Origin of the sequence: Micromonospora sp. NPDC048909 (assembly GCF_040649635.1) — a bacterium.
Lineage (GTDB): Bacteria > Actinomycetota > Actinomycetes > Mycobacteriales > Micromonosporaceae > Micromonospora.
On record NZ_JBEZFU010000002.1, the window covers coordinates 1 to 55,976 of the forward strand.

General features: G+C 73.0%; 54 protein-coding genes and 1 rRNA gene (1 of these 55 running past the window's edge). 38 read left to right on the forward strand and 17 right to left on the reverse strand.

The genetic code is table 11. The annotated features are described in order from the left end of the window. The first annotated feature begins 132 nt into the window (after nt 1-132). Nucleotides 133-249 (forward strand): 5S ribosomal RNA (rrf, locus tag AB0C04_RS06180). A 195-nt stretch (nt 250-444) separates the two neighbouring features. On the opposite strand, the gene AB0C04_RS06185 is transcribed toward rrf, so the two are convergent. Further along, nucleotides 445-1,128: a hypothetical protein gene (locus AB0C04_RS06185; protein ID WP_357049191.1), complete on the reverse strand. Its 684-nt coding sequence runs from the start codon at nt 1,126-1,128 to the stop codon at nt 445-447. Between the two features lie 69 nt (nt 1,129-1,197). Here AB0C04_RS06185 and AB0C04_RS06190 point away from each other — a divergent pair, with 69 nt between their 5' ends. The 3 genes from AB0C04_RS06190 to AB0C04_RS06200 are packed head-to-tail and all read left to right on the forward strand — an operon-like array spanning nt 1,198 to nt 5,503. Continuing rightward, nucleotides 1,198-3,816, forward strand: coding sequence for a valine--tRNA ligase (locus AB0C04_RS06190; protein ID WP_357049194.1), 2,619 nt, complete (start codon nt 1,198-1,200; stop codon nt 3,814-3,816). Next, nucleotides 3,813-5,147, forward strand: a complete 1,335-nt coding sequence (locus AB0C04_RS06195) for a folylpolyglutamate synthase/dihydrofolate synthase family protein (protein WP_350873943.1) — start codon at nt 3,813-3,815, stop codon at nt 5,145-5,147. Before AB0C04_RS06190 ends, AB0C04_RS06195 begins: the two co-directional genes overlap by 4 nt. Continuing rightward, the gene (locus AB0C04_RS06200) at nt 5,144-5,503 is read left to right on the forward strand and encodes a DUF4233 domain-containing protein (RefSeq protein ID WP_350873945.1); all 360 of its coding nucleotides are present in this window, start codon (nt 5,144-5,146) and stop codon (nt 5,501-5,503) included. The genes AB0C04_RS06195 and AB0C04_RS06200 overlap by 4 nt, the downstream gene beginning before the upstream one ends. A 232-nt stretch (nt 5,504-5,735) precedes the next feature. On the opposite strand, the gene AB0C04_RS06205 is transcribed toward AB0C04_RS06200, so the two are convergent. Further along, complete coding sequence (locus AB0C04_RS06205; protein ID WP_357049199.1) at nt 5,736-7,070, reverse strand: VOC family protein; 1,335 nt, start codon at nt 7,068-7,070, stop codon at nt 5,736-5,738. A gap of 143 nt (nt 7,071-7,213) precedes the next feature. Between AB0C04_RS06205 and ndk the strand changes: the two genes are divergently transcribed. Further along, the gene (ndk, locus tag AB0C04_RS06210; RefSeq protein ID WP_350873947.1) at nt 7,214-7,636 is read left to right on the forward strand and encodes a nucleoside-diphosphate kinase; all 423 of its coding nucleotides are present in this window, start codon (nt 7,214-7,216) and stop codon (nt 7,634-7,636) included. Between the two features lie 36 nt (nt 7,637-7,672). Here the strand turns inward: ndk and sigJ are convergent, their stop codons facing one another. The 3 genes from sigJ to AB0C04_RS06225 are packed head-to-tail and all read right to left on the reverse strand — an operon-like array spanning nt 7,673 to nt 10,154. Beyond that, entirely contained in the window at nt 7,673-8,551 is an 879-nt protein-coding gene (gene sigJ / locus AB0C04_RS06215; RefSeq protein WP_357049202.1) for an RNA polymerase sigma factor SigJ, read from the reverse strand. Then, on the reverse strand, nt 8,548-8,988 hold the full coding sequence (locus tag AB0C04_RS06220; RefSeq protein WP_357049205.1) for a carboxymuconolactone decarboxylase family protein: 441 nt from the start codon (nt 8,986-8,988) through the stop codon (nt 8,548-8,550). The genes sigJ and AB0C04_RS06220 overlap by 4 nt, the downstream gene beginning before the upstream one ends. A 2-nt stretch (nt 8,989-8,990) precedes the next feature. Then, nucleotides 8,991-10,154 (reverse strand): acyltransferase, encoded by a 1,164-nt coding sequence (locus tag AB0C04_RS06225; protein ID WP_357049207.1) that lies wholly within the window; start codon nt 10,152-10,154, stop codon nt 8,991-8,993. A 160-nt stretch (nt 10,155-10,314) separates the two neighbouring features. Here AB0C04_RS06225 and AB0C04_RS06230 point away from each other — a divergent pair, with 160 nt between their 5' ends. Beyond that, nucleotides 10,315-11,010 (forward strand): lysophospholipid acyltransferase family protein, encoded by a 696-nt coding sequence (locus AB0C04_RS06230; RefSeq protein WP_357049210.1) that lies wholly within the window; start codon nt 10,315-10,317, stop codon nt 11,008-11,010. A gap of 48 nt (nt 11,011-11,058) precedes the next feature. Here the strand turns inward: AB0C04_RS06230 and AB0C04_RS06235 are convergent, their stop codons facing one another. After that, entirely contained in the window at nt 11,059-12,483 is a 1,425-nt protein-coding gene (locus AB0C04_RS06235) for a hypothetical protein (protein ID WP_357049213.1), read from the reverse strand. Between the two features lie 127 nt (nt 12,484-12,610). On the opposite strand from AB0C04_RS06235, the gene AB0C04_RS06240 reads away from it, so the two are divergent. The 8 genes from AB0C04_RS06240 to AB0C04_RS06275 all read left to right on the forward strand — a co-directional run bounded on the left by AB0C04_RS06240 (nt 12,611) and on the right by AB0C04_RS06275 (nt 22,106). Beyond that, on the forward strand, nt 12,611-14,617 hold the full coding sequence (locus AB0C04_RS06240) for a TIGR03960 family B12-binding radical SAM protein (protein ID WP_357049216.1): 2,007 nt from the start codon (nt 12,611-12,613) through the stop codon (nt 14,615-14,617). Nucleotides 14,618-14,805: 188 nt separating this feature from the next. Further along, the gene (locus AB0C04_RS06245) at nt 14,806-15,525 is read left to right on the forward strand and encodes a TIGR03936 family radical SAM-associated protein (RefSeq protein WP_357050689.1); all 720 of its coding nucleotides are present in this window, start codon (nt 14,806-14,808) and stop codon (nt 15,523-15,525) included. Nucleotides 15,526-15,659: 134 nt separating this feature from the next. Continuing rightward, nucleotides 15,660-18,668 carry an Rne/Rng family ribonuclease gene (locus AB0C04_RS06250; RefSeq protein ID WP_357049219.1) on the forward strand — a complete coding sequence of 1,003 codons (3,009 nt, stop codon included), beginning with the start codon at nt 15,660-15,662 and terminating at the stop codon, nt 18,666-18,668. Nucleotides 18,669-18,800: 132 nt separating this feature from the next. Then, nucleotides 18,801-19,286 carry a hypothetical protein gene (locus AB0C04_RS06255; RefSeq protein ID WP_357049222.1) on the forward strand — a complete coding sequence of 162 codons (486 nt, stop codon included), beginning with the start codon at nt 18,801-18,803 and terminating at the stop codon, nt 19,284-19,286. A gap of 165 nt (nt 19,287-19,451) precedes the next feature. Continuing rightward, a complete protein-coding gene (gene rplU, locus AB0C04_RS06260; protein ID WP_250797382.1) occupies nt 19,452-19,766 on the forward strand; it encodes a 50S ribosomal protein L21 in 315 nt (104 codons plus the stop codon). A gap of 11 nt (nt 19,767-19,777) precedes the next feature. Then, on the forward strand, nt 19,778-20,032 hold the full coding sequence (rpmA, locus tag AB0C04_RS06265; protein WP_350873956.1) for a 50S ribosomal protein L27: 255 nt from the start codon (nt 19,778-19,780) through the stop codon (nt 20,030-20,032). A gap of 90 nt (nt 20,033-20,122) precedes the next feature. Then, on the forward strand, nt 20,123-21,586 hold the full coding sequence (gene obgE / locus AB0C04_RS06270) for a GTPase ObgE (RefSeq protein ID WP_357049226.1): 1,464 nt from the start codon (nt 20,123-20,125) through the stop codon (nt 21,584-21,586). Between the two features lie 70 nt (nt 21,587-21,656). Further along, nucleotides 21,657-22,106, forward strand: a complete 450-nt coding sequence (locus AB0C04_RS06275; protein WP_350873959.1) for a GNAT family N-acetyltransferase — start codon at nt 21,657-21,659, stop codon at nt 22,104-22,106. 9 nt (nt 22,107-22,115) lie between these two features. Here AB0C04_RS06275 and AB0C04_RS06280 read toward each other — a convergent pair whose 3' ends face one another. Both AB0C04_RS06280 and AB0C04_RS06285 read right to left on the reverse strand, forming a co-directional pair. Continuing rightward, on the reverse strand, nt 22,116-22,775 hold the full coding sequence (locus tag AB0C04_RS06280; RefSeq protein ID WP_357049230.1) for a DUF6766 family protein: 660 nt from the start codon (nt 22,773-22,775) through the stop codon (nt 22,116-22,118). Nucleotides 22,776-22,919: 144 nt separating this feature from the next. Then, complete coding sequence (locus AB0C04_RS06285) at nt 22,920-23,402, reverse strand: DUF4383 domain-containing protein (protein WP_357049233.1); 483 nt, start codon at nt 23,400-23,402, stop codon at nt 22,920-22,922. 190 nt (nt 23,403-23,592) lie between these two features. Between AB0C04_RS06285 and AB0C04_RS06290 the strand changes: the two genes are divergently transcribed. Genes AB0C04_RS06290 through AB0C04_RS06300 form a run of 3 tightly spaced genes read left to right on the forward strand, consistent with a single transcriptional unit; the run spans nt 23,593 to nt 25,482 of the window. Further along, entirely contained in the window at nt 23,593-24,351 is a 759-nt protein-coding gene (locus tag AB0C04_RS06290; RefSeq protein ID WP_357049236.1) for a hypothetical protein, read from the forward strand. A gap of 31 nt (nt 24,352-24,382) precedes the next feature. After that, a complete protein-coding gene (locus tag AB0C04_RS06295) occupies nt 24,383-24,844 on the forward strand; it encodes a phage holin family protein (RefSeq protein ID WP_357049239.1) in 462 nt (153 codons plus the stop codon). After that, the gene (locus AB0C04_RS06300; RefSeq protein ID WP_357049242.1) at nt 24,841-25,482 is read left to right on the forward strand and encodes a DUF3618 domain-containing protein; all 642 of its coding nucleotides are present in this window, start codon (nt 24,841-24,843) and stop codon (nt 25,480-25,482) included. Before AB0C04_RS06295 ends, AB0C04_RS06300 begins: the two co-directional genes overlap by 4 nt. A 191-nt stretch (nt 25,483-25,673) precedes the next feature. Here the strand turns inward: AB0C04_RS06300 and AB0C04_RS06305 are convergent, their stop codons facing one another. Then, the gene (locus tag AB0C04_RS06305; RefSeq protein WP_357049245.1) at nt 25,674-26,921 is read right to left on the reverse strand and encodes a cytochrome P450; all 1,248 of its coding nucleotides are present in this window, start codon (nt 26,919-26,921) and stop codon (nt 25,674-25,676) included. 350 nt (nt 26,922-27,271) lie between these two features. Here AB0C04_RS06305 and AB0C04_RS06310 point away from each other — a divergent pair, with 350 nt between their 5' ends. Continuing rightward, nucleotides 27,272-27,667, forward strand: coding sequence for a hypothetical protein (locus AB0C04_RS06310; protein WP_357049248.1), 396 nt, complete (start codon nt 27,272-27,274; stop codon nt 27,665-27,667). A gap of 11 nt (nt 27,668-27,678) precedes the next feature. On the opposite strand, the gene AB0C04_RS06315 is transcribed toward AB0C04_RS06310, so the two are convergent. After that, nucleotides 27,679-27,897: a DUF397 domain-containing protein gene (locus AB0C04_RS06315; protein WP_357049251.1), complete on the reverse strand. Its 219-nt coding sequence runs from the start codon at nt 27,895-27,897 to the stop codon at nt 27,679-27,681. 67 nt (nt 27,898-27,964) lie between these two features. Between AB0C04_RS06315 and pepN the strand changes: the two genes are divergently transcribed. Then, nucleotides 27,965-30,481: an aminopeptidase N gene (gene pepN / locus AB0C04_RS06320; RefSeq protein ID WP_357049254.1), complete on the forward strand. Its 2,517-nt coding sequence runs from the start codon at nt 27,965-27,967 to the stop codon at nt 30,479-30,481. Between the two features lie 54 nt (nt 30,482-30,535). Here the strand turns inward: pepN and AB0C04_RS06325 are convergent, their stop codons facing one another. Together AB0C04_RS06325 and AB0C04_RS06330 are read right to left on the reverse strand one after the other, a co-directional pair. Then, on the reverse strand, nt 30,536-31,741 hold the full coding sequence (locus AB0C04_RS06325; RefSeq protein ID WP_357049256.1) for an NAD(P)/FAD-dependent oxidoreductase: 1,206 nt from the start codon (nt 31,739-31,741) through the stop codon (nt 30,536-30,538). 157 nt (nt 31,742-31,898) lie between these two features. Further along, nucleotides 31,899-32,546, reverse strand: a complete 648-nt coding sequence (locus AB0C04_RS06330; RefSeq protein ID WP_357049259.1) for a PadR family transcriptional regulator — start codon at nt 32,544-32,546, stop codon at nt 31,899-31,901. Nucleotides 32,547-32,683: 137 nt separating this feature from the next. On the opposite strand from AB0C04_RS06330, the gene nadD reads away from it, so the two are divergent. The 9 genes from nadD (at nt 32,684) to AB0C04_RS06375 (ending at nt 41,470) form a co-directional block, all read left to right on the forward strand. After that, nucleotides 32,684-33,280: a nicotinate-nucleotide adenylyltransferase gene (nadD, locus tag AB0C04_RS06335; RefSeq protein WP_350873974.1), complete on the forward strand. Its 597-nt coding sequence runs from the start codon at nt 32,684-32,686 to the stop codon at nt 33,278-33,280. A gap of 109 nt (nt 33,281-33,389) precedes the next feature. Next, nucleotides 33,390-33,800, forward strand: a complete 411-nt coding sequence (gene rsfS / locus AB0C04_RS06340; protein WP_357049262.1) for a ribosome silencing factor — start codon at nt 33,390-33,392, stop codon at nt 33,798-33,800. Further along, entirely contained in the window at nt 33,797-34,426 is a 630-nt protein-coding gene (locus AB0C04_RS06345; protein WP_357049265.1) for a histidine phosphatase family protein, read from the forward strand. Before rsfS ends, AB0C04_RS06345 begins: the two co-directional genes overlap by 4 nt. A gap of 44 nt (nt 34,427-34,470) precedes the next feature. Beyond that, nucleotides 34,471-35,346: a DegV family protein gene (locus tag AB0C04_RS06350; RefSeq protein ID WP_357049268.1), complete on the forward strand. Its 876-nt coding sequence runs from the start codon at nt 34,471-34,473 to the stop codon at nt 35,344-35,346. 85 nt (nt 35,347-35,431) lie between these two features. Further along, nucleotides 35,432-36,199, forward strand: a complete 768-nt coding sequence (locus AB0C04_RS06355) for an SDR family oxidoreductase (protein WP_357049271.1) — start codon at nt 35,432-35,434, stop codon at nt 36,197-36,199. A 301-nt stretch (nt 36,200-36,500) separates the two neighbouring features. Then, nucleotides 36,501-37,373: a helix-hairpin-helix domain-containing protein gene (locus AB0C04_RS06360; protein ID WP_357050692.1), complete on the forward strand. Its 873-nt coding sequence runs from the start codon at nt 36,501-36,503 to the stop codon at nt 37,371-37,373. Between the two features lie 44 nt (nt 37,374-37,417). Further along, complete coding sequence (locus AB0C04_RS06365; RefSeq protein ID WP_357050695.1) at nt 37,418-39,811, forward strand: ComEC/Rec2 family competence protein; 2,394 nt, start codon at nt 37,418-37,420, stop codon at nt 39,809-39,811. A gap of 238 nt (nt 39,812-40,049) precedes the next feature. Continuing rightward, entirely contained in the window at nt 40,050-41,030 is a 981-nt protein-coding gene (gene holA / locus AB0C04_RS06370) for a DNA polymerase III subunit delta (RefSeq protein ID WP_357050698.1), read from the forward strand. Then, a complete protein-coding gene (locus tag AB0C04_RS06375; RefSeq protein ID WP_357049274.1) occupies nt 41,027-41,470 on the forward strand; it encodes a hypothetical protein in 444 nt (147 codons plus the stop codon). The genes holA and AB0C04_RS06375 overlap by 4 nt, the downstream gene beginning before the upstream one ends. Nucleotides 41,471-41,687: 217 nt before the next feature. On the opposite strand, the gene rpsT is transcribed toward AB0C04_RS06375, so the two are convergent. Beyond that, nucleotides 41,688-41,954 (reverse strand): 30S ribosomal protein S20, encoded by a 267-nt coding sequence (gene rpsT, locus AB0C04_RS06380; RefSeq protein ID WP_350873984.1) that lies wholly within the window; start codon nt 41,952-41,954, stop codon nt 41,688-41,690. A 175-nt stretch (nt 41,955-42,129) separates the two neighbouring features. Beyond that, nucleotides 42,130-43,125: a phosphotransferase gene (locus tag AB0C04_RS06385; protein WP_357049277.1), complete on the reverse strand. Its 996-nt coding sequence runs from the start codon at nt 43,123-43,125 to the stop codon at nt 42,130-42,132. A 110-nt stretch (nt 43,126-43,235) separates the two neighbouring features. On the opposite strand from AB0C04_RS06385, the gene AB0C04_RS06390 reads away from it, so the two are divergent. The 8 genes from AB0C04_RS06390 to AB0C04_RS06425 all read left to right on the forward strand — a co-directional run bounded on the left by AB0C04_RS06390 (nt 43,236) and on the right by AB0C04_RS06425 (nt 51,139). Then, nucleotides 43,236-43,772, forward strand: a complete 537-nt coding sequence (locus AB0C04_RS06390) for a DUF4240 domain-containing protein (RefSeq protein ID WP_357049280.1) — start codon at nt 43,236-43,238, stop codon at nt 43,770-43,772. An 87-nt stretch (nt 43,773-43,859) separates the two neighbouring features. After that, nucleotides 43,860-45,737: a translation elongation factor 4 gene (lepA, locus tag AB0C04_RS06395; protein ID WP_357049283.1), complete on the forward strand. Its 1,878-nt coding sequence runs from the start codon at nt 43,860-43,862 to the stop codon at nt 45,735-45,737. A 339-nt stretch (nt 45,738-46,076) separates the two neighbouring features. Next, nucleotides 46,077-46,361 carry a GlsB/YeaQ/YmgE family stress response membrane protein gene (locus AB0C04_RS06400; RefSeq protein ID WP_357049286.1) on the forward strand — a complete coding sequence of 95 codons (285 nt, stop codon included), beginning with the start codon at nt 46,077-46,079 and terminating at the stop codon, nt 46,359-46,361. Between the two features lie 380 nt (nt 46,362-46,741). Continuing rightward, nucleotides 46,742-47,029, forward strand: a complete 288-nt coding sequence (locus tag AB0C04_RS06405; RefSeq protein ID WP_357049289.1) for a GlsB/YeaQ/YmgE family stress response membrane protein — start codon at nt 46,742-46,744, stop codon at nt 47,027-47,029. Nucleotides 47,030-47,245: 216 nt separating this feature from the next. Further along, nucleotides 47,246-48,535: a sugar ABC transporter substrate-binding protein gene (locus AB0C04_RS06410; protein ID WP_350873990.1), complete on the forward strand. Its 1,290-nt coding sequence runs from the start codon at nt 47,246-47,248 to the stop codon at nt 48,533-48,535. Continuing rightward, nucleotides 48,532-49,521 carry a sugar ABC transporter permease gene (locus AB0C04_RS06415; protein ID WP_357049292.1) on the forward strand — a complete coding sequence of 330 codons (990 nt, stop codon included), beginning with the start codon at nt 48,532-48,534 and terminating at the stop codon, nt 49,519-49,521. The genes AB0C04_RS06410 and AB0C04_RS06415 overlap by 4 nt, the downstream gene beginning before the upstream one ends. Beyond that, nucleotides 49,518-50,348: a carbohydrate ABC transporter permease gene (locus tag AB0C04_RS06420; RefSeq protein WP_357049295.1), complete on the forward strand. Its 831-nt coding sequence runs from the start codon at nt 49,518-49,520 to the stop codon at nt 50,346-50,348. Before AB0C04_RS06415 ends, AB0C04_RS06420 begins: the two co-directional genes overlap by 4 nt. Before the next feature lie 152 nt (nt 50,349-50,500). Next, nucleotides 50,501-51,139 carry an MOSC domain-containing protein gene (locus tag AB0C04_RS06425; protein ID WP_357049298.1) on the forward strand — a complete coding sequence of 213 codons (639 nt, stop codon included), beginning with the start codon at nt 50,501-50,503 and terminating at the stop codon, nt 51,137-51,139. 245 nt (nt 51,140-51,384) lie between these two features. Here the strand turns inward: AB0C04_RS06425 and AB0C04_RS06430 are convergent, their stop codons facing one another. Further along, nucleotides 51,385-52,287 carry a phytanoyl-CoA dioxygenase family protein gene (locus tag AB0C04_RS06430; protein ID WP_357049301.1) on the reverse strand — a complete coding sequence of 301 codons (903 nt, stop codon included), beginning with the start codon at nt 52,285-52,287 and terminating at the stop codon, nt 51,385-51,387. A 221-nt stretch (nt 52,288-52,508) separates the two neighbouring features. After that, entirely contained in the window at nt 52,509-53,372 is an 864-nt protein-coding gene (locus AB0C04_RS06435) for a hypothetical protein (RefSeq protein WP_357049304.1), read from the reverse strand. 424 nt (nt 53,373-53,796) lie between these two features. On the opposite strand from AB0C04_RS06435, the gene AB0C04_RS06440 reads away from it, so the two are divergent. Continuing rightward, nucleotides 53,797-54,561: an SDR family NAD(P)-dependent oxidoreductase gene (locus AB0C04_RS06440; protein ID WP_357049307.1), complete on the forward strand. Its 765-nt coding sequence runs from the start codon at nt 53,797-53,799 to the stop codon at nt 54,559-54,561. A gap of 101 nt (nt 54,562-54,662) precedes the next feature. On the opposite strand, the gene AB0C04_RS06445 is transcribed toward AB0C04_RS06440, so the two are convergent. Beyond that, complete coding sequence (locus tag AB0C04_RS06445) at nt 54,663-55,472, reverse strand: enoyl-CoA hydratase-related protein (protein ID WP_357049310.1); 810 nt, start codon at nt 55,470-55,472, stop codon at nt 54,663-54,665. Nucleotides 55,473-55,490: 18 nt separating this feature from the next. On the opposite strand from AB0C04_RS06445, the gene hemW reads away from it, so the two are divergent. Beyond that, nucleotides 55,491-55,976 carry the 5' portion of a radical SAM family heme chaperone HemW gene (gene hemW, locus AB0C04_RS06450; protein ID WP_357049313.1) on the forward strand. Its footprint extends 738 nt past the window's final position, so the window shows 486 of its 1,224 coding nt (coding positions 1-486); the start codon lies at nt 55,491-55,493; its stop codon lies off the right edge, out of view.

The following is a 55,976-nucleotide window of genomic DNA, read 5'->3' on the forward strand; positions in this document are numbered from 1 at the left end:
CCGGTAACGGGTTCAGTTGACCGGTACTAATAGGCCGAGGACTTGACTACTAAGCTGCTACGCGTCCACTGTGCAACTCCCGACAAACGAACAACGACCCGTGTGGTGTGTTGTTTGATATGTCGATAGAGTTACGGCGGTCATGGCGGAGGGGAAACGCCCGGTCACATTCCGAACCCGGAAGCTAAGCCCTCCAGCGCCGATGGTACTGCACTCGGGAGGGTGTGGGAGAGTAGGACACCGCCGGACAATCGTTCCCGTCAGGGCCACCCCAATATTTTGGGGGTGGCCCTGACGGCGTTTTGGCGTCAGAAGGCACCGCGCCGGAAAGCGCCGGTGGAGGTGGACCAACTGATCCCGTCGCCGTTCGCACCGCGCCAATCGACGGGGCGGCCGCGATCAGCTGCGTACCGGCGGTGGGTGGTAGGCGTGCGGCGCCGGCGGTCAGCCGCGGGTCTGGATGCCGGCGCGCAGGTCGCGGAAGAGCGCGCCGGCGTCGTCGACGGCGCGGCCGGGGAACATCCCCATCACCACGCTGCCGTGGTCGGCCCAGCCGCAGACGGCGAAGTCGCCGCCCTCGCCGCTGGTGGTACCGCATTTCATCACGCCACCCAGGTCGCCGGCGGGCACCTCGCGCAGCCCGTCCACCTTGCCCGTCTCGTCGGCCATCAGGCCGAAGAGGCTGTCCAGGTCCCGCTCCGGCTGCCAGAGCAGGGTGGTCCCGCCGAAGACGAGCACCGAGCGCTTGTCGTCGGCCGGATCGCGGTAGACGGTGCCGAAGCTGCGGTCCAGCTCGATGTCGGCGGCGAAGCCGCTGCGCAGGTAGTCGGCGGTGCTGCGGGCCCGCTCGGTGTCGTCGCGGGTCAGCCCGGCCACCCGGTCCGGGGTGGCCAGCCGGGTGTCCTTCTGCTCGGCGATCCGCCAGCCGGCCACGCCGAGGGCGCCGGCGCCCGCGAGTCCGACGGCGAGCGCCACGGCCCAGCCGATCCGCCGCCGCCGCGACCAGGTCGCCCGCGGCTCGGACACGCCCCCGGGGTCCCGGTTGCTCAGCTGGATCGGCTCCTCGGTCAGCTCGACGGGCTCCGGTCCGTCGCCGAGCTGACGTTCGGTGAGATGTGCGTCGGACATAGCCGACACCGTACGCGAACCATCGGTGGCGCACGTCAGGTCCGCCGAACCCCTCCGTAGACTTGTCAGGTGACCGAGAGACTGGATGCCCGACGCCCCGACGCCCCCACCCTGCCCGGCCAGTACCAGCCGGGCGAGGTAGAGCAGCGACGGTACGAGCAGTGGGTAGCCGCCGGCCACTTCCGGGCCACCGCGCAGAGCGACAAGCCGCCCTTCACCATCGTCATCCCGCCGCCGAACGTGACCGGCTCGCTGCACATGGGCCACGCCCTGGACCACACCGTCCAGGACGCCCTGGTGCGGCGCAAGCGGATGCAGGGCTTCGAGGCGCTCTGGCTGCCCGGCATGGACCACGCCGGCATCGCCACCCAGAACGTCGTCGAGCGGCAGCTCGCCGCCCAGGGGCTGTCCCGCCACGACCTGGGTCGGGAGAAGTTCGTCGAGCGGGTCTGGCAGTGGAAGGCCGAGTCCGGCGGGGCCATCCTCGGCCAGATGCGCCGCCTCGGCGACTCCGTCGACTGGGACCGTGAGCGCTTCACCATGGACGAGGGCCTGTCCCGGGCCGTCCAGACGATCTTCAAGAAGCTGTACGACGACGGCCTCATCTACCGGGCCAACCGGATCATCAACTGGTGCCCGCGCTGCCTGACCGCGCTCTCCGACATCGAGGTCGAGCACACCGAGGACGACGGTGAGCTGATCTCCATCCGGTACAGCGACGAGGTGGTGGTGGCCACCACCCGGGCCGAGACCATGCTCGGCGACACCGCGGTGGCGGTGCACCCCGACGACGAGCGGTACCGGCACCTGATCGGCACCGAGGTCGAGCTTCCGCTCACCGGCCGGCGCATCCCGATCGTGGCCGACGCGCACGTCGACCCGAGCTTCGGCACCGGCATGGTCAAGGTTACGCCGGCGCACGACCCCAACGACTTCGAGATCGGCCAGCGGCACGACCTGCCCTCGCTGACCGTGATGGACGAGCGTGGCGTGATCACCGTGCCCGGGCCGTTCGAAGGGCTGGACCGCTTCGAGGCCCGACCGGCGATCGTCGCCGCCCTGCGGGAGCAGGGGCGGATCGTCGCGGAGAAGCGCCCGTACGTGCACGCTGTCGGGCACTGCTCGCGCTGCCGTACGACCGTCGAGCCGCGGCTGTCGTTGCAGTGGTTCGTCAACACCGCCCCGCTGGCCCAGGCTGCCGGTGACGCGGTGCGCGACGGACGGGTCCGGATCGAGCCGGCCGAGCTGGCCAAGCGCTACTTCGCGTGGGTCGACAACATGCACGACTGGTGCATCTCCCGCCAGCTCTGGTGGGGGCACCGCATCCCGGTCTGGTACGGCCCGGCGGGCGAGATCGTCTGCGTCGGCCCCGACGAGGAGCCGCCGACCGGCGAGGGCTGGCACCAGGACGAGGACGTCCTCGACACCTGGTTCTCCAGCGGCCTGTGGCCGTTCTCCACGCTCGGCTGGCCCGAGCAGACCCCGGAGCTGGCCAAGTTCTACCCGACCAGCGTGCTGGTCACCGGGTACGACATCCTGTTCTTCTGGGTCGCCCGGATGATGATGTTCGGCCTCTACGCGATGGACGGCCGGCCGCCGTTCGACGTGGTCGCCCTGCACGGGATGGTGCGCGACCAGTTCGGCAAGAAGATGTCGAAGTCGTTCGGCAACGTGGTCGACCCGCTGGACTGGATCGACCGGTACGGTGCCGACGCCACCCGGTTCACCCTGGCCCGGGGCGGTAACCCCGGCCAGGACGTGCCGGTCAGCGAGGAGTGGTGCCAGGGCTCCCGCAACTTCTGCAACAAGCTCTGGAACGCCACCCGGTTCGCGCTGATCAACGGCGCCCGGGCGGACGGCCCGCTGCCGGCCGCCGAGGAGCTGTCGACCGTCGACCGGTGGATCCTGTCCCGGCTGGCGCACGTCACCGCCGAGGTGGACGAGCAGTTCGAGGCGTACGAGTTCGCGAAGGTCTGCGACCTGCTCTACCACTTCGCCTGGGACGACGTCTGCGACTGGTACGTGGAGCTGTCCAAGCCGGTGCTCGCCGAGGGCGGGCCGGCGGCCGAGGTCAGCCGCCGGGTCCTCGGCCACGTGCTCGACCAGCTGCTGCGGCTGCTGCACCCGATCATCCCGTTCGTCACCGAGGAGCTCTGGATCGCGCTCACCGGCGGCGAGACGGTGATGCGGGCGCCCTGGCCGGTGGCCGACCGGGCCCGGCTCGACGACGCCGCGGAGGCGGAGGTCGGCGCGGTGCAGCGGGTGGTCACCGAGATCCGCCGGTTCCGTTCCGACCAGGGACTGCGCCCCACCCAGCGGGTCGCCGCGCGGCTGGACGGCCTCACCACGGCCGGGATCACCGCGCACGAGCCGCTGATCCGGTCGCTGGCCCGGCTCGACCCGGCCGCCGACGGGTTCCAGGCGAGCGCGACGCTGGCGATGCCCGGCGAGGTGAGCGTGGCGCTGGACACCCGCGGCTCGATCGACGTGGCCGCCGAGCGGGCCCGGCTGACCAAGGACCGCGCCGCCGCCGAGAAGGAGGTCGCGCAGGCCCGGGGCAAGCTCGGCAACCCGGCCTTCGTCGGCAAGGCGCCGGAGCCGGTGGTCGCCAAGATCCGTGACCGGCTCGCCACCGCCGAGGCCGATCTGCTCCGCATCGACGCTGCCCTGGAGGCGCTGCCCTCGTGACCGATCACTCCGACTTCGCCAAGGTCGAGGCCGAACTGGCCGAGCGGGGCTTCACCCGGATGGTCTTCGAACTGGACCGGATCGAGTCCCTGCTCGACCTGCTCGGCAGCCCGCAGCGGGCGTACCCGTCCATCCACCTGACCGGCACCAACGGCAAGACCTCGACCGCCCGGATGATCGATTCGCTGCTGCGGGCGTTCGGGCTGCACACCGGCCGCTACACCAGCCCGCACCTGGAAACCGTGCGCGAGCGGATCAGCCTGGACGGGGAACCGGTCAGCGAGGAGCGCTTCGCGGCCACCTACCGGGAGATCGCCCCGCTGGCCCGGCTGGTCGACGAGCGCTCGGCCGAGCCGCTGACCTACTTCGACATGACCACCGCGATGGCCTTCGCCACCTTCGCCGACGCGCCGGTCGACGTGGCGGTGGTCGAGGTGGGCCTCGGCGGCGCCGAGGACTCGACGAACGTGCTCCAGGCCGGGGTGGCCGTGATCACCCCGATCGGGCTGGACCACACCGAGTGGCTCGGCGACACCGTCGAGGACATCGCGCTGCACAAGGCCGGCATCATCCACGCCGGCGCCACGGTGATCTCGGCGGCGCAGGAGGAGGAGGCGGCCCGTCCGATCCTGGAGCGCTGCGCCGAGGTCGGTGCGACCATTGCCCGGGAGGGCTCCGAGTTCGGCGTGCTGCGCAAGGCGGTCGCCGTCGGCGGCCAGGTCCTGACCCTGCAGGGGCTGGGCGGCGTCTACGAAGAGGTGTTCATCCCGCTGCACGGTGCCCACCAGGCGCAGAACGCGGCGGTCGCGCTCGCCGCGGTCGAAGCGTTCCTCGGCGCCGGCACCCGCCGCCAGCTCGACATCGAGGCCGTCCGCGAGGGCTTCGCGACGGCCAGTTCGCCCGGTCGCCTGGAGCGGGTACGCAGCGCGCCGACCATTCTGCTCGACGGCGCGCACAACCCGCACGGGATGGCCGCGACCGTCACCGCGCTGCAGGAGGAGTTCGCCTTCAGCAAGCTGGTCGCGGTCGTCGGCGTGCTCGGTGACAAGGACGCCCCGGCCCTGCTGGAGCTGCTGGAGCCGGTGGTCGACCAGCTCGTGGTCACCCGGAACAGCTCGCCGCGGGCGATGCCGACCGCCGAGCTGGCCGAGCTGGCCGCCGAGGTGTTCGGCCCGGACCGGGTCGAGGTGGCCGAGGAGATGCCGGACGCGATCGAGACGGCGGTCGCGTTGGCCGAGGAGGACGTACCCGGCGAGTTGAGTGGGGTGGGCGTGCTGATCACCGGGTCGGTGGTGACCGTGGCCGACGCCCGCCGGCTGCTGAAGCGATGAGCGAGCCGGAGCAGCCGCGGCGCTCGGGACTGCGCAACCCCGAGCGGGCGGTGCGCGGTCTCGGCGCGGGCGCGTTGACCATCGAGGCGCTGGTGCTGCTGCTCGCCATCCAGCCGATCCGGGTGATCGGCGGCGATCTGGGTGGCGCGGCGATCGGCGTGGTGGTGGCGCTGGCCGTGGCGGCGGTGGTGCTGGCCGGCATGATGCGCCGGCCGTGGGCCTGGCACGCGGGCACCGTGCTGCAGGGTCTGCTGATGCTCGCCGGCCTGCTGCACTGGTCGCTGCTCGCGCTCGGCGTCATCTTCGCCCTGGTCTGGGCCTACGCCCTGCACGTCCGCCGGGTGATCCTGGGCTGAGGTCGGGGTGGAGCGTTTCGCGAGGGCGCCCGTGCTCCGCGAGCCGGTGCGACCGGACGCTGTCGACCTGCTCCATATCTGAACCACCCGGCGCCGGCGGGCGGCGGAGCGGCGGAGCGGCGGGGCGGGGCGGGGCGGATGTTCATATCTGGAGCAGTTCGACAGCGATGCGCACCGCCAACCCGGGCGGAACATCCGGCACCGGTCACCCGCCGACGACGCGACCGTCGGGTCACGCCTCCGCGCGTTCGCGCCACTGCGTGAGCGCGATGCCGTGCCCGTCGGGATCCCGGAAGGCGGCGGCCCATACCTCCAGCTTCGTGCCCCGGTTCACCACCCGGGGCGCGTACGTGAAGCGCACGCCCGTTTCGCGCAGCCGTTCGTACGCCGCCTGGATGTCGTCCACCTCGAGGTTGACGTGCACCAACCGGCGGCTGACCGGCGCGGCCTCGGTCACCTCGCGCAGCACCAGCCGGGTCGTCCCGGAGGCGAGCACCGCGTTTCCGGCGCCCCGGTCGACCTCGGTGAAGCCGAGCCTGCCGCGGTAGAAGCCGAGCGAGCGGGACAGGTCGGTGACCAGCAGGGTCAGCCCGACTCCGCTGATCGGCGCGCCGGCCACGATCGGGTCGGTCGCGGCCGCCTCCGGCTCGTACCCGAAGATCGCCTCGTCCAGCTCCTCCGGGGTGACCTGCGCGTCCCTGGCCGGCTGGCGGGTGGGCGCGGGATCGTCCAGCGGTAGGTCGAGCGGGTCGAGCGGGTCCAGCGGATCCGCCGGGGCGGTGGGCCCGGCCGCGGCCTCGGCTGGGGCGTCGAACTGCTCCTCGGCCGGCGAGCGGGGGGCCGGGGTGGCCCGGCGCGGCAGCGGGTTGGCCGCCGGCTGCTCGACCAGCGTCCCCTCCAGCACGACCGGGCCGCCCGGGCGCTGGTGCACCACCACCGGCTCGCGCTCCTCGGGCGGGCCGACCGGTTCGTCGCGCACCGGGTCGGGGGCCAGCGGATCGCGGAAGTCGTCCCGGAAGTCGTCCTCGGCGGAGCGCCCGGCCCACGGCGGGGCGTCCTGCTCGATCAGCATCTCGTCGATCGGCTCGGCCCCGGCGTACTCCGGCGGCAGGTCGGCGCTCGCTGCGGCGGCGGTCTCGGCGTGCGTGGGCACCTCGTCCCAGAGCACCCGGACGTGCCGCTGGTCGTCCAGGGCGACCCGGATCGGCAGGGTCTGACCGAGCGACGGCCACTTGGCGACCGGCACCCGCGGCTCGATGATCTTCTTGCTCCGCGGCGGCAGCCCGGGCGCGTCGATGACCAGTTGCAGCTCGCACCGGCCGAACGCGTACTGGGTGGGCGGCTCGGACGCGCTGTGCACGTGCCCCTCGCCGATCACCCAGGTGCGCCCGCCGCCCCGCACCGTGGCCAGCGCGATGGCCAGCACCAAGAGGGCGACCCCGAGCGCCACGATGGCCCAGCTGGTCATGCCGAGGCCGAAGAGGATCACGAAGGTGGCCACGGTGCCGAGCACCGCGGCGATCAACTTGCGTACCGGCGCGATGGGTCGGCTCCCGCCATTCGCCACTGTGGACCTCCCGGGGGTCAAGGGCCAGGCTAGGCCGCGGCGGCCACCGGGGGAAAGGCCAGCCGCCGCGCCGGTGCCGGGACCGGGTCGCTAGGCTGACCGTACCCAGCCCGACCGTCTTCCGCGCACAGGAGGAACCCAGCGTGTCCAGCACCCCCGACGAGCGCACCCTCGTACTGATCAAGCCCGACGCGGTCCGTCGCGGGCTGGTGGGCGAGGTCATTTCCCGCTTCGAGCGCAAGGGGCTGCGGATCGACGCGATGGTGACCCGGACGATGGACGCCGCGCTGGCCGACGAGCACTACGCCGAGCACGTGGACAAGCCTTTCTATCCGCCGCTGAAGGCCTTCATGACCGGCGGCCCGCTGGTCGCCCTGGTGCTCTCCGGCGACCAGGTCATCGAGGTGGTCCGTGGGCTCGTCGGGGCCACCGACGGGCGGCGGGCGACGGCCGGCACCATCCGTGGTGACTTCTCCCTGTCCAACCGGGAGAACCTCGTGCACGCCTCGGACTCGACGGACAGCGCGAAGCGCGAGATCGCGCTCTGGTTCCCCGAGCTGGGCTGACCCCTTCGCCACCGACGCCGGCGGGCGGCGCCTGGTTCAGTCGGCGGGCGGTACCTTCGCCGGGTTGCCGACCATGTAGATGCCGGTGATCCGGCCGTCGGCCGCGGTGACGCTCAGCGTGTACCGGTTGCCGTTCGCGCGGGTGAGCAGCACGGCGGGCTCTCCGTTGAGCTCCAGCCGGCGCACCGTCCACCGGCGGTGTGGGCCGTAGATCCCGGCGAAGAACCGGGCGATCCGGTCCGCACCGGTGATCGGATTGCGGGCGGCCGACACCCGACCACCGCCGTCGCTCCAGGCCGTGGCGTCCTTGGCTACCAGGCCGGTGAGCGTCGCCAGGTCCCCGTCCCGGGCGGCGGCCAGGAACGCGTCCAGCAGCCGTTCCCGTTCGGGTCGGCTGGCGGTGAACCGGCGCTGCTCCTGCCGCACCCGGGTGGCCGCCCGGTGGTGCAGCTGCCGGCAGTCCTCGGGGGTCCGGTCCAGGATCTCGGCGATCTCGGCGTACGGCAGGTCGAAGGCGGTGTGCAGGACGTACACCGCACGCTCCGGCGGGGTGAGCCGCTCCAGCACGTGCAGCAGCGCGGTGGAGAGCGAGTCGCGTAGTTCCGCGCGGTCCAGCGGGCCGAACGGCGAGGACTCGGTCGGCACCGGTTCCGGCAGCCACGTCCCGACGTACGTCTCGCGGGCCGCCTGCCGGACTCGCAGCCGGTCCAGGGCCAGCCGGGTGACCACCCGGGAGAGGTAGCGCCGGGGCTCCGCCACCGCCGAGCGGTCCACGTCCAGCCAGCGCAGGTACGCCTCCTGCAGCACGTCCTCCGCGTCGTCCCGGCTGCCGAGCAAACGGTAGGCGAGGCCGAGCAGCATCGGCCGGTGCGCCTGGAGCGCACCGGCCGCCTCTGCCGCCGCAGCAGTCGTCACGCCTGAGCCGGAGGCTCCAACCGCATCGTCACGCCGATCCGATTCCACACGTTGATTGTGGCAATCGCCATGACCAGGTCGGCCAGTTCCTTCTCCGACCAGACCTTCGCGGCGGTGTCCCACACCTCGTCCGGCACGCCGTGCTCACCGAGCTGGGTGACCGCGTCGGTGAGCGCCAGCGCGGCCCGCTCCCGCTCGTCGAAGAACGGCGCCTCCCGCCAGGTGGCCACGGCGAAGAGCCGCCGGCTCGACTCGCCGCCCGCCAGGGCGTCCCGGCTGTGCAGGTCCACGCAGTACGCGCACCCGTTCAGCATCGAGGCCCGCAGCTTCACCAGCTCCAGCACGGTGTGCTCGACGTTCGCCCGGACGTACTTCTCCATCCCCATGACGGCCTGGTACGCCTGCGGCGCCACCTCGGCGGGGTTCATCCGCTGCACGACTACCTCCCTGATAGATCCGACACCGTCACGACGGATCGGCCGGGGCGTGCCGTGACAACCGGCGGCGTGACGCCGGTCATGCCGCGCCGGGGCAGGGCGCTACCGCCGCCCGGTCGGGATCGGGGCACCCGGGCGGCCAGCCGCCGGCCCACCTCGATCAGCGGCAGCTCGATCCACCGGTACATCAGGTCCGCGGCGAGCAGCGCCACCACGGTCGTCGCCAGGAAGAAGGCGGTGCCGCGGTGCGCGATCGCGGGCGCCAGCCCGGCCGCCGCCCGCGCCGCGATCGACTGGATCAGATACATCGAGTACGACCGTTCGCCGACGAGGACCAGCGGGCGCAGCCCCAAGCCGCGGGCGAGCACGCTGCGGGAGAGCAGGGCCGGCAGCAGCACCGCCGCGGCGGCGGCGTAGCAGCCGATCAACGCCTCCTGGCCGAGCCGGGTCGGCCAGAACCGCACGCTCACCTGGAGCACGACGAACGCCACGATGACGGCGCTGGCCGTCACCGGGTGGGTCAGCGGCCGGACCAGGGCGAAGCCGCGGGGATGGTGCATGAGCACCGCGGTCAGGCAGCCGAGCAGAATCGCCAGGTAGTGCACCGGCCAGCTCAGCCAGGCGATGTCCGGCGGGATCAACGCGAGAAAGAGCGCGAGCAGGCCGACGGTCACCGCCAGGCGGCGGCGGAAGGCGGCGGCGACCGCCACGAAGGCGATGGCCGGCCAGAAGAGGTAGAACTTCTGCTCGATGCCGATCGTCCAGGAGTGCAGGAACGGCGCGCCCGGTGGCAGGAGCTCGTTGAGGAAGAGCAGGTAGTACCTGAGCGACCGCTCGACGGTCTCCGCGGTGCCGTTGATCCGGGCCAGCGCCCAGGTCAGCACGAGCACCAGCAGGTAGACCGGCATGATCCGGAACAATCGCCGCAGGTAGAAGGCGCGCAGCGAGACTTTGCCGTACCGGTGCTCCTCGCGCAGCAGCAGCGTCGTGATCAGAAAGCCGGAGAGCACGAAGAACAGGTGTACGCCGATCCAGCCGGTCAGCCAGGTCCAGGACGGGCCGCCGTAGTGGAAGGCGATGACCATGACGGCGGCGAGTGCCCGCAGCCCGTCCAGGGCCGGAAAACGGCGCATGGCCACGAACTCGTCGTACCTGAGCGTTCGCACCGGCGGAGTCTGGGCGAGTGGGCCAACGGGGTCAAGCCGCGAAGGTGGCGGCTGGCACCCTCGGACCAGCACCCGGATGGTTCGCCACCCGTTCGGGGCGGCGGGGGGTCGTCGGCTACCGTGACACCGCCTGCTTCGTACACGACTCGCCGGAGGACCAGTGCCGCTGCTCTACACCATCGGCAAGCTCACCGTGGGGCCCACGATGAGGCTGGCCTTCCGGCCGACCGTGGAGGGGTTGGAGCACGTGCCGGAGATCGGCGGGGCGATCCTCGCCGGCAACCACCTCTCGGTCGCCGACGAACTCTTCGTCGGCACGGTGGTGCCGCGGCACCTGGCGTTCTGGGCGAAGTCCGAGTACTTCAAGGGCGTCGGCCTGAAGGGGGCGTTCTCCAAGTTCGTCCTCACCGGGCTCGGAGCGATCCCGGTGGAGCGGGCCGGCGGGCGGGCCGCCCTCACCGCCTTCGACGCGGCCATCCCGGCCCTCAAGGGCGGCGACCTGGTGGTCGTCTACCCGGAGGGGACCCGGTCGCCGGACGGGCGGCTCTACCGGGGGCGCACCGGTGCGGTCCGGCTGGCCATCTCCGCCGGCGTGCCGATCATTCCCGTCGGCATGATCGGCACCGAGAAGGTGCAGCCGATCGGCGCGCGGTTGCCGCGCCCGGGCGCGGGCAAGGTCATCGTGCGGTTCGGCAAGCCGCTGGACTTCACCGGCCGGCCGGACGACCGCACCTCGCTGCGGGCGATGACCGACGAGATGATGAGCGAGATCCAGAAGCTCACCGGCCAGGAGTACGTCTCCCGTTACGCCCCGCCGCGCGCCCACCCGGACCCGACCCGCGAGGGCCCGGCCTGACCCGACCGTCCCGCTGTCGCCGCGCTGCCCGGCCCGATCGGACCGGCCTCAGTTCTGGCCGGCCGTCACGATCTGTCCGCGCAGGGTGTCGAGCAGGGCCGCGCTGTCCTGCACGGAGAGCCGGGTGAAGACTCCGGTGGCGATGCTGCCGTGGTCGACCGAGGTGCAGACCACCACGTCAGTGCCGTCGGCGCTGCCCACCGCACAGCGCTCGTGCCGGCCGCGTACGCCGGTGTCGACCTCCTCGGCGGCGTCGAGCTGGTACTGCTCGGTCAGCCGGGCGATCTCGTCGTCCGCGTCCGCCTCCGGGGTCAGCCGGAAGCCGGTCCCGCCGAAGACCGTCACCGGCTTGCCGTCCGCCGTGGTGTAGACGCCGGCGAAGGTGTCCTCGGCGAGCCAGTGCGCCTTGCGTACCTCGGTCTCCAACTGCCGGGCGGCCTGCTCGCTGCGGCTGTCCTCGCGCAGCGACAGGTCGGCCACCCGACCTGGGAGGCTGGCCTTCGCCGGATACTGCGCCGAGATCGGCATGCCGTAGTAGGCCGGGCAGCCGCAGCAGCAGGCGAGGGTGAGCAGCAGCAGCCACGGCCAGCGACGCCGCTTGCGCACCGGGACGTACCCCTTGGGGGCACGCCAGTCGGGCGGCGGCGCGGCCGGCGGCGGGGCGGGCGACCGTTTCGAACGGCGCTGCTTCGGCGGCGCCGGCGGGGCGGGCGGCGCCGGGCGGGCGGTCACCGGAGGCCGGGCGACCGGCGGGGCCGGTACCGGATGGCGCGGCGCGACCTGGTGCGGCGGAACGTGGGGCGCCGGCGAGACCGGTGGCGGGGGGACCGGCGCGGGTGGTCCCGAATACGGGCGGGTCGGCGGAGGCGCCGGATAGGAGACCGTCGGTGGCAGCGGCGGCAGCTCGGCCGAGGGCAGCTCCCAGCCGCCGGTGTCCGCGCCGGCCCACGGATCGACCGGAACCCGATGCTCGGGGGGCTCCGGCGGCGCGGGCGGCAGCGGGGTCGGCTCGGCCGACTCGCCCCAGGCGCGCCGGCGCGGTGGCGGTGGCGGCACCGTGGCGGAGCCGCTCCACCGTGGCGGTGTCGGGTCGCCCGCAGCCTCGGCGACGGGTAGCCGCCGGGTGCCGGAGGGACCGTCCGACGCTGCTCGATCGTCGCCGGCGGAATCGACCGGGTCGGCCGCCGGTTCGGTGAGTGGCCGGGTGCCCTCGGTGCCGGCCGACTCGCTCGCCGGCTCCGGCTCGGCCGGGCGACGGTCACCGTCGTCACCGTCGTCGCCGTCGTCGCCGTCGTCGACGGACGGCGCGGGGGGTTGCGGCTCGGGCGGGGTCGGTGGGCCCGGGTGGGACACGCCCTCCGGCGGTACGGGGGAGGAGGTCCCCTCCCCGGCGACGGTCGGATCGCGGTCCGGCTCCGTGCCCGGGGTCTTCCCGTCGGCCGGCCGGTCTGCGCCCGGCTGCGGCTCCGGCATCGCGGCAATCTCCTCTCGCGCCGGTCCGAGGTTAGTACCGGGGTGCCAGTTTCGGCGATCCGCCCACCAACAGGATGCCGCGCACTGCGCGCGGCATCCGCCGGACGGGCGCGTACCCTTGGGCTTCATGAGCGTCCCGTCCACGACGCCGCGCCCTGTCGCGGCCAACTCCGTCTGGCCCAGGCTGGAGCCGTTGCTGCCCCAGGTGACCAAGCCCATCCAGTACGTCGGTGGCGAGTTGGGCGCGGTGGTCAAGGACTGGGACGCGGCCACGGTGCGCTGGGCGTTGATGTACCCCGACGCGTACGAGGTCGGCCTGCCCAACCAGGGCGTGCAGATCCTCTACGAGGTGCTCAACGAGCTGCCCGACGTGCTCGCCGAGCGGACGTACGCGGTCTGGCCGGACCTCGAGACGCTGATGCGCGCGAACGGCGTGCCGCAGTTCACCGTCGACGCGCACCGCCCGGTACGCGACTTCGACGTGTTCGGCATCTCCTTCTCCACCGAGCTGGGCTACACCAACCTCTTCACCGCGATCGACCTGGCCGGCATCCCGATGCTGGCCGCCGACCGCACCGACGCCGACCCGGTGATCGTGGCCGGTGGGCACGCGGCGTTCAATCCGGAGCCGATCGCCGACTTCATCGACGCCGCCGTGCTCGGCGACGGCGAGGAGGCAGTCCTCGAGATCACCGCGATCGTCCGCGAGTGGAAGGCCGAGGGCTCCCCGGGCGGGCGCGACGAGCTGCTGCTGCGCCTGGCCCGCACCGAGAGCGTCTACGTGCCGCGCTTCTACGACGTGGACTACCTGCCCGACGGCCGGATCCAGCGGGTCGTGCCGAACCGGGCGGACGTGCCGTTCCGGGTGCACAAGCGCACGACGATGGACCTGGACGCCTGGCCGTACCCGAAGAAGCCGCTGGTGCCGCTCGCCGAGACGGTGCACGAGCGGTACGCGGTGGAGATCTTCCGGGGTTGCACCCGGGGCTGCCGGTTCTGCCAGGCCGGCATGATCACCCGCCCGGTGCGGGAGCGGTCGATCACCACGGTGGGTCAGATGGTCCGCGAGGGCCTGGAGTTCTCCGGCTTCCACGAGGTGGGCCTGCTCTCGCTCTCCTCCGCCGACCACTCCGAGATCGGCGACATGTGCTCGGGCCTCGCCCAGCAGTACGAGGGCACGAACGTCTCGCTGTCGCTGCCGTCGACCCGGGTCGACGCGTTCAACATCGACCTGGCCCAGGAGCTGTCCCGCAACGGGCGGCGGACCGGCCTGACCTTCGCCCCCGAGGGCGGGTCGGAGCGGATCCGCAAGGTGATCAACAAGATGGTGTCCGAGGAGGACCTCATCCGCACCGTGGTCACCGCCTACACCAACGGCTGGCGGCAGGTGAAGCTCTACTTCATGTGCGGCCTGCCCACCGAGACCGACGAGGACGTGCTCCAGATCGCCCGGATGGCCCACGAGGTCATCAAGGCCGGTCGGGCCGCCACCGGGTCGAAGGACATCCGCTGCACGGTCTCCATCGGCGGGTTCGTGCCGAAGCCGCACACCCCGTTCCAGTGGGCGGCCATGGAGCGGCCGGAGGTCATCGACAGCCGGCTCAAGATGCTCAAGCAGGAGATCAACTCCGACCGCTCGCTGGGCCGGGCGATCGGCTTCCGCTACCACGACGGCGAGCCGTCGCTGATCGAGGGCCTGCTCAGCCGCGGTGACCGCCGGGTCGGCGCGGTGATCCGCAAGGTCTGGGAGAACGGCGGGCGCTTCGACGGCTGGAGCGAGCACTTCTCCTACCAGCGCTGGGTGGACGCCGCGGCCGAGGTGCTGCCGGCGTTCGGGGTGGACCTCGACTGGTACACCACCCGCCAGCGCGACGAGCTCGAGGTGCTGCCCTGGGACCACCTGGACTCCGGGCTGGACAAGGACTGGCTCTGGCAGGACTGGCAGGACTCCCTCTCCGAGTACGAGCAGGACGACTGCCGGTGGACCCCGTGCTTCGACTGCGGCGTCTGCCCCGCCATGGACACCGAGATCCAGATCGGCCCGACCGGGAAGAAACTGCTCCCGTTGACCCCGATCGCCGGTTCCGGCCTCAAGGTCCCCACCGCCACCCCCGCCACCCCCGCCCACCCCTGACCAGTCCCCGCTGGCCACCCCCGACCGGGGCCCAGCTGCGTTGATCATGAAGTTGTTGTCACCGCTGCGGCGTGTCACGGACAATAACTTCATGATCACAACGCGTGACTGACCGAGCGAGGAGCACGACGATCAGTAAGAGACAACAGCCGGAGGGCGGGCAGGCGCCGGTCGTCCAGCGCGTCCGGATCCGGTACGCCAAGCGCGGGCCACTGCGGTTCACCTCGCACCGGGACTTCGCGCGGGCCTTCGAGCGGGCCGTACGTCGGGCCGGTGTGCCCATCGCCTACTCGCAGGGCTTCACCCCGCACCCCAAGATCTCGTACGCCAGCGCCGCGCCGACCGGCGTGGCGAGCGAGGCGGAGTACCTGGAGATCGGTCTGCAGGCACCGGTCGACCCGGCCGCGCTGCGCGCCGCGCTGGACGCCGCCCTCTCGCCCGGCCTCGACGTGCTGGACGCGGTGGTGGCGACCGGCGGCAGCCTGCCCGACCGGATCGAGGCGTCGGACTGGCGCATCGAGCTGCCGGGAATCGACACGGCGACGCTGCGCGCCGCGGTGGACGCCTTCAGCGCCGTCGACGAGGTGCTGGTCGAGCGGATGACCAAGCAAGGGCGGCGCACCTTCGACGCGCGGCAGGCGGTCATCGCCATCGATGTGGCGACGCCGACAGCGACTCCTTCCGGGGGACCGGCCGTACCGTGTGCGATACTCGAAGTGGTCGTGCGGCAGGTCACCCCGTCCGTACGACCCGATGACGTCCTTTCCGGCCTCCGCGTGGTGGCCGACCTGGAGCCGCCGGTTCCACCGCGAGTGACCCGGCTGGCTCAGGGCACGTTGACCGCGCAGGGCGAGATCGTGGATCCGTTGGATGCGGACCGCGACGGGGCAACCATCGGTGGGCACTGACCGACGGTCAGCGCTCGGAAGATAGGCAGACTTCGGCGGTCGCGCACCTTGCGCGCCCGGCGGAAACACTTTTGCGGCGACCCTGCGTGGCAGCGCTCACCCGCGCCCGGGGCAGCCAGAACTGGAGAACGTCCATGCTCGAGAACGAGCCCGAGGGCGGCGAACGGACCGGTTCACAGCCGGCCGGCGAAACCGCCGAGCAGCACAACCCCGTCGACGGCGGGGCCGTCGCGAGCCGGGGCGCCGTCGGCGACCGGGGCCCGGAGCCCGCGGTCGAGGCCGGCGGCGAGGTCGCCGAACCCGCGCCGGCGCGGCGGACCCGGGTCACCCGTCGCCGGGCCGCCCCGCTGAACCAGCCGGAGCAGGCCGAGGCGCCGGTCGAGGCGCCCGCCGTGGGCACCGGTAGCGACGAGTCCCCGCAGGCGGAGGTGTTGGCGCCGGTCTCCGGTGACCTCGACACCGCCCCGAAGACCACGCGTCGCCGCCGCAAGGCGACGCCCGCGAAGGCCGCCGAGGAGCCGCTGGTCGCGGCGACGGCCGAGGAGGCCTCCCCGGAGGTCGTCCCGCCGGTCAAGGTCACCCGTACCCGGCGGAAGAAGGCCACCCCCGCGGTGGCCGAGCCGGCTGCGGAGGCGCCGGCCGGCGAGCTGCCGGCCGAGGCCGCCCCGCCGGCCCGCACGGCCGCGGCGGAGGAGCCGGTGACCGGCGGCGTGGCCGAGCCGGGCCGTGGCGCCGAGGCCCCGTCCGGCGAGGTGTCGCCCGGTGCCGCCGTGGCCGGCACCACCGAGCAGTTGAGCGAGCCCGCCGAGGCCGCCGAGCCGGAGCAGCCGCGTACCCGCCGGCGGCGGGCCACGCTCTCCGCGCCCACCGTGCTGTTCATGGCTCCGCAGCCGGAGTCGGTGCCGGTCGTGCAGGTCGAGCCCACCCCCGCCCCGGCCGTGGAGGAGCCGGCCGCCGAGGAGGCGGCCGAGCCGTCGCGCCGTCGGCGGCGCGGGCGCCGCGAGGTCGAGCCGGTGGAGCCGGCCGAGGCGGAGCAGGAGCTGACCGAGGAGGCCGAAGAGGCCGCCGAGGAGACGGACGAGGACGAGGACGACGAGAGCGCCGCTGCCCGGCGTCGGCGTCGGCGCGGCCGTCGTGGTCGCGGCCGGGGCAAGGGCGGTGCCGACGACTCCGAGGACGAGGAGTCCGAGGAGGCGGCGCAGGCCGAGGCGGAGACCGAGGCCGAGGCCGAGGGCGACGAGGAAGAGGAGACCGACGGGGACGGACTGACCCGCCGCCGCCGCCGTCGCCGCCGCCGGGGTGCCGGTGACGTCGAGGGGGGCGCGGACGACGGCGTTCCCACCGTGGTCAAGATCCGCGAGCCGCGCCGCACCGTGGACGAGGTGCAGGGCGTCTCGGGCTCGACCCGGCTGGAGGCCAAGCGCCAGCGCCGCCGGGACGGCCGGGAGCAGCGGCGCACCCGGCCGCCGATCCTCAGCGAGTCGGAGTTCCTGGCCCGCCGGGAGGCGGTCGACCGGGTGATGGCCGTCCGCCAGCGCGGCGACCGTACCCAGATCGCGGTCCTCGAGGACGGCGTGCTGGTCGAGCACTACGTGACCCGCAACTCCTCCGGGACGATGGCCGGCAACGTCTACCTGGGCAAGGTGCAGAACGTCCTGCCCAGCATGGAGGCGGCCTTCGTCGACGTCGGTCGAGGTCGCAACGCGGTGCTCTACGCCGGCGAGGTCAACTGGGACACCAGCGGGCTGGAGGGGCGGGCGCGCTCGATCGAGCAGGCGCTGAAGTCCGGCGACTCGGTGCTGGTGCAGGTCACCAAGGATCCGATCGGGCACAAGGGCGCTCGGCTGACCAGCCACATCGCGCTCTCCGGCCGGCACCTGGTCTACGTGCCGAACGGCAACGCCTCCGGGATCAGCCGCAAGCTGCCCGACACCGAGCGCAAGCGGCTGCGGGACGTGCTGAAGAAGCTGGTCCCGGACGGCGCGGGCGTGATCGTCCGGACGGCCGCCGAGGGCGCCAGCGAGGACGAGCTGGCCCGGGACGTCAAGCGGCTCCAGGCGCAGTGGGAGGACATCCAGGCCAAGGCGGCCGAGGGTGGTGCCCCGGTGCTGCTCTACGAGGAGCCCGACCTGGTGATCCGGGTGGTCCGGGACCTCTTCAACGAGGACTTCCGCGAGCTGGTGATCGAGGGCGAGCAGTCGTACGACATCGTCGAGTCGTACCTGTCGCACGTCTCGCCCGACCTGGTCGCCCGGCTGCGCCGGCACACCGGCACCACCGACGTCTTCGCCGAGTACCGGATCGACGAGCAGATCCTCAAGGGGCTGGACCGCAAGGTCTTCCTCCCCTCCGGCGGGTCGCTGGTGATCGACCGGACCGAGGCGATGACGGTCATCGACGTCAACACCGGCAAGTACACCGGCTCCGGGGGCAACCTGGAGGAGACGGTCACCCGCAACAACCTGGAGGCGGCCGAGGAGATCGTGCGTCAGCTGCGGCTGCGCGACCTCGGCGGCATCGTGGTGATCGACTTCATCGACATGGTCCTGGAGTCGAACCGGGAGCTGGTGCTGCGCCGGCTCACCGAGTGCCTCGGCCGGGACCGCACCAAGCACCAGGTCACCGAGATCACCTCGCTCGGCCTGGTGCAGATGACCCGTAAGCGGATCGGTGCCGGCCTGCTCGAGGCGTTCAGCGAGACCTGCGAGTGCTGCAAGGGCCGCGGCGTGATCATTCACACCGAGCCGGTGCCGGAGAAGCCGCGTACCGGTGGGGCCGCGGAGAAGGTCAAGGCGGTCGCCTCGGCGGTCACCACCCCGGCGGCCGAGCCGACCAGCGGGGCGTCGCGGCGCCGGGCGCGCAAGAGCGCGCCGGTGGAGCGCGCGACGGTCGAGATCAGCGCGCCGGACGTGGCCACCGACACCGAGGCCGACTACCACGACACGATGGGCTACGACCTGTCCCGCTACGCGGCGGACACCGAGGCCGCGCCCGCCGTCGCCGACAGCCAGCAGGGTGAGTCGGCCCGGCTGGCCGCGGCGGACGACCCGGACGCGCTCGGCGAGGACGCCGACGAGGCCGAGGGCACCGCGGGTCGTCGTCGGTCCCGCCGTGGTGGCGCCCGGCGGCGTACCCGTCCGTGAGGGTCTGACCAGGCAGGTGTTTGACAGGGCCCCGGCCCCGGCAATGTGACCGGGGACGGGGCCCTGTCCCGTACCCGAGCCACCCCGGACCGGATCCCGGTGGCCCGGCCGGATCCGGTCAAGGAGGAGAGAATGCGCCGCCTGCTCACCGTCACCGCGCTGACCGTCGGGCTCTCCTCGACCGCCGGGTGTGCGGGCGTCCGACCGGTCGACGCCCCGGCGACCACGGCCGGCAGCGCCCCGGCGGCCGGCGCGCCGACCACGGCCGGCAGCGCGCCGGCGGGCGCCGGGAACACCCCGGCGGTCTGCGCCGCCGCGCAGCAGGCCAGCGCCACCGGGATCCGGACGTACGTCGAGGAGTTGGGCAGGATGCTCGCGGCGGCCGGCGCGAACGACAGCACGGGGGCCGAGGCCGCCCGGCTGCGGGCCGAGGCGGCCCTCACCGGCTGGCGGAGCGCCCTGCGTGAGCAGGCGGCCCGGGCCACCGATCCGCAGCTGACGACGCTGCTCAGCGACATGGGCGCGGAGGTCGGCGCGATGGGCGCCGACGTCGACGCGGTCGACGAGACCGAGCTGGACCGCCTCCAGCAGCGCCTGGACCAGCTCTGCCCGCGCTGACCGGCCGGGTCGGTTTGGGTCGCGGGCCGGGCATGGCGTACGCTAACCTGCGGCGCACTTTGGTGTGCCGAGTTCCCGCGTGCCCGCGCCGCCGTGCCACTGCTACCCGGCGAGCCGCCGCGGGGACGACCGCCAGCAGCCTCAACGACAGGGAGTCCGCCTCCGATGTACGCGATCGTCAAGACCGGCGGCAAGCAGTACAAGGTCGCCGAGGGCGACGTGATCGAGGTCGAGAAGCTCACCGGTGCCCCCGGTGACGCGGTGAAGCTCACCGCGGTGCTCCTCGTCGACGGTGACGACCTGGTGACCGACGCGGCGAAGCTTGCCAAGGTCGCGGTGTCCGGCGAGATCGCCGCGCACACCAAGGGCCCGAAGATCAAGATCCACAAGTTCAAGAACAAGACCGGCTACCACAAGCGCCAGGGTCACCGCCAGCCGCTGACCCAGGTCAAGGTGACCGGCATCTCCAGCGGGAAGTAGGTCGTCCTCCAATGGCTCACAAAAAGGGTGCGTCCAGCTCGCGTAACGGCCGTGACTCCGCGGCCCAGCGGCTCGGCGTGAAGCGCTTCGGTGGTCAGGTCGTCAGCGCCGGCGAGATCATCGTCCGGCAGCGTGGCACCAAGTTCCACCCCGGTGACCTGGTCGGCCGTGGCGGCGACGACACGCTCTTCGCGCTGTCCGCCGGTTCGGTCCAGTTCGGCACCAAGCGTGGTCGCAAGACCGTCAGCATCGTGCCGCAGCAGTAACTCGAAGGCTTTGCGGGCCGCGGACCTCCGGGTCCCGGCCCGCTTCGCTTTTTCTCGCGCGGGGCGGTCCCCGCTGGAAGGATTGACGTCGTGACGACGTTCGTTGACCGGGTCGTCCTGCACATGCAGGCCGGCGACGGCGGGCACGGCTGTGTCTCGATCCACCGGGAGAAGTTCAAGCCCTTCGGCGGCCCGGACGGCGGAAACGGCGGGCACGGTGGCACCGTCTCGCTGGTCGTCGACCCGCAGGTGACCACGCTGCTGGACTTCCACTTCCGTCCGCACATGAAGGCCGAGAACGGCAAGGGTGGCGCCGGCTCGAACCGGGACGGCGCCAACGGCCACGACCTGGTCATCAAGGTGCCGAACGGCACCGTGGTGCAGACCCTCGACGGCACCGTCCTGGCCGACATGGTCGGCGCGGGCACCACCTTCGAGGCGGCCCGTGGCGGTCGGGGCGGTCGCGGCAACGCGTCGCTGGCCAACGCCCGGCGCAAGGCGCCCGGCTTCGCCGAACTCGGCGAGCCCGGCGACAAGCTGGACGTGGTGCTGGAGCTCAAGAGCGTCGCCGACGTCGGCCTGGTCGGCTTCCCGTCGGCCGGCAAGTCGTCGCTGATCTCGGTCATCTCCGCCGCCAAGCCGAAGATCGCCGACTACCCGTTCACCACCCTGGTGCCCAACCTCGGCGTGGTCCGGGTGGACAACCACACCTTCACCGTCGCCGACGTGCCTGGGCTGATCCCCGGCGCGGCCAGCGGCAAGGGTCTGGGCCTGGAGTTCCTCCGGCACATCGAGCGCTGCGCGGTGCTGGTGCACGTCATCGACACCGCGACGCTGGAGCTCGACCGGGACCCGCTGGCCGACATCGACACCATCGAGGCCGAGCTGAACGAGTACGGCGGTCTCGCCGACCGGCCCCGGCTGGTGGCGCTCAACAAGATCGACGTGCCGGACGGCCGGGACCTGGCCGAGATCGTCCGCCCCGACCTCGAGGCGCGCGGTTTCCGGGTGTTCGAGGTCTCCGCCGCCACCCGCGAGGGGCTCAAGGAGCTCATGTACGCGATGGCGGAGCTGGTGGATGCGGCCCGCGCGGCGACCCCGCCGGCCGAGCCGACCCGGATCGTGATCCGGCCGACCGCGGTGGACGACGCCGGGTTCACCATCGAGGCCGAGTCGGACGGCTCGTACACGGTGCGCGGCACCCGCCCGGAGCGCTGGGTCCGGCAGACGAACTTCGACAACGACGAGGCGGTCGGCTACCTGGCCGACCGGCTGGCCCGGCTGGGCGTCGAGGAGAAGCTGGCCAAGGCCGGCGCGCAGCCCGGCGACCTGGTCCGGATCGGCGAGCGCGAGTTCGACTGGCAGCCCACCCACTACGCCGACTTCGTCCCGCACATCCGGGGCGCCGACGTGCGGTTGGAGGAGAAGTCGAGCCGGGCCAACGCGGCCGAGCGGTTGGCCGCGCGCAAGGCCCGCCGCGTGCGTCCGGAGGACGAGATCGAGGCCGACGGGATCGGCGCTGATGTGGCGGACGACCTCGAGGACGCTGACTAGCCTCGTACCGTCCGTGATCGGGTCGTATCCCGGAAACCTGGGTGAAATCCACCCGGCATACCGTGGGGCGATGCTGATCGAGTCACGTCCCGCCACCGATCCGGAGATCGCCGCCCTGGTGACCGCCCAGCAGCGGGAGCTGCGGGAGGCCGACGGCGGGCTGGACGGGCAGGTCACCGTGACCCACGACGACATCCGCTATCTCGCGGTGGTGGTCAACGGGCGGGCGGTCGCCTGCGGCGGGCTCCAGGCGCTCGACGAGGGCACCGGTGAGATCAAGCGGATGTACGTGCGGCCGGCGTACCGGGGCCGGGGGATCGCCCGGCAGCTGCTGGCCGCGCTGGAGGAGCTGGCCTTCCAGCGCGGGCACGCGGTGCTCTGCCTGGAGACCGGGACGTACCTGCCGGCCGCGATCGGGCTCTACACCTCGTGCGGCTACGCGCGGATCCCGGTCTACGGCCCGTACGTGGACAACCCGTACAGCGTCTGCTTCGCCAAGCAGCTGCTGGTGCCGGCCTGACGGTCCGGCTCAGGCGCCGGTCTCGGCGTGGGCGACGGTGACCGGCTTCGACTCGGGCGAGGCGTGCTGGCGCAGGAAGATGCTCAGCACGACCAGGGTGCCCACCGCGAGGAACTCGCTCTGCCAGTTCTGCATGGACTGGAACCAGAAGTCGCTGGTGCCGAGGAACTGGAGCGCGCCGATCGGTGGCGCGCCACTCTGCAGCGCCTGCTCGGCGTTGTACTGCGCGGTGCCGCCCAGCAAATGCCCGACGAACGAGCCGGCGAAGATGAGCAGCAGCGCGAGGGAGAGGCTGTTCCGGTAGACGACCAAGGGCAGCCCGCCGACCCGCACCGGCCAGGGGGACTGGGGAGTGGCCCGGCGCTCGTCGTCCTCCGGCCGGTCGGTCTGGCCCTCCGGCTTCGACTCCGCCGACCCCCGCTGCACCAGGTACGCGGTGAGCAGGACGTAGCCACCCATCTGCAGGAACTCCGACTCCCAGTTCTCGAAGACCGCCTCGGCGAAGTGCCCGCTGGCCAGGTACGCCGGCCAACCGATCGGGGCGGCCCCGAACTCGGCCAGCTCCTCGTTGTGCGTCTGCCAGCCGAACACGCTCTGCAGCACCAGGAAGACGAAGAACGCGCCGAACATGGCGACGGCCAGTGCGTTGTCCCGCAACCAACGTGGCATCTCAATCCCTCCGCCCGGTGATCCGGCAACTCCGCGTTGCCCCGCTCGCGGGATTGGCAAACGCCGCACCGGCGGGTGGCCGGCCGGTCGGCGGGAGGGTCGCGCCCGAGGTCAGGGCCGGTTCGCGGCGGGTCGTGCCCGTGATCAGGGCCGGTCGGCGGGGATGTCCAGCCGGGTGCCGGTGCCGACCTGGTTCGACAGCAGCAGGCCGAGCGCGAGCATGCCGAACCCGAGCCCGAGGTGAAGCCAGTTGTCGGCGTTGTTGACCGGCAGGAAGTTGACCACGCTCTCCTTGTGGATCACGAACCCGTACAGCCAGATGCCGAGGTAGGCAGCGCCGCCGGCACCGAGGAAGACCCGGGAGCCCGCGACGGTGCGGGCCAGCACCAGGCCGAGCAGGCCGAAGAAGAGATGCACCGCGTTGTGCAGGATCGACACCTGGAACACGCCGAACAGCAGGGCCCCTGAGTGGTGCGTGGCGGGGCCCAACTCGTCGTAGCGGGTGGTGACACCCGGAACGAAGCCGAGCGCGCCGACCAGGAGGAAGACCCCGGCCACCGCCGCGGCGGCCAGCTGGACCCGAGGCTTCGGCCCCGCCGGTCGGCCACCGCGTGCGCCCCGTGCCATCGATGCCACCTCCGTGGATCTGTCCCGCCCGCCGGTCCTCCATTGTGAAGTCGCGGCCGACCGCGGCGCAGAGAAATGACGGAACAGGTATGGACGCGGCAACGGAGGGTAGGTGAATCCGCGGCGGCGGGGCGGCCCGGCGCCGATCCCCCAGTGCAACCGCGACGGAATTGCGAGCGGAAGGGAAATCATGACTCACGATCTGTCACCCACCTCTTCGACGTATGAGTCCACCAACGGCGGCGGCGTCCGCGAGCAGGCCCGCCAGGTCGGCTCGGAGGCCGCGCACGCCGGCGGCGCGGTCGCCGAGACTGCCAAGGAGCAGGGCAAGGAGGTCGGCCGCGAGGCCGCGCAGCAGGCGCGCAACCTCTACGGAGAGGCCCGCACCCAGCTCGCCGCCCAGACCGGCGAGCAGCAGCGTCGGGCCGCCGGTGGGCTCCGATCGCTGGCCGACGAGATGCGCACGATGGCCGAGCAGGGCGGCCAGGCCGGCCCGGTGAGTGAGCTGGCCCGGCAGGCCGCCGACCGGGTGCACGGCGTCGCCGGCTGGTTGGAGGCGCGCGAGCCCGGTGACCTGGTCACCGAGGTGCGCGACTACGCCCGGCGCAACCCGGGCACCTTCCTGGTCGGCGCGGCCGTGCTCGGTGTGCTCGCCGGCCGGCTGACCCGCAACATCTCCGCCGCCGGTAACGACTCAGGCCGGCAGGTCTACGACCGGTACGAGGACCCCGAGCGCACCGCCGTCATCCCGACCCCGCCGACCCAGCGCCAGGTCCCGGAGCAGGTGCCGCCGGGCGGCTACCTCGACCCGACCCCCGGCGCGTACGCCGACCCGCAGACCACCACCAGCTACGCGGACCCGGCCGGGGGCACTGGCCAGCCGCTGCCGCCGGTGACCCAGACCGACCCGCTGCCCGGTGTCCCGTCGAGCGGGACGGTGCGTCCGTGAGCGACCGAACCATCCGAAGGGAGGCGGCGGCATGAGCATGCCGACGCAGGGGTCCGGACTGGACTCCGGGCCCGCCACGGGCGCCCCGCACACCGCGGCGGAGGTCAAGGGAAGTTCCATCGGTGAGCTGATGCGTCAGGTCACCGGCGACCTGTCCACCCTCATGCGGCAGGAGGTGGAGCTGGCGAAGGCCGAGATCCGCCAGGAGGGGCGGAAGGCGGGCAAGGCCGCCGGTCTCTTCGGCGGCGCCGGCTTCGGCGGCTACATGGTGGCCCTCTTCCTCTCGCTGGCCCTCTGGGCCGGGCTGTCCAACGTGATGGACGCCGGCTGGGCGGGGCTGATCGTGGCCGTCATCTGGGCCGCGATCGCCGCGGTCCTCTACTCCATGGCCAAGAAGAACGCGCAGCGCGTACGCGGCCTCAAGCAGACCAACGACAGCGTGCAGCGGATCCCCGACGCGCTCAAGCCCCACCCGGAGGGAGTCACCCGATGAGCACCGATCCCGACCAGATCCGCCGGGAGATCGAAGCCACCCGAAACAGCCTCAGCTCCGATGTGGACGCGCTGGCGTACAAGGTCAGCCCGAGCCGCATCGTCGACGACCGTAAGCAGCGGGTCCGTACCGCGCTGCAGAATGTGAGGGACAAGGTCATGGGAACCGCGTCGGACCTCGGCCACGGCACCGGCCACGCCGCCCACTCGGTGGGCGACCGCGCCTCGTCGGCGGCGTCCAGCGTCAGCGACGCCGCGCACTCGGCGGCCTCCACCGTCGGCGACGCCGCGCAGCGTGCGCCGCAGGTCATCCGGCAGAAGTCGGAGGGCAACCCGCTCGCCGCCGGCCTGATCGCGTTCGGCGTCGGCTGGTTGGCCTCCTCGCTGATCCCGGCGACCCGCCGCGAGCAGCAGGTGGCGACGCAGATCAAGGAGAAGGCCGGCGAGCACAGCGGCGCGGTGAAGGAGAAGCTGACCGAGGTCGCCGGCGAGCTCCGGGACGAGCTGCGCGAGCCGGCGCAGCAGGCCACCCAGTCCGTGCAGGCGACCGCACGGGACGCGGTGCACGCGGTCAAGGACGACACCCGCTCGGCCGCGCAGGACGTCAAGGACCAGGCGCAGCAGGCCGCCGGCCGGTGAACTCCTGACCGATCTGGGTCAGCGCGTACCCGCCCCGTGATCGGGTAGCGAACCGCCCGACCCCGTTCCGGACCGAGGTCCCGCCGGGGTCGGGTGGGGAAGCGCCCGATCACGGGGCGGAGTGCGTCCGGATCGTTGTTTCGAGCGGTGGGTGCGGGGTAGCGCTGCCGGTACGGGCGTCCGGCCCGCCGTCAGGCGGTGCGCCGCACGTTCGTGATCAGGAAACCGCTGGGCGGCAGCGTCGGCAACCGGCGCAGGCTCACCGCCAGGTCCTGCGGCGGCACGTCGTAGCGCATGCAGCTGGTCAGGTTGGTCACCGCCCGCTTCATCAGCTCAATGGTGATCCACTCGCCGGCGCAGCGGTGCCCGGTGGTGTGCTCCCCGCCGCCCTGCGGGATCAGCCCGAACGGATCAGGCCGACCTCCGGCGTGCCGTTCCGGCCGGAACAGCTCCGGCTCCGGCCAGAGCGCCGGGTGGTGGTTGGTGCCGTAGAGGTCGAGCAGCACCCGCCGTCCCGGCGGGAAGTGGTAGCCCTGCCAGTCGAAGGAGCGCCGCACCCGGGCCGCGGCGACCGGAAAGAACGGGTAGTAGCGCCGGACCTCCTGCACGAACCAACCGGTGGTCTCGTCGTCGTCGCGGACCCGCTGTCGCCACGCCGGATGGTCGTGCAGGGCGAGCGCCGCGAAGACGATGAACCGGTCGACCGCGACGGTCGGCCGCAGCACGTTGAGCAGCTCGACCGCGGCGATCCGGCGCGGCAACGGCCGGCCCTGGGTGTCGTGGTGCTCGGCGATCACCCGCAGCGCGCTGCCGGCCGGCGCCGGCAGCGCGCCGGCCCGGACCCGGTCGACGAGGTCGGCCAGCCATCGTTCGCCGCGGCGGCGGGCCAGCAGCCCTCGCCAGTGCGTCGGCCCGATGGCCGCCGCGCTGGCGATCATCGCGTGCAGGTCGTCGGTGCGGCGCACGACCTGCCCCTCGGCCATCGGCACCCCGGCCCAGGCGCAGACCGCCCGCGTCAGCATCCGCCCCAACTCTCGGTAGAGCACCACCGGTCCGGCCCCCTCCCAGACCGGGACCCGGGCCCGCCACTCGTCGTCGAGGAGCTGGCCCAGGTGCCGCACGGCGGTCGGGGTCATCAGTGCCATCAGCATCGTCTTGCGGTCCCGGTGTGCCGCGCCGTCCAGGCCCTGCACCCCGCCGCGTCCGGTGAGCGTCCGCTGCACCCGCAGCGGCATCGCGCCAGCCCGCTGGAAGCGTTCCGGGTCGTAGAAGAGTTCGGCGGCGGGCCGGCCGCGCAGGCAGATGGTCCGTCTCAGCAGCAGCCGGGTCTGGAAGATGTCGCTGTCGTACCGGTTGCAGCGCGCGCCGATGAACCGGTAGCCGTCGCGGAGCAGCGCGAGGGTGCTCTCCGGGCTGCGGTCGGCCGGGATCGTCGCCATCGGGCCTCCTGAGGCGGGTGACGGCCGTCGCCGCCGGATCTTCCTGACCGCCGGACTACCCAGGTCAGGGCCCCTGAACCCCGCCGGCGGGCCGCTCGGGCCCGCGTCCGACCGCTGCGGAGGCGACGGCTGCCGGGTCGGTCGGGCAGGCGCGGGTGCGCGACCACGAGGTCCGGCCCGCCGGGCCAGCGCGGAGCGGGCCGGCGGGGGAGGGGCCAGCGGACCGGAGCGTCCGCTGGCCCCTCCCAGGGGCCCGGAAACCTGGTTGTCTGCGTGGAGCGGCCCCGCGCGGGCAGACGGCCGGAGGGTCGGCGCGGCGGGGCGGCACCACCGATCACGGGGAGGGACGAATGCGGGGCAACGGTTCGCCGTACTGGCGCAAGCGGGGGGCGGTCGGGGCGCTCGGCGTCGGGCCGGGTGGGGCGGACGCCCCGCTGATCGCGCCGCCTCGGCGGTCCATCCGACCGCCGCGTCATTTCACCGTGCACCTGGGCTTCACGGCGGCCGGCGCGGCCGACGCCCGGGAGCTGGCGGTCGGCTACGCCGAGGCGCTGAGCCTGCTCCGCCCCGAGCTGGCGCTCGGCGCGGCCGCCCTGTCACCCGCCGACGCCTGGCACCGGGCCGAGCGGCTCTTCTGCGGCGCGGTCGGCCCCGACGGGGAGCGCTGCGCCGACGTCGCCGGCCACCCTGGCTTCCACCACGCCCCCGGTCCGGGCGGCCTGGGCTGGGGCGGCGGCGACTCGTGACGCCGGCCGGCTCAGTCCAGGTCGAACTCGCCGTCCTGGGCGCCCGCGACGAAGGCGTCCCACTCGGCCTGGGTGAAGACCAGCACCGGCCCGTCCGGCTCGGCCGAGTTGCGCATGCCGATCAGGTCGTCGACGAAGGCGACCTCCACGGCGCTGTCGGAGGTGTCGCCGTCGGCCCGCTGCCAGACCGCCCGGGACAGGTCGAAGTCGCCCTTGGGGTGCACAGACATGTGTTTCCTCCAGTGCCACGCGTCGCGGGGGGAACGTCTCCGGATCCCCATCGGGCAGGATAAGCGGATGCCGAGCCTGACCCGTGTAGAGGCGACCGCGCGTGGCGCGTCGATTACCGTCGAGTCCTACCAGGTGGACCTCGACCTGACCGGCGGCGGCGAGCGGTTCCACTCGCACGTCACGATCCGGTTCCGGGCCAACCCCGGCACCGCGACCTTCGCCGAGGTCAAACCCGCCAAACTGCTGGCGGTACGGCTCAACGGCGCCGACCTCGACCCCGACGCGCTGGACGACAACCGGCTGCCGCTGACCGGCCTGCGCGCCGAGAACACGCTCGTCGTCGAGGCCGAGATGGCCTACTCCAACACCGGCGAGGGGATGCACCGCTTCGTCGACCCGGCCGACGGCGAGACCTACCTCTACGCCATGTCCTTCCTCGACGACGTGCAGCGCATCTTCGCCGCCTTCGACCAGCCCGACCTCAAGGCGTCGGTCACCCTCGCGGTCACCGCCCCGCCGGAGTGGACGGTCGCCAGCAACGCCGAGGTGGCCGCCACCCCCGCGCCCGGCCGCTGGGAGTTCGCCCCGACCGCGCCGCTGGCCACCTACTTCTTCTCGCTGATCGCCGGGCCCTACCACGTCCGCCGCGACGAGCACGACGGGATCCCGCTGGGCATCTACTGCCGCCGTTCCCTCGCCGAGCACCTGGACGCCGACGCCGAGGAGATCTTCACGGTCACCAGACAGTGCCTGGACCGGTTCCACCAGCTCTTCACCGAGCGCTACCCGTTCGGCAAGTACGACCAGGCGTTCGTGCCGGAGTTCAACGCCGGCGCCATGGAGAATCCGGGTCTCGTGACGTTCCGCGACGACTACGTGTTCCGTTCGGCGGTGACCGACAGCCAGCGGGAGCTGCGGGCCAGCACCATCGCCCACGAGATGGCGCACATGTGGTTCGGCGACCTGGTCACCATGCGCTGGTGGGACGACCTGTGGCTGAACGAGTCGTTCGCCGAGTACCTGGGCACCCGGGTGACCGCCGAGGCGACCCGGTTCGACCAGGCCTGGACGACCTTCGCCATGCGCCGCAAGGCCTGGGGCTACGCCGCCGACCAGCGCCCCTCCACCCACCCGGTCGCCCCGCAGGAGGTGGCCGACGCCGCCCAGGGCCTGCTCAACTTCGACGGCATCTCCTACGCCAAGGGCGCCAGCGTGCTGCGGCAGCTGGTCGCCTGGCTCGGCGACGAGGCGTTCCTCGCCGGCCTCAACGCGCATTTCGCGGCGCACCGCTTCGGCAACGCCACCCTCGACGACCTGCTGGCCAGCCTCTCCACCGCCAGCGGCCGGGACCTCTCCGACTGGGCCGAGCGCTGGCTGCGCCGGGCACAGGTCAACACGTTGCGCGCCGAGGTCACGGTTGACGCCGACGGCCGCTACAGCGAGGTGGCCGTGGTGCAGACCGCTTCCGAGTCGCATCCGGTGCTGCGCCCACACCGGATCGGCGTGGGCCGCTACGCCGTCGACGGCACGCGCGACCGGGCCGAGGTCGATCTCGACCCGAGCGCCGACGGCGGCCGCACGGTTCTCCACGAGCTGACCGGCGCGCCGGCCGCCCGGCTGCTGCTGCCCAACGACGGTGACCTGACCTTCGCCAAGGTGCGCCTCGACCCGGCGTCGGCCGACGCCGTACCGCTGGTGCTGCCCGGCCTGGCCGACCCGTTGGCCCGGGCGCTGCTCTGGGGCGAGGCCCTGGACGCGGCCACGGACGGCGAGCGACCGGTCGCCGGCGTGGTCGCGCTGATCGCCGCCGCGCTGCCCGCGGAGACCGAGGTGATCATCACCGAGGACGTGCTCACCCTGAGCCGGTCGCTGGTCGACCGCTACCTCGATCCGGCCACCCGGGAGGCGGCGCTGGCCCGGATCAGCGACGCCTGCGCCCGGCTGCTCGCCGACGCCGCGCCCGGCGAGTCGTTGCAGCTCGCCGCCGCCCGAGGGCTGATCGCGGCCAGCGTCGACGCCGACCTGCTGACCGGTTGGCTGGCCGGCCGTGGGGTGCCCGCCGGGCTGGCCGTCGACGCCGAGCTGCGCTGGGCGGTGCTGCGCCGGCTGGTGGTGCTCGGCGCCGCCGGCGAGGCCGAGATCGCCGCCGAGGCGGCGGCGGACCCGAGCGCGGCCGGTGCCGAACGGGCCGCCCGCTGCCGCGCGGCACTGCCCGACGCCGCCGCGAAGGAGGCGGCCTGGGAGATCATCGTCAGCAACACCGAGCTCTCCAACCGGCTGGTCGAGGCGACCGCGGAGGGCTTCTGGCAGCCCGAGCAGGCGGAGCTGACCGCGGCTTACGTCGAGCGTTACTTCGCCGAGATGCCCGCCGTGGCGCGGCTGCGTACCCCGTGGACCGCCGACCGGGTGGCCAGCCTGGCCTTCCCCCGCTACGCCGTTGCGCAGCCGACCCGGGAGGCGGCCGTGGCGCTGCTGGCCCGCGACGACCTGACGCCCGGCCTGCGCCGGGTGGTCACCGACGCCGACGACGACCTGCGGCGGGCGCTCATCGCCCGCACCGCGGTCGCCGCCGCGGCGGCCTGACCCAACCGCCGGCGCGCGCGGAACCGCGGCGCGCGCCGGCGGCCCGGCGACGGGTCAGCGCACCGCCGGGTCGGCGGTCACCGGAGCGTCCCAGTCGATGACGTAGCGCTGCTCGTGACCCACCGTCCGCTCCGGGTCCATCGCGGTCTTCATCAGCAGCGGCATGAGCAGCGGCATCAGCGTCCGGGCCAGCGCGCCGGGCGCCTTGGCCCGGTTGATCCGGGCCGCCCGGGCGGCGACCTTCTCCACCCGGCCGCGCCGCAGCCGCTCGTACGCGGCGAACGCCGCGCCGACGTCGGGCAGGTCGCGCAGGCAGCGGGCGAGCTGCACGGCGCTCTCGATGGCCAGCGACGCGCCCTGCCCGGAGCTGTTCGACGGCGCGTGCGCCGAGTCGCCGACCAGCACCATCCGGCCACGGTGCCAGCGCGGCACCGGCGGCATGATCAGTAGGGAGCCCACCACCTGGAGGTCGTCGGCCTCGCTGGTCAGCATCAGCTGCCGGCCGGGGTCGTCGTCGCCGTAGGCGGCGCGCAGGGCCCGCAGCCACTCGGCGGCCGGCACCGCGCGGGCCTCGGCGAGCGTCATCGGCCGCTCCTGTGGCAGGTTCACTCCCCACCGGGTGCCGCCGCCCGGCTCCGGCCAGTAGAGGTAGTAGCCGCGCCGGCCGAAGGCGAAGGTCATGGTGTCCGGCTCGGCGTCCACCTCGTGCCGGGCCACCGCCTCGAAGCCGAGCAGCCCGGTGGGAAGCGGGCCGGGCGCGTCCGGGTCGATGAGCGTACGGACCGTCGAGCGGATTCCGTCGGCGCCGACGAGGATGTCGGCGGTGGCGGTGCTGCCGTCGGCGAACCGCGCGGTGACGCCGGCCGCCGTCTCCCGCACGTCGACCAGGCGCTTGCCGTACGCGATCGGCACGCCCTCGGCGACGGCCCGGGCGTGCAGCGCGCGGTGCAGGTCGGCGCGGTGCACCACCCGCAGCGGTGGTACGTCGGCCAGTCCCGGCAGTTCGAGGTGCCTACGGCCGACGGCCATCGCGGTGCGGTGGATCGGGGTGGCGATCTCGGTCACCGCGCTCTCCGCGCCGACGGCGCGCAGCGCGGCGACGCCGTTGGGGGCGAGCGCGAGGGTGCCGCCGAGGCCGTCGGCGCTGCTCGGGTACGCCTCGTGGACGGTGGCGGTGATGCCGGCGCGGTGCAGCGCCAGCGCTGTCACGGGGCCGGCGATGCCGCCGCCGATGACGATGGCCGTGCTCACTGTGGTCATGGTGCTCTCCCTGGTCGTCGGTGCTCGCGGGTGGCACCGACCTGGGAGGGAGCCCGGCTATCCTCGTGGTTGCCGCTTCGGGCCGGAGCACCTTCCCAGGTGCGGTACCGAGGTAGGGCCCCGGCGTGGTGTTGGCGCACCGCGCCGGGGCCGTCCGTCACTGCGTGGAGCCGCCCCTCTCGGCGAGATCGGTCAGCTCCGGCGGCAGCTCGCCGGTCTCGTGGAAGGCCCGCCACTGGTCGAGCCCCGGGTAGGTGCCGGCGCGCAGCTCGGCCAGCAGGGCCCGGATCCAGGTCGCCTCGGCCTCCCGGATGGCCAGGTCGTACTCCGACTCGACCAGGAACAGTCGCGGGATCTGCCGCAGGTGCTCGGTGAGCGCGTCGCGCCCGGCCCGGATCCCCTCCTCCAGCGCCTCCAGGCGTTGCCGCAGCAGCTCGGCCGCCTCGTCGGGGTGCAGCACGGCGAGCACGGAGAGCCCGGCGCGGAAGCGGGGGTGCTCCGGCTCCGGGGTCGACACCAGCTCGCGCGCCCAGTCGACCAGCTCGGCCCGGCCCGCGTCGCTGATCTGGTAGACGGTGCGCTCGGGACGCCGACCGGCTCGGACGCTCTCCACCGCCGTGATCAGACCGTGCCGGTCCAGGTTGCGGACGACGGTGTAGAAGGAGCCCCACTTGATCTCCATGTCCTGGTCCTTGCCCCAGGCGCGGAGAGTGGTGGCGATCTCGTACGGGTGCATGGGCCGCTGGGCGAGGGCGGAGAGCACGGCCAGGGCCAGCAGGTTGCCGACCTTGCGCTGCCTCGGCATACCGGCCTCCGATGCTCGGCAACGATTACTTGCAAACGAGTATATGGCCGGACCTCTCCGCGGGTCCACCCCGTCCGGAAGGTCACGCCGGGCTGGGCCCGAGCTGGCGGCGACGGCGTCCGGCCTACGATCACGGGGTGGAGGAAGATATCCGGCGGATCGGGATCATGGGTGGCACCTTCGACCCGATCCACCACGGGCACCTCGTCGCGGCCAGCGAAGTGGCGGACCGGTTCGGGCTCGACGAGGTGGTCTTCGTCCCCACCGGCCAGCCGTGGCAGAAGGCGGACGAGCCGGTCAGCCCGGCCGAGGACCGCTACCTGATGACGGTGATCGCCACCGCCTCGAACCCCCGCTTCCAGGTCAGCCGGGTCGACATCGACAGGGGTGGCCCCACCTACACCGTCGACACCCTGCGCGATCTGCAGAACGAGTACGGGCCGAAGGTGCAGCTCTACTTCATCACCGGCGCGGACGCGCTGTCGAAGATCCTCTCCTGGAAGGACCTGGACGAGATCTTCGAACTGGCCCACTTCATCGGGGTGACCCGGCCGGGGTTCAAGCTCACCGACGAGCATCTGCCCGCCGACACGGTGAGCCTGGTGCAGGTGCCGGCGATGGCCATCTCCTCCACCAACTGCCGCGACCGGGTCGCCCGGGGCGAGCCGGTCTGGTACCTGGTGCCCGACGGTGTGGTGCAGTACATCGCCAAGCGGCGCCTCTATCAGGCCTGACGACGCCCGCTATGCGGCGTCTGGCCGGGTAATCGACCAGAACTGACAAGTCGGGACGCCGCCGCGTGTGAGACGCTTGGAGGGTCGCACGGTTGATCGAAGGAGAACGGTGACAGTTTCTGAACGCGCGTACGAGCTGGCGACCGCCGCGGCCCAGGCCGCCGCCGACAAGAAGGCGCAGGACATCGTCATCATCGATGTAGGCGACCAGCTCGCCATCACCGACGCGTTCCTGCTCGCCGCGGCCCCGAACGAGCGTCAGGTGCTCGCCATCGTCGACGCCATCGAGGAGCGCCTGCTGGAGCTGCCGGACAAGGCAAAGCCGGTGCGGCGCGAGGGCGAGCGCGGCGGTCGGTGGGTGCTGCTCGACTACGTCGACATCGTGGTGCACGTCCAGCACACCGAGGAGCGCGAGTTCTACGCCCTCGACCGGCTGTGGAAGGACTGCCCGACGATCCCGTTCGTCGACCGCGACCTGGTCGACGCCGAGTCCGGCACCGGTTCCGCCGCAGCGGAATGACCCGCCTGATCATCTGGCGGCACGGCAACACCGACTGGAACGCCGCCAACCGGGTCCAGGGCCAGACCGACGTACCCCTGAACGATCTCGGCCGGGAGCAGGCCCGGGCCGCCGCGCCGCTGCTCGCCGGGCTGCGTCCGGACGCCCTGGTCGCCAGCGACCTCAGCCGGGCCGCGGAGACCGCCGCCGCGCTGGCCGCCCTGACCGGGCTGCCGGTACGCAGCGACGCCCGGCTGCGGGAACGCCACTTCGGGCGCTGGCAGGGGCTCACCCTCACCGAGGTCGCCGAGCAGTTCCCCGCCGAGTACGCCCGCTGGCGGGCCGGTGACCCCGACCCGGGGGCGGAGATCGAGACCCTGGACGACCTGGGCAAGCGGGTCGGCACGGCGCTCACCGAGGCCGCCGACGCCGTGCCCGGCGGCACCGTCGTGGTCGCCACCCACGGCGGCGGCGCCCGGCAGGGCGTCGGGCACCTGCTCGGCTGGGAGTCGGGCGTGCTGCGTACCGTCGGCTCGCTGCAGAACTGCCACTGGACCGAACTGCGCCACGACGACGTACGGGGCTGGCACCTGCGGTCGCACAACGTCGGCCTGGTCGTCGCGCCGGCCGTCGCCGACGCGGTCTGACGCGGCCTCGTCGGGCGGGGTCGGCATCGGCTAGCGTGCCGGGCATGCCCGTCGCGGTCGTCACCGACTCCACCGCCTATCTCCCGCCCGAGCTGGTGCACGCGCATCGGCTGACCGTGGTGCCGCTGACCGTCGTGCTCAACGGCGCGGAGGGGCTGGAGGGGGTGGAGGTCCACCCCACCGACGCGACCCGGGCGCTCAGCGGCCGGCGGGTCTCGGCGAGCACCTCCCGCCCCGCCCCGGAGCAGTTCGCGCAGACGTACCGCAAACTGCTCGACGCCGGCGCGGAGGGTGTGCTGTCGGTGCACCTGTCGGCGGAGCTCTCCGGCACGGTCGAGGCGGCCCGGCTGGCCGCCGACGAGCTGGGCGGGCGGGTCGCGGTGGTCGACAGCCGCTCCACCGGCCTGGGCCTGGGTTTCCCGGTGCTCGCCGCCGCCGAGGCCGCCGCCGGGGGCGCGGACCTGGCGGGGGTACGCCAGGCCGCGCTCGACGCCGTGGCCCGGACCACCATCTACTTCTACGTGGACACCCTGGAGTTCCTCCGCAAGGGCGGCCGGATCAACGCGGCCGAGGCGCTGCTCGGCACCGCGCTGTCGGTCAAGCCGATCATGCACATGCCGGACGGGGCGATCGTGCTGAAGGACAAGGTCCGCACCGCCAGTCGGGGCGTGGCACGCCTGATCGACCTGGCCGTCGATGCGGCCGGCAACGCCGAGGTCGACCTGGGCGTGCACCATCTCGCCGCGCCGCAGCGGGCCGAGGCGCTGCGCGCCGCGCTGATCGAGCGGCTCGGCGACCAGGTGCGCGAGACGTACCTGTCGGAGGCCGGCGCGGTGGTCGCCGCGCATGCCGGACCGGGCCTGGCCTGCGTGGTGGTGCACCGTCGTCCGGCGGGTTCCGGCGACCCCGGCCAGACCTGACGGACGCTGTCGAACTGCCCCAGATTTGGGAACGCCGGGCTGAGCAGGGCCGGCCGTCGTATCTGCCGGGAGAGGAGCAGCGGCAATGTCCTCTGTGGTGACCGGCGGAGGCCGGGGCGTGGGTCGGGCCGTCGTGCAGCGGCTGCTGGCCGCCGGCGGCACCGTGGTCGTGGTCGAGCACGACGCCGAGGCGCTCGGGTGGCTCCCCGGTCATCCGGCCGCCGACCGTCTGGTGGGTGTGGTCGGCGACGCCGGTGACGAGGAGGTCATCGCCCGCGCCGCCGACCTCGCCGAGCGGGCCGAGCCGCTGACCGGGTGGGTCAACAACGCGGCGGTGTTCCGGGACGCCTCGGTGCACGCCGCGCCGGTCGGCGAGGTGCTCGCCCTGATCGGGGCCAACCTGCGCCCGGCGGTCGCGGGCGCCGCGACGGCGGTCCGCCGGTTCCTCGCCAACGGCACCGGCGGAGCGATCGTCAACGTCTCCTCCCACCAGGCCACCCGGCCGGTGCCGGGCTGCCTGCCGTACGCCACCGCGAAGGCGGCGGTCGAGGGGCTGACCCGGGCCCTCGCCGTCGAGTACGGGCCGCGGGGAATCCGGACCAACGCGGTCGCGCTCGGCTCGATCGGCACCGAGCGGCACGCGGACTTCCTCGCCGGGCAGGACCCGGCCGAGGCCGCCCGGATCGGCGCCGAGCTGAACCGGCTGCATCCGGTGGGCCGGATCGGTCGGGTCGAGGAGGTGGCGGACGCCGTCGCGTGGCTGCTCTCGCCGTCGGCGGGCTTCGTCAACGGGGTGACCCTGCCGGTCGACGGCGGGCGCGCGGCGCTCGGCCTGGACCCGGAGGCGCACTGACCTGCCGCGCCGACCCTGCTAGCACAGACCAGCGTGATCAGGGAGTTTTCCACAGCCCGCTCGGCCGTCCACAGCCGTCGCCGGGCGGGGCTGTCCCGGCCGGTAGCGGCCGTAGCGTCATGCCGTGTCACACGACGACGAGACCGTGGTACGGCAACGCCTGCTGCGCCTGACGGCCGCACCGCCCACCGTTCCGGCGCCGGCAGCCGACTCGTCGTTCGCCGACCCGGTCGCGATACAGCCGACCCACCCCGCCCCGGCGGACCGCGCGCCGCTGCACCGCCCGGTCGCTGATGCGTCGGTGGACCTCGTGACCTCCAGCGCGCCGCTGGACCTCGCGACGTCGGGTGCTCCGCTGGACCGTCCGGCCGCCGGTGCGCCGCCGGACCGTGCGGCGTCGGCCGCGCTGCTGGACGATTTGGCCTCGGCTACGCCGCTGGGCGGTGCGACCTCCGGGGTGCGCGTCGCCTCGCCCGACGAGGGGGTTGACCGGTCGGCGGCGGGCGAGCCGGCGGCAACTGCGGTGGCCCGGCTGCCCGGCCCGGGTGCGTTCGATCCCGGGCGGCGTGGGGTGCGCGCCCTGGCGGTCGTCGCCGTGGTGGTGGTGCTCGGGGCCGGGCTCTGGGCCTGGCGCTCCCGGCCCCACGCGGAGCCGGTCCCGTCACCGGCGAGCGCCGACGCTCCCGTCGCGGCCGATGTCACCGAGGCGGGTGCCACCCCGGCCGGTGAGCTGGTGGTGGCCGTCGCGGGCAAGGTACGCCGTCCCGGGCTGGTGCGGCTGCCCCCCGGCGCCCGGCTCGCCGACGCGGTGGCGGCAGCCGGTGGGGCGCTGCCCGGGGTCGACGTGGCGCTGCTCAACCCGGCCCGCAAGGTCGTCGACGGCGAGCTGATCGTGGTCGGGGTGCCAGCGCCGCCCGGCGCCGCCGGCCAGCCGGCGCCCGGTGCGGCGCCGCCCGGCGCGGGTGCGGCCCCCGCCGCAGGCGGGCCGGTCAACCTCAACACCGCGACCCTGGCGCAGCTCGACGCGCTGCCCGGGGTCGGCCCGGTGCTCGCCCAGCGCATCCTCAGCCACCGCGAGCAGCACGGCGGCTTCCGGTCGGTGGGCGACCTGCGGCAGGTCGAGGGGATCGGCGACGCCCGCTACGAGCAGCTCAAGGAACTGGTGACGGTGTGAGCAGCCGACCGCGCCCGCCACACGCCGCCACCGCTCGATCGTCAGTGCCGGAGCAGCCCTCGCCCGGCACGTCGCTGGCGGCCGACCCGCCGGACCTGCGGCTGGCCGGGCTGGCGGTGGCGGCCTGGCTCAGCGCCCTGGCCGGGCTGTACCTCGACGCGTCGAGCGCGCTGCTGATGGCCGGGGTGGCGGCCGCGCTGGCGGCCGTCGGTGCGCTGCACCTGCTGGGTCTGCTCGGTCGGCCGCGGGCCGCCGTCCGTCGCTACGGCTGGATCGCCGTCGCGGTGGCGCTCGGCGTCGTCTGCGGCGGCACGGCCACCGCCGCCCGGCTGGCCGTACGGGACGCGCCCGCCCTGCGCGCCCTCGCCGAGCAGCGGGCGAGCGTCACCGCGGAGCTGGTCGTACGGGACGATCCACGACCGATCCGCGGTGCCCCCGGCCGCCCGGCCACCCTGCTGGTGCCCGCCCGGCTGGTCGGCCTCGTCGGGCCGGACGGCCAGCGGGTCAGCGCGTCCGTCCGGGTGCTGGCGTTGGCCACCGACCCGGCCTGGCGTGGACTGCTGCCCGGGCAGCGGCTCACCGCGGAGGTGCGGCTCGGCCTGCCCCGCGGCGGCGACCTCACCGCCGCCGTGCTCAGCGCCGCCGGTCCGCCGCTGCGGCGCGGTCCACCGTCCTGGCCGCAGCGCGCCGCCGGATCGCTCCGCGACGGGCTGCAACGGGCCTGCGCGCCGCTCCCCGCCGAGCAGGGTGGGCTGTTGCCGGGGCTGGTGGTCGGCGACACCAGCCGGCTGCTGCCCACCGTCGAGGAGGACTTCCGGGCCACCGGCATGACCCACCTCAACGCGGTCTCCGGCTCCAACGTGGCGATCGTCGTGGGTGCGGTGCTCCTGCTCGCCCGCTGGTCCCGGGCCGGGCCGTGGCTCGCCGCCGGCCTCTGCGCGGTGGCCCTGGTGGGCTTCGTCATCCTGGTCCGCCCCTCGCCGAGCGTGGTGCGCGCCGGCACGATGGGCGCGATCGGGCTCGCCGCGCTGGCCGCCGGCCGTCCCCGTGCCGCGCTGCCCGCGCTGGCCGCCGCGATCACCGCGCTGGTGCTGGTCGACCCCGAACTGGCCGGCGACCCGGGCTTCGCGCTCTCCGTGCTCGCCACCGGCGGCCTGCTGTTGCTCGCCCCGCGCTGGCGCGACGGGCTGCGCCGGCGAGGCGTGCCGGCCGGTCTGGCCGAGGCGCTGGCCGTGCCCGCGGCCGCCCAGTTGGCCTGCGGACCCGTGGTCGCCGGTCTCTCCGGCACGGTCAGCCTGGTCGCGGTGCCGGCCAACCTGCTGGCGGTGCCGGCCATCGCGCCGGCCACGGTGCTCGGGGTGCTGGCGGCGATGATCTCACCGCTCTGGCCGGCCGGTGCGGAGTTCGTCGCGTGGTTGGCGAGCTGGCCGGCGCTCTGGTTGGTGCTGGTGGCCCGGCACGGCGCCGCGTTGCCGGCGGGCACGCTGCCCTGGATGGGCGGGGTGCCGGGCGCCCTGCTGCTGGCGGCGTTGACCGTGGCGCTGCTGGTCGCCACCCGGCGGCCGGTGGTGCGCCGGCTGGTGGCGGTGGTGACCGTCGCGGTGGTGCTCGGCACCCTGCCGGTCCGGCTGGTCGCCCGGGGCTGGCCACCCTCCGGCTGGGTGGTGGTGGTCTGCGCGGTCGGGCAGGGCGACGCGGTGGTGCTGCCGGTCGCGGCCGGGCGAGCGGTGGTGGTCGACGCCGGGCCGGAGCCGGCGGCCGTGGACGGCTGCCTGCGCCGGCTCGGCATCCGTGAGGTGTCGTTGCTGGTGGTGAGCCACTTCCACGCCGACCACGTCGGCGGGGTCGCCGGGGTGTTCCGTGGGCGGCGGGTGAGCGAGGTGCTCACTCCGGGGTGGAGCGAGCCGGAGACCGGGCAGGAACTGGTCCGGGCGGCGGCGGCCGGTGGGCGGGCGCGGCTGGTCACTGCGCCGGCCGGCTGGACGTACCGGGTCGGTGGGGTGGCGCTGGTCGTCCTCGGCCCGCCGTACCCGCTGCGCGGCACCCGGTCGGATCCGAACAACAACTCGCTGGTGCTGCGCGCCACGGTGGCGGGGGTGCGGATCCTGCTTCCGGGTGACGCGGAGTCCGAGGAGCAGCAGGCCCTGCTGGACCGGATGCCGCCCAGCGCGTTCCGGGCCGAGGTGTTGAAGGTGGCGCACCACGGGTCGGGCTATCAGGACGGAGCCTTCCTGGACGCGGTCCGCCCGGCCGTCGCGCTGGTGCCGGTGGGGGCGGGTAACACGTACGGGCATCCGCACCCGGCGCTGCTCGCGCGGCTCTCGCGAGGCGGGGTGCGGGTGCTGCGTACCGACACCGACGGAGACGTGGCGGCTGTGCGCGGGGACGCCGGCCTCGCGGTGGTGGCGCGGGGCGTCCGCCCCGGGACGCAGCCCTGACCGGCCGGGCGACGGCCGGCCGGGACGGTCCACCGGCGATCCGGACCCGCGCACCGGCCAGGTCCACCGGCGGCGGGCGGTGCACCTGAACTTCACCGGCCAGGTCCACACCGTCCTGGGTGGCGATTTGTTGGCTTATCTGGGTAATTGAAATAAATGTCTGGATTTGCACTGAGTGCGGGCTCCGCCGCCCGAGCGGCCGATGAGCAGGCACGATCCCACCGTGGGGCGTGCGAATATGGGCGACGTGACCCCCGCCAGCCTCGCCCCCATTCTGCTCGTCCTCGGCGATGAGGAGCTGCTCGCCACGCGCGCGGTGGCCGAAGCCGTCGCGAAGGCGCGCAGCGTCGACCCCGACGTGGACGTACGCGAGTACCAGGCCGGCGTGCTCGCGGTGGGGGAGATCGCCGAGATGCTCAGCCCGTCCCTGTTCGGCGGGCGGCGGGTGCTGGTGCTGCGCTCCGGTCAGGACGCCCGCAAGGACCTGGTGGCGGCGCTGCTGGCGTACGCGAAGAACCCCGACCCGGAGGTGCAGCTGATCGTGTTGCACCTCGGCGCGGCCAAGGGGAAGGCGTTCGCCGAGGGGTTGAAGGCGGCCGGCGCGACGGTGGTGCCCGCGGCGAAGCTCAAGGGGCACCGGGACCGGGTCGCCTTCGTCCGCGACGAGATCCGCCGGGCCGGTGGCAAGTGCACCGAGGACGCCGCCGAGGCGTTGATCGCGGCGGTCGGCAACGACCTTCGCGAGCTGGCCGCCGCCTGTTCGCAGCTGATCGCCGACACCGACGGGCGGATCAGCGCGGACACGGTCTCGCGTTACTACCGGGGCCGGGTGGAGGTGAGCGGCTTCACGGTGGCCGACGCCACCATGGTCGGCGACGTGCCGGCCGCGTTGGAGGCTCTGCGCTGGGCGCTGCACGTCGGGGTCGACCCGGTGCCGATCGCCGACGCCCTCGCCGACGGCGTCCGCACCGTGGCCCGGGTGGCCTCCGCGGGCCGGGGCAGCCCCTACCAGCTGGCGAGCAGCCTCGGCATGCCGGCGTGGAAGATCGAGCGGGCGCAGCGGCAGGGCCGCGGCTGGACCCCGGAGGGGCTGGTCCAGGCCATGCAGGTCGCCGCCGAGTGCAACGCGGCGGTCAAGGGCGGCTCCGACGACCGGGCGTACGCGCTGGAGCGGGCTGTCTTCTCGGTGGCGGCGGCCCGCGCGGGTGGCGCCCGGTGACCGGACCGACCCGGATGAGCTGGGCCACGCTCCCGGCCGACGAGGAGCAGTACCGCCCGCTCTACGCCCGGGCCCTCGGGCTGCGATTCGTCAACCCGGGCGGGGTGCTCTGCTTCCTCTTCTTCGAGGGCGCCGTCGCGCTGGCCGTGCTGCTCGCCCTCGCCGAGCTGGTCACCTGGTGGGCTGTGCTGGTCCTGCCGGCGGCCGTCGCGGTCATGGTCAAGCTCAACGACATGGTGGCCGCGGTGGTGGTGCGCTCCGCCGCGCTCGTACCCGAGCAGGAGCGGGACCGGTTCCGGCGGCAGATGGAGCCGGTCGTCGGGCGCGCCCGGGTGGAGTGGGTCACCCACAGCGTGCCCGGGATCGTGGTCTCCACCGAGCCCGCCGCCCGGGCGGACGACGCCGGAGCCGGCCGGCACCGCACCGCTCCGCCGTCCTGACCGCACCGCCCCGACCCAGCACCGCCCTCGGCGCCCGACCGGCGCGGCCCGACCCGCCATCGGCACGACCCGCGACCGGCGCGGTCCGACTCGCGACCGGCGCGACCCGACTCCCGACCGCCGTGGCCCGACCCTCGACCGGCACGGTCCGGCCGTAGACAGCCGGAAGCCCTCGGCGTGGTGCCGAGGGCTTCCAGTGAGTTATGGAACCGCCAGGTCAGGCGGCGAGCGTCACCACGCGCTTGGCGATCGCGGACTTGCGGTTCGCGGCCTGGTTGGCGTGGATCACACCCTTGCTGACCGCCTTGTCGAGCTTGCGCGAGGCGTCCTGCATGAGGGCGGTGGCCTGCTCGACGTCGCCGGTCTCGGCGGCCTCGTTGAACTTGCGGATGGCGGTCTTCAGCGACGACTTGACCGACTTGTTCCGCAGCCGGCGCTTCTCGTTCTGCCGGTTGCGCTTGATCTGGGACTTGATGTTCGCCACGCGACAGCCTCGTCTTGATAGCTCGGGTTGGTCAGCTTGTGCGCGTGACGGAGCATGCGTCGTCGCCGCGCGAAAAGCCAGGTTACCAGGTCGGACCGGGACGAGCCAAAACGGCTCGGGACGACGTCGCCGGGGCGGATCGTCCGGACCATCATGCCCGAGCCGCCGGCACCGGTCAGGCCCAACCCCGGCGGGCCGCCAGCCAGGCCAGCGCCTGCTCGCCGCTCCACCGGTTGTGCGTGCGGATCAGCGGGGAGGCGGTCGGCGGAGTCGCGGCCGCGGTGGTGAGGAAGTACCCGGCCAGCGCGGCCAGCGTCACGTCCAGCGCGTCCGCGGGCGCGCCGGCGGTGGTCGGATGGTCGGCGAAGAGCCGGTCCACGTCCAACCCGCTGGCGTGACCGGTGATCAGCAGGCCCGCCAGGTCGAACCAGGCCGGGCCACGGCACAGCCAGGCCCAGTCGCAGAACCACGCCCGGCCGTCCCGGCCGATCAGCACGTTGTCCAGCCGCAGGTCGCCGTGGATCAACGCGTCCGGTGGGCCGGCGGCGGCGTACCCGGGCAGCCGCGACTCCAGCGCGACCAGCTCGGGGAGGCGGTCCGCCAGCGCGGCGGGCAGCGCGGGCGGCGGCTCGCGGCCGGCGGCCACCTCACCCCACCAGATGATGTCCTCGCGGGCCAGGTCGGCGAGCCGGGGCGGGTCGAGGGCGAGCAGGTCGGCCGGCGGGTCCGCGAGCGCGGCGGCGACCTCGGCGTACCCGGCGAGGGTGGCGGCGAGCTCCGACGGCGCCCAGGGCAGCCGCGGGGTGCGGCCGTTCACGGCGTCCAGGCAGATGGCGTACCAGCCGGCCGCGTCGAGGGTCCAGCGCAGCCGGGGGACCGGCAGCCCGGCCGGGAGCCGGGCGAGGACGGCGGCCTCCCGGGCGTACCAGTCGACCAACCGGGGCTGGTCGGCCGGCGTCGCCGCCTTGACGAAGGCGGACGCCCCGTCGGCCGTGGTCAGCACCGCGGCGAAGCCCCGGGTGAAGCCGGCCCCGGCGACCCGGACGGCGGTGACCGGGCCGCCCAGCCGGGCGGCCACCGCCGAGCGCAGGCCGGCCGGCAACTCGTCCCAGCCCGGTCGTAGGGCGGTCGCGTGGTACGGCGGTGCTGGGTCGGCGGGCACGTCTCCCATGCTGTCGTACCCGGCCGGCAGGATGCAGCCGTGCACACCGACGACTTCCGGGCCCGCGCCGGGCTCGTCCCGCCGGGCCCGGGCCGGGCGGTCTGCGAGACTGCCAGGCCATGAGGACCGACGACTTCTGGCAGTTGATCGACCGGGCCCGGGCCGGCGGCGGTGGTGAGGCCAGCGCGGTCGCGGCCCGGGCGGTGGCGCTGCTGGCCGAGCGCGACCCGGCCGACATCGTCGGCTACGCCCACCACCAGCGGCGGGTGCTCGCCGCCTCGTTCCGGGTCGACCTGTGGGGCGCCGCCTACCTGATCAACGGGGGCGCCTCCGACGACGGTTTCGAATACTTCCGCGGCTGGCTGATGACCCAGGGCCGGGAGGTCTACGCCCGCGCCACCGCCGACCCCGACTCGCTGGCCGAGCTGCCGCAGATCCGTGCCGCCGCGCTCACCGGCGAGGAGTTCCAGTCGGAGGACATGCTGGCGGTGCCCTGGGAGGCCTACCGGAAGGCGACCGCGACCGACCTGCCGGCCGACCGCGACCCGGTCACCACGCCCGACCTCAACGACTTCTGGGACTTCGACGACGAGGAGGAGGCCCGACGGCGGCTGCCGCGCCTCGCCGCGCTCTTCGTCGAGCCGCCGGAGGAGTGATCCGACCGCGTCCGGAGCGGCGTGGGAGCATAGAGGGGGCCGGCGTCACGCCGGCCCGCTCACGTCAGCCGACCAGAACGGACAGCTGTGCCACCGACGCTCGATTCCGGCGCGAACGCTCCTGGTGCCACCGACCCGGCGCGGATCAGGAACTTCTGCATCATCGCCCACATCGACCACGGGAAGTCGACCCTGGCCGACCGGATGCTGCAGCTCACCGGCGTGGTCGACCCCCGGCAGATGCGTGCCCAGTATCTCGACCGGATGGACATCGAGCGCGAGCGCGGCATCACCATCAAGAGCCAGGCCGTCCGGATGCCGTGGACCGTGCGGGAGGGCGACCGGGCCGGCGAGCAGGCCGTGCTCAACATGATCGACACCCCCGGTCACGTCGACTTCACCTACGAGGTCTCCCGCTCGCTGGCCGCCTGTGAGGGCGCGATCCTGCTGGTCGACGCCGCCCAGGGCATCGAGGCGCAGACGCTGGCCAACCTCTACCTCGCGCTCGAGAACGACCTGCACGTCATCCCGGTGCTCAACAAGATCGACCTGCCGGCCGCCCAGCCCGAGAAGTACGCCGAGGAGCTGGCCCACCTGATCGGCGGCGACCCGGCCGACTGCATCAAGGTCTCCGGCAAGACCGGCGAGGGGGTGCCCTACCTGCTCGACGAGATCGTCCGGCAGTTCAAGCCGCCGGTCGGTGACCCCGAGGCCCCCGCCCGGGCGATGATCTTCGACTCGGTCTACGACGTCTACCGAGGCGTGGTCAGCTACGTCCGGGTGATCGACGGGCGGATCGGCGCCCGCGACCGGATCAAGATGATGTCCACCGCCGCGGTGCACGAACTGCTGGAGATCGGCGTCATCTCGCCCGAGATGGTGAAGGCCGACGCGCTCGGGGTCGGCGAGGTGGGCTACCTGATCACCGGGGTGAAGGACGTCCGGCAGTCCCGGGTCGGCGACACGGTCACCATCAACAGCCGGCCGGCCACGCAGGCGCTGGGCGGCTACAAGGACCCGAAGCCGATGGTCTACTCCGGCCTCTACCCGATCGACGGGTCCGACTACCCCAACCTGCGTGAGGCGCTGGACAAGCTCAAGCTCAACGACGCCGCGCTGGACTACGAGCCGGAGACGTCGGGCGCGCTCGGCTTCGGGTTCCGCTGCGGCTTCCTCGGCCTGCTCCACCTGGAGATCATCCGGGAGCGGCTGGAGCGGGAGTACAACCTCGACCTGATCTCCACCGCGCCGAACGTGGTCTACCGGGCCATCACCGAGGACGGCCAGGAGATCGTGGTCACCAACCCGAGTGAGTACCCCACGGGCAAGATCGCCGAGGTGTACGAGCCGACCGTGCGGGCGACCGTGCTCACCCCGAACGACTACGTGGGCGCGGTGATGGAGCTCTGCCAGGGGCGGCGCGGCAACCTGCTCGGCATGGACTACCTCTCCGCCGACCGGGTGGAGTTGCGCTACACGCTGCCGCTGGCCGAGATCATCTACGACTTCTTCGACCAGCTCAAGAGCCGTACCAAGGGCTACGCCTCGTTGGACTACGAGCCCTCCGGCGAGCAGGCGTCCGATCTGGTCAAGGTGGACATCCTGTTGCACGGCGAGCCGGTGGACGCCTTCAGCGCCATCGTGCACAAGGACAAGGCGTACAACTACGGCGTCACCATTGCCGCGAAGCTGCGCAACCTCATTCCCCGGCAGCAGTTCGAGGTGCCGATCCAGGCGGCGATCGGCAGCCGGGTGATCGCCCGGGAGACGATCCGGGCGATCCGCAAGGACGTGCTCGCCAAGTGCTACGGCGGTGACATCAGCCGTAAGCGCAAGCTGCTGGAGAAGCAGAAGGAGGGCAAGAAGCGGATGAAAATGGTCGGCCGGGTGGAGGTTCCGCAAGAGGCCTTCATCGCCGCGCTCTCCTCCGACAGCGGTGACGGCAAGGCGGCCGGCAAGAAGTAGCCGCGCACCCCTCCGGCGTCGACGACGTACGACGGCCGGCGCCCCGCCCGGGGCCGGGACCGCAAGGTCCCGTCCACCCGGGCCCGGGGCGCCGGCCGTTCGCGTCTCCGGATGCGGTGGTGGCGGAAATTTTCGCTGCCCGGGCTCGGGCCCTCGGCCCGGCGGCACCGCCTCCGACCTGCGTGGACGGTGCTCGGGCGGGTGCCGGCGCGGCGGATCGCATCGACTCCCGCCGAATGGTGTCGGCGGTGAACCGGTTTGGCGTTTCGGCGGCCCGGGAACTTATCGGCCACGACAGGGAGCACACACCGTGTGACACATTCTTGAAGGAGGGCGACCGTGGAGCTGACCGTGTGGGGCATCATCACCGCGCTCATCGTTGGTTTGATCATCGGGGCGCTGGGCCGTCTGGTCGTCCCGGGCCGGCAGGACATGCCGATCTGGTTGCACATGCTGATCGGCGTGGGTGCCGCGCTGCTCGGTACGGTGCTGGCGCGGGCGGTGGGCATCGCCACCGAGACCTCCGGGATCGACTGGGGCGAGCTGCTGGTTCAGGTCGTGCTGGCCGCCATCGCGGTGGCCCTGGTGGCCGGCGTCGGCCGACGCCGCCGCGTCACGCGGTAACGGCCACGGCATGACCCGGTGACGCCGGCGAACCGGCCGGCGACCGGTGGCAAGGGCACTCTTCGACGGGCGTCCGACCTCTCTGAGGTCGGGCGCCCGTCCGCATGCGCCTCGCGGCGCGGCCCGCGCCGGACGCGGCCCGCCGCCCGCCTCACCGTCGCCGCGCCGCCGGCCTTCGGCCACATCGGGGGCCGACCACCGGAGCCGAGCGACGGCGACCGGAGTCGAGCGCCGGCAGCGCGGGAGAACGTGCCGGTACCGGGGGCGTCCGGCGGCCACTGTCCCGGAAAGTCGGTTTGGTTTCTCGACCGACCGGGAACTTTGTGGTCACGACAGTAAGCACACAAAACGTGTGAGACGTTCCTTTGAGGAGGGCGATCGTGGAGCTGACCGTTTGGGGCATCGTCACTGCGCTCGTCGTTGGTCTGATCGTCGGAGCGCTGGGCCGGCTGGTCGTTCCGGGCCGGCAGAACATGCCGATGTGGCTGCACATGCTGATCGGTGTGGGCGCCGCGCTGCTCGGTACGGTGCTGGCCCGCGCGCTGGGCATCGCGACCGAGACCGCCGGGGTCGACTGGGCCGAGCTGCTGGTGCAGGTCGTGGTGGCCGCCATCGCGGTGGCCCTGGTCGCCGGCGTGGGCCGACGGCGCAGCGTCAACTACCGGTAATTCGTAGATCAACCAACGAAGGGGCGCCCGGCCGACGGCCGGGCGCCCCTTCGTCGTGGTACGCCCGGATTCGCCCGGTGCCACCCCTGCCCCTTCCGCCCGGCCTGCGGTACGGTCGCGTCGCTTCCGCCGGCCGCCCCACTGTCGTAAAGGATTTTTTCCTACTAAGGTGCGGCGGAGAAGGTTAGTGCCAGGCGGCGCGAGGGGAGATGTGGCGTGAACAGGTGGAAGCGGCTGGCCCCGGTCACCGCCGTGGTGGCCTCGGCCGCGATGGCGCTGGCCGGTTGTGGCGGCTCGAGCGACGACGGCGCGGCCGACACGAGCAAGCTGACGGTCTGGATGATGGGCGAGGGCAGCGACGCCCAGACCAGCTTCCTCGACACCGTCGAGACTGAGTTCCGGCAGAAGCACCCGGACACCGACGTCGTGGTGCAGTACATCCCGTGGCTGGAGGCGCCGAAGAAGTTCCAGGCCGCCCTCGCCGGCGGTGAGGGGCCGGACGTCACCGAGCTGGGCAACACCGAGACCCAGGGCTGGGCGGCGCAGGAGGCGCTGGCCGACCTGAGCGGCCGGATGGGCGGCTGGGCCGACGGCAAGGACATCCTGCCCGACCTGGTGCGCAACGCGCAGCTCGACGGCAAGCAGTACGGCGTGCCCTGGTACGCGGGCGTGCGGGCGATCTACTACCGCACCGACTGGTTCGCCGAGGCCGGCGTCAAGCCGCCGACCACCTGGGACGAGCTGGTGACCGTGGCCAAGACCGTGCAGGCCAAGAAGCCGAACACCTACGGCATCGCCCTGCCCGGCAACTCCGAGCTGCCCTTCTACTCCTTCCTCTGGGGCGCCGGCGGCGAGATCGCCACCGACCAGGGCGGCAGCTGGAAGTCCGGCTACACCACGCCGGAGGCGCAGAAGGCGGTCAAGTTCTGGACCGATCTGGTGACCGTGCACAAGGTCGCCCCGCCGGCCGCCGCCGGGTGGAACGAGATCGACGCGCGGACCCAGTTCGCCACCGGCAAGGCGGCGATGGCGTTCGCCGGCAGCTGGCAGCAGGGCGCGATCAAGAAGGACAACCCCGACATCGAGAAGGTGTGGGGCACCTTCCCGATCCCGGGCCCGGACGGCAAGGCCGCACCCGGTTTCGCCGGCGGCTCGGACATCGCCCTCTGGAAGGACAGCGAGCGGCAGGATCTCGCCTGGGACTACCTGACCGTGCTGCTGAACAAGAAGAACGCGCAGACCTTCGCCGACAGCCTCGGCTTCTTCCCGGTCTACCAGGACCTGGTCGGCGGCGAGAAGTACACCAATGACAAGATCATGTCGGCGTTCGCGACCACGATGCAGAACACCAAGGTCACGCCGCTCACCCCGAAGTGGGTGGAGGTCAGCCGTACCAAGACGGTGACCCAGGCGATGAACAGCTCGGTCATGAAGGGTCAGAAGACGGTCGAGAAGGCCACCGCCGACGCGGCCGCGGAGATGGAAAGCATCCTCAACGCCAAGTGACCACGCTGACCGAGGCACCGGAGACGTCGCCCGCGCGGGAGACCCCCGCGCGGCGGCGTCGACGGGTCGACAACCTGCTGCCGTACGCGCTGCTCCTGCCCTGTCTGGCCATCATTGGCGTGCTGCTGCTCTGGCCGCTCGGCCAGGTGGTGGTGATGTCGTTCCACCGGCTCAACAACGTCCGCCAGCTGCGGGGCGACCGGGAGTGGCCGTGGGTCGGGCTGGGCAACTACACCCAGATCCTCAGCGATCCGTTCTTCCGGACGGTGCTGCGCAACACCGTGCTCTTCGCGGTGGCCAACGTGGCGCTCACGATGATCCTGGGCACCCTGGTCGGGCTGCTGCTCAACCGGCTCGGCCGCAAGATGGCCACCTTCGTGGCCAGCTGCGTGATGCTGGCCTGGGCGACGCCGGCGCTGACCGGCACCATCGTCTGGAAGTGGATCTTCGACGACACCAGCGGCCTGGTCACCTGGCTGTTCAACGCGCTGCCGGACGGACTGTCGCAGGGCCTCTTCGGCCGCAGTGACTGGACCGGCTACGGCTGGTTCAACTCGCCGCTGCTCTTTTTCTCGATCCTGACGCTGGTGGTGGTCTGGCACTCGTTCCCGTTCATCGCGGTCAGCGTGCTGGCCGGGCTGAAGAGCGTGCCGAGCGAGCTGCACGAGGCCGCCCGGGTGGACGGCGCCGGGCCGTGGCGGGTGTTCTGGCGGATCACCTTCCCGCTGCTGCGCCCGGTCTTCGGGATCCTGATCGTGCTCTCCACCATCTGGGACTTCAAGGTCTTCACCCAGCAGTTCGTGCTGGCCGGCGGCACCCAGGACCGGCCGACGTTCATGCTCTCCATCTACTCGTACGCCGAGGCGTTCTCGCCGCCGCCGAAGTACGGCCTCGGCGCGGCCATCGCGGTGATCCTCACCCTGATCCTGCTCGTGGTGACCGGCCTCTACGTACGGATGGTGCTCAGGCAGGAGGACGAGTCGTGAAGAAGGTCGCGCTCAACGGCGCCGGGCTGCTGGTGGCGCTCTTCGCGGCCTTCCCGGTCTACTGGATGATCGCCACGTCGCTGAAGCCCAGCCGGGAGATCTTCTCGACCACTCCGCAACCGGTGCCCACCCACCCCACGCTGGAGCACTACCGGGAGATCCTGACCGGCAACCTCATCCCCGGAGTGACCTTCGCCGACTTCTTCCTCAACAGCGCGCTGGTCGCGGTCGCGACCGTGCTGCTCAGCGGCCTGGTCGCGCTGCTGGCCGCCACCGCGGTGGCCCGGTTCCGGTTCCGGCTGCGCACCAGCATCCTGATCATGCTGCTGGTGGTGCAGATGATCCCGCTGGAGGCCCTGGTCATCCCGCTGTTCCTGATGATCCAGCGGCTCGGGTTCTACAACAACCTGCTCAGCCTGGTCCTGACCTACCTGGGGTTCTCGCTGCCGTTCGCGGTGTGGATGCTGCGCGGCTTCGTCGCCGCCGTGCCGAAGGAGCTGGAGGAGGCGGCGGCGATCGACGGGGCCAGCCGGATCCAGATCTTCCGGCGGATCCTCTTCCCGCTGGTCGCCCCGGGCTTGGTCGCCACCAGCATCTTCTCGTTCATCACGGCCTGGAACGAGCTGATCTTCGCGCTCACCTTCATCAACGACCAGGATCGCTACACCCTGCCGGTGGCGATGACCTTCTTCTTCGGTCGGGACGACACCGCCTGGGGGCCGGTGATGGCGGCGTCCACCCTCTTCACCCTGCCGGTGATCGTGTTCTTCCTGCTGGTGCAGCGGCGGATGGTCTCCGGCCTGGTGGCCGGCGCGGTCAAGGGCTGACCGGGCGGCCGCCCGGCCGAACGAGTCAGCGGTGATCGACTCCAGGTCGCCGAACTGGCGGATTCCGGTGGCCGGGGGATACCGCACTGTCGCCGCCTGGTGTGGATCTAGCCCTGCCCACGCGGGCGCGCGGCGCGGCTAGGCTGACCGCCATGACGGGCAGGGTGGCAGCGGTGAACCTCGGTGTGGTCACCGAGGCGGAGTGGGCCGGCGACGCGAGCGGCCGCAGCGGAATCGACAAGCGGCCGGTCGACGGGCCGGTGCTGGTCCGCGCCGACGGGGTGGTCGGCGACTTCATCGGCGAGCGGGCCCACCACGGCGGCCCGGACCAGGCGCTCTACGCCTACGCGGAGGAGGACGCCGGCTGGTGGGCGACCGAGCTGGGCCGCGACCTCGGGCCCGGCAACTTCGGCGAGAACCTCACCACGTACGCGGTCGACCTGACCGGTGCGGTGATCGGCGAGCAGTGGCAGATCGGATCCGCGCTGCTCCAGGTGACCAAGCCCCGGACGCCGTGCACCACCTTCGCCGGCTTCTGGGGAGTTCCCGACCTGATCAAGCGGTTCACCGCCCGGGCCCTGCCCGGGGCGTACCTGCGGGTGCTGCGCGAGGGGGAGATCGGCCCGGGCGACCCGGTCGAGGTGGTGGACCGGCCCACCCACGGCGTGAGCATCGGCGAGGTCTTCCGGGCCACCAGCCTGGAGCCCGAACTGCTGCCTCGACTGCTCGACGTCCCCGAGTTGCCGGAGTCGATCCAGGACAAGGTCCGCCGCCGCCTCGCCGGCCGGTAACCCGGCTCGCTGACGGCGCCGCGCCACCATCGGCGCGGGCAGCCAACCGGGCGCCGTGCCCGACCGGGCCGCCGTGCCCGACCGGGCCGCGAAGCCCGACCGGGCCGCGAAGCGTGCCGGGCCGGGCCGGGCCGGTGAATCAAGCCGGGCCGCGGAGCAGGCCGGGCCGGCGCGGGAACGCGGGCACGGCAAAGGGGCTCCCTGCCGCGCCCGGGGGCGGCGGCGGGGAGCCCCTCCTCATCGGCTCAGCGGAGCCAGGGGACGCTGCGGTCCAGCAGGCCGCGCTCCTTGAGCTCCTTGCGCAGCGGGATCTCGTCGTCGACGTAGCCGTCCCAGTTGATGCCCCAGTAGTTGGCGGTGTGGGTGCCCTCACCGATCAGCTGGCGCTGCACCGGCGTGCGGTTGCGGTACCACTCGCCGTCCAGGTCCGGGTGCAGCTCGTCCAGCGGGCGGATCCACCGGTAGGTGTAGCCCACGAAGAGCATCTTGCGGGTGATGTTCGACAGGTTCGTCGAGCGGGAGTGCCACTGCCGGCGGTCGAAGATGAAGGCGTCGCCCGGGTTCGCGGTGATCTCCACCGTGCCCTCCGGGTCCGGGTTGTGCACGCTCAGGTCCTTGGGCCGGTCCAGCGAGTTCCACAGGTGGCTGCCCGGGATGACCTTGGTGGCGCCGCGCCCGGTCTCGGAGAGGTCGGAGAGCACGTACGCGACCTTGAGCGAGAACATCGGGCGGGGCAGGTTCGGGTCCATCGTCTCCGGGTCGGAGTTCTGCCGGTACCCGTCCTGGTGCCAACCCCAGTACGGCTTCTCCGGCTCGAGGGCCGGCGGGGTGACGTCCAGGTGGTTGTGGTGCGTGTAGATGTTCCAGCCGGCCAGGCCCCACATGTATGGGAAGGCGATCGGGTGGGTCAGCAGCTCGCCGAAGAGCTCGTCGCGCTCCAGGAAGCCCAGCAGGTGCAGGGTGCCGTCCTTCTTGGTGTTGCCCTTGGCCTGCTCCTCCGCGTAGACGCGGTCGACTGCCGCCTCCAGCGCCGCCCGGTGGTCCTCCGTCAGGACGTTGCGCAGCAGGAGGAAGCCCTGCTCGTGGAACTCCTTGCGGTCAGTGTCGCTGATCGGTTCGTAGCCGGTCCGGCCGCCGTAATCGAACACCCGTCGTACCCCTCCCCATGAGGTGGATCCATTTCTGGCACAGGCCGCCGATCGTAACGCGCAAAGCGCCGAGTCGGGGAGGGCGGAGGACGCGCTCTGGCCGGAGCCGGACACCCGGCAGCGGGATGACTCCGGTCCGTGTGGAGAGCGGCCGGCATTGCGTGGTTTGGGAGGTTTTGACGGATTGTGCGGTAACTGCCGGTAAGGAAATCCGGGCTGGGTCAGCTTGCGGCGAAGACCTCGGCCACCACCTGCGGGGTGGCCTGTGGATCGCCGCCGGCCGCGCTCCAGGTGCCGTCGCGGGCGGTCCACTCCAGGTCGCCGAAGCGGACCCGCTTCACGCCGTGGTCCTGGGCGTGCGAGACCAGCCAGTGGGCGTAGCGCCAGCCGTTGCGCTGGTCGGTCGCGGCGAGGGTGAACCCGGTGACCTCGACCGGGACCGCGCTGCTCGCCAACCCCCAGTCCAGCGCCAGGTTGCGGGTCAGCGCTGCCGCCGCCGCCTCGCCGCGCATCACCGGGGTACGGCCCACCGTGCAGGCCACCGCGCCGGTCGCGTCGCCGAGCAGCGCCCGGCTGAGCACCGCCGACTCGTCGGCCCACTTCTGGTACGCCTCGGGGAAGGCCGAGCGCTGCACCCGCTGGGCGGCGTCGGTGACCCGCATCCGCTCCCAGCCGCGCACCTTCTTCAGTGCGGCGTAGAACCGGTCGGCCGCGTAGCGGGGGTCGCGGATCTTCTCCGGGGTGCCCCAGCCCTGGCTGGGTCGCTGCTGGAACAGCCCGACCGAGTCCCGGTCGCCACTGGCGAGGTTGCGCAGCCCGGACTCCTGGTAGGCGGTGGCCAGCGCCACCACAACGGCCCGCTCCGGCATGCCCCGCTTGGCGCCGATCGCCGCGATGGTCGCCGCGTTGGCCATCTGGTCGGCGTCGAGTTCCACCCGGCCGTCGGCCTGCACGGTGCAGGTCCGGCTGGCCAGCGGCAGGCGCAGCTCACTGCCGAGCCGTCGGACGACGAGCAGGACTCCCACCACGGCGAGGAGGACGAGAACGACGCCACCCGCCACGACCGCCCGAGTTCGCACCCACACCCCCTGTTCGACAGTCCGACAAGCGTACGTCCCGCAGCGGCCGATCCGGGTCGTCCGACCGGTTTGGACCGGGCCGGGCCGGCCCGCACCGACCGGGCGTTCCCCCTCCGGCCGCGCTCTCACCTGCCCGTATCGGCCTGCCGTCCGTCCCGGTTCGACGATAATCGGGGTCTTGGACCCGGCCGGCGGCGTCTGGTGCGAGATGCCCGAAACCGTGACAGAGCACCGTACGTCTCGCCCGGCTCGACCTGTCGCGAGCGTCACCGTGACGACCAGAGGCGAATGTGGTTGACCGGTCAAGCACTTGCATACGATTGACATGTCAATTACAGGGGGGACCGTCGCTCAACCGGCGACGTCCCGCAGGTGCCCGAACGGCCCGCCACAAGCCGTCCGGACAGGGCAAACACCAAGGAGCAGTTCCATGGGAACGCTGGACGGCAAGGTAGTGCTGATCACCGGCACCGGAGGAGGGCTGGGACGTGTCGCGTCGCTGGCCTTCGCGCGGGAAGGCGCACGGGTCGTCGGGGCCGACATCCAGGTCGAGGGCAACAACGAGACGGTCGAACTCGTCCGACGGGCCGGCGGCGAGATGACGGGGATCGCGCCGGTCGACCTCACCGATCCGGAGCAGGTGCGCCAGCTGGTCGAGGACGCCGTCGCGGCCTATGGCGGGCTCGACGTGGTCTACAACAACGCCGCCTCGCTCCGCTTCGGCCCGATGCCAGATTTCTCCGTCGAGGACTGGCGGGCCACCATCACCGGCGAACTCGACATCCCCTTCTTCGTGTCGAAGTTCGCCTGGACGCACCTGGTCCGGCGCGGCGGCGGCGTCATCATCAGCGCCGCCTCCATGGCCGGCATGATCGGTGGCCACGTCCCGCCGATGGTCGGGCACGCCGCCGCGAACGCGGGCATCATCGGCATGACCCGGCAACTCGCGCTCGAAGGCGCGCCCCACGGGATCCGTGCGGTGGCGATCAGTCCCGGGCCCATCCTGAGCCCGGCCAGCGAGCGCGACCTCGGTGACGACCAGGTGGCCCGGGACGCGATCATCAACAAGACGCTCGTCAAGCGCTTCGCCCGCCCTGAGGAGGTCGCCGAGCTGGTGGTCTTCCTCGCGTCCGACCGGGCGTCGTACATCACCGGCGCGAACTACCCGGTCGACGGCGGCGCGACCGCCTGGTGACGGACGAACGGACGCCGGGACGCCGTCGCGCGGTGGCGGCGTCCCGGCGTCAATCCGTCCCAGCCGACCGCCCCGGCCGACCCGAGGCACATGCCCCGGCGCTAGCCCGCATGCTCGGCGCGACCACCGTCAAGAGCGGCCACCCATCGAGTCAATCGTTTCTCCCGGAACGCCGTGACGCCCTCCCTCCCCTCCTCGGAGAGGAAGTAGCCGGTCGACAGCGCGGCCAGCTCGGCGATCTCGGCCCGCAGGTCGGTGACGGCCGGGCGGCGCAGCAGCTGCTTGGCGCCGGCCAGCGCGCCGGGCGCCCCCCGCACCAGCGACGCGCAGTACCGCTCCACCGCCGCGTCCAGCCCGTCGGCGGGCACCGCCGCGGTGACCAGCCCGATCTCGGCGGCCCGCCGGCCGTCGAAGGTGTCCCCGGTCAGGTAGAGCTCGGCCGCCGCCCGCGGGTGCAGCCGGGGCAGCACGGTCGCCGAGATCACCGCCGGGATCACGCCGATCCGTACCTCGGTGAAGGCGAAGGTCGCCTCCTCGGCGCAGACCGCCAGGTCCGCCGCCGCGATCAGACCCAGCCCGCCGGCCCGGGCCGGCCCGGCGACCCGGGCGAGCACCGGCTTCGGGCACTCCCACACCGCGGCGAGCACGTCGCCGAGCATCCCGGCCGGCACCGTCCCGCTGGCGTACGCGGCGGCGGTCTCCTTCAGGTCCGCGCCGGAGCAGAAGACCGGGCCGGTGTGGTCGAGCACCACCATCCGGACGGCGTCGTCGGCCACCGCGGCGGCCAGCCCGGCGAGCAGCTGGGTCATCAGCGGGGTGGAGAGCGCGTTGCGGTTGTGCGGGCTGTCCAGGGTGAGGGTGGTCACCCCGCGAGCCGTGGCGACCCGCACCAGCGCGTCGGGAGAGGTCATGCGGGCACACTAGTGCTCATGCCCGGCGTGCTTCCAGAAGGCGAGACCGTCCCCGTCGACGGATCGCTACCCACCGCCGCGACCGCCGACGTCGGCGCGCGGGGTTTCGGCGTGTACGTGCACGTGCCCTTCTGCGCCAGCCGCTGCGGCTACTGCGACTTCAACACCTACACCGCCGGCGAGCTGGGCGGTGGGGCGAGCCGGGAGGAGTACGCCGACTCCGTGCTCGCCGAGCTGCGGCTCGCCGCGCGGGTGCTCGGCGACGCCCCGCCGAAGCGGGTGGACACCGTCTTCGTCGGCGGCGGCACCCCGACCCTGCTCCCCGCCGACGACCTGGCCCGGATCCTCGACGCGATCGACCGCACCTGGGGGCTGGCCGCCGACGTCGAGGTGACCACCGAGGCCAACCCGGAGTCGGTCACGCCCGAGTCGCTCAAGACGCTGCGGGCGGCGGGCTACACCCGGATCTCGCTGGGCATGCAGTCCGCCGCGCCGGGGGTGCTG

Coding starts and splice junctions, on each gene's coding strand:
- AB0C04_RS06185 (WP_357049191.1), bottom strand. CDS start 1,128: ATGTCCGACGCACATCTCACCGAACGTCAGCTCGGCGACGGACCGGAG.
- AB0C04_RS06200 (WP_350873945.1), top strand. CDS start 5,144: ATGAGCGAGCCGGAGCAGCCGCGGCGCTCGGGACTGCGCAACCCCGAG.
- AB0C04_RS06235 (WP_357049213.1), bottom strand. CDS start 12,483: ATGCCGGAGCCGCAGCCGGGCGCAGACCGGCCGGCCGACGGGAAGACC.
- AB0C04_RS06240 (WP_357049216.1), top strand. CDS start 12,611: ATGAGCGTCCCGTCCACGACGCCGCGCCCTGTCGCGGCCAACTCCGTC.
- AB0C04_RS06250 (WP_357049219.1), top strand. CDS start 15,660: ATGCTCGAGAACGAGCCCGAGGGCGGCGAACGGACCGGTTCACAGCCG.
- AB0C04_RS06255 (WP_357049222.1), top strand. CDS start 18,801: ATGCGCCGCCTGCTCACCGTCACCGCGCTGACCGTCGGGCTCTCCTCG.
- rplU (WP_250797382.1), top strand. CDS start 19,452: ATGTACGCGATCGTCAAGACCGGCGGCAAGCAGTACAAGGTCGCCGAG.
- rpmA (WP_350873956.1), top strand. CDS start 19,778: ATGGCTCACAAAAAGGGTGCGTCCAGCTCGCGTAACGGCCGTGACTCC.
- AB0C04_RS06275 (WP_350873959.1), top strand. CDS start 21,657: ATGCTGATCGAGTCACGTCCCGCCACCGATCCGGAGATCGCCGCCCTG.
- AB0C04_RS06280 (WP_357049230.1), bottom strand. CDS start 22,775: ATGCCACGTTGGTTGCGGGACAACGCACTGGCCGTCGCCATGTTCGGC.
- AB0C04_RS06285 (WP_357049233.1), bottom strand. CDS start 23,402: ATGGCACGGGGCGCACGCGGTGGCCGACCGGCGGGGCCGAAGCCTCGG.
- AB0C04_RS06290 (WP_357049236.1), top strand. CDS start 23,593: ATGACTCACGATCTGTCACCCACCTCTTCGACGTATGAGTCCACCAAC.
- AB0C04_RS06295 (WP_357049239.1), top strand. CDS start 24,383: ATGAGCATGCCGACGCAGGGGTCCGGACTGGACTCCGGGCCCGCCACG.
- AB0C04_RS06300 (WP_357049242.1), top strand. CDS start 24,841: ATGAGCACCGATCCCGACCAGATCCGCCGGGAGATCGAAGCCACCCGA.
- AB0C04_RS06305 (WP_357049245.1), bottom strand. CDS start 26,921: ATGGCGACGATCCCGGCCGACCGCAGCCCGGAGAGCACCCTCGCGCTG.
- AB0C04_RS06310 (WP_357049248.1), top strand. CDS start 27,272: ATGCGGGGCAACGGTTCGCCGTACTGGCGCAAGCGGGGGGCGGTCGGG.
- AB0C04_RS06315 (WP_357049251.1), bottom strand. CDS start 27,897: ATGTCTGTGCACCCCAAGGGCGACTTCGACCTGTCCCGGGCGGTCTGG.
- pepN (WP_357049254.1), top strand. CDS start 27,965: ATGCCGAGCCTGACCCGTGTAGAGGCGACCGCGCGTGGCGCGTCGATT.
- AB0C04_RS06325 (WP_357049256.1), bottom strand. CDS start 31,741: ATGACCACAGTGAGCACGGCCATCGTCATCGGCGGCGGCATCGCCGGC.
- AB0C04_RS06330 (WP_357049259.1), bottom strand. CDS start 32,546: ATGCCGAGGCAGCGCAAGGTCGGCAACCTGCTGGCCCTGGCCGTGCTC.
- AB0C04_RS06345 (WP_357049265.1), top strand. CDS start 33,797: ATGACCCGCCTGATCATCTGGCGGCACGGCAACACCGACTGGAACGCC.
- AB0C04_RS06350 (WP_357049268.1), top strand. CDS start 34,471: ATGCCCGTCGCGGTCGTCACCGACTCCACCGCCTATCTCCCGCCCGAG.
- AB0C04_RS06355 (WP_357049271.1), top strand. CDS start 35,432: ATGTCCTCTGTGGTGACCGGCGGAGGCCGGGGCGTGGGTCGGGCCGTC.
- holA (WP_357050698.1), top strand. CDS start 40,050: ATGGGCGACGTGACCCCCGCCAGCCTCGCCCCCATTCTGCTCGTCCTC.
- AB0C04_RS06385 (WP_357049277.1), bottom strand. CDS start 43,125: ATGGGAGACGTGCCCGCCGACCCAGCACCGCCGTACCACGCGACCGCC.
- AB0C04_RS06390 (WP_357049280.1), top strand. CDS start 43,236: ATGAGGACCGACGACTTCTGGCAGTTGATCGACCGGGCCCGGGCCGGC.
- AB0C04_RS06425 (WP_357049298.1), top strand. CDS start 50,501: ATGACGGGCAGGGTGGCAGCGGTGAACCTCGGTGTGGTCACCGAGGCG.
- AB0C04_RS06440 (WP_357049307.1), top strand. CDS start 53,797: ATGGGAACGCTGGACGGCAAGGTAGTGCTGATCACCGGCACCGGAGGA.
- AB0C04_RS06445 (WP_357049310.1), bottom strand. CDS start 55,472: ATGACCTCTCCCGACGCGCTGGTGCGGGTCGCCACGGCTCGCGGGGTG.